The 41,696-nt window shown below is 54.5% G+C and carries 46 protein-coding genes and 1 pseudogene (1 of these 47 only partly in view); 25 read left to right on the top strand and 22 right to left on the bottom strand.

Annotated elements, in window-relative coordinates:
* Positions 1-314 (top strand): annotated as a pseudogene (locus Yoon_RS05745) (TRAP transporter permease); the annotation flags it as partial.
* Between the two features lies 1 nt (position 315).
* Complete coding sequence (locus Yoon_RS05740; RefSeq protein WP_238110944.1) at positions 316-699, top strand: GFA family protein; 384 nt, start codon at positions 316-318, stop codon at positions 697-699.
* Positions 700-754: 55 nt separating this feature from the next.
* Here Yoon_RS05740 and Yoon_RS05735 read toward each other — a convergent pair whose 3' ends face one another.
* The 5 genes from Yoon_RS05735 to rpiA form a co-directional block, all read right to left on the bottom strand.
* On the bottom strand, positions 755-2,182 hold the full coding sequence (locus tag Yoon_RS05735) for a Do family serine endopeptidase (RefSeq protein WP_370642124.1): 1,428 nt from the start codon (positions 2,180-2,182) through the stop codon (positions 755-757).
* Between the two features lie 239 nt (positions 2,183-2,421).
* Entirely contained in the window at positions 2,422-3,303 is an 882-nt protein-coding gene (gene hflC, locus Yoon_RS05730) for a protease modulator HflC (protein WP_238110942.1), read from the bottom strand.
* Positions 3,303-4,487, bottom strand: coding sequence for an FtsH protease activity modulator HflK (gene hflK / locus Yoon_RS05725; RefSeq protein WP_238110940.1), 1,185 nt, complete (start codon positions 4,485-4,487; stop codon positions 3,303-3,305). Before hflK ends, hflC begins: the two co-directional genes overlap by 1 nt.
* Before the next feature lie 77 nt (positions 4,488-4,564).
* Entirely contained in the window at positions 4,565-5,920 is a 1,356-nt protein-coding gene (gor, locus tag Yoon_RS05720; protein WP_238110938.1) for a glutathione-disulfide reductase, read from the bottom strand.
* Positions 5,921-5,948: 28 nt separating this feature from the next.
* A complete protein-coding gene (rpiA, locus tag Yoon_RS05715; RefSeq protein ID WP_238110936.1) occupies positions 5,949-6,737 on the bottom strand; it encodes a ribose-5-phosphate isomerase RpiA in 789 nt (262 codons plus the stop codon).
* 156 nt (positions 6,738-6,893) lie between these two features.
* Between rpiA and Yoon_RS05710 the strand changes: the two genes are divergently transcribed.
* The 3 genes from Yoon_RS05710 to Yoon_RS05700 are packed head-to-tail and all read left to right on the top strand — an operon-like array spanning position 6,894 to position 9,842.
* On the top strand, positions 6,894-7,580 hold the full coding sequence (locus Yoon_RS05710; RefSeq protein WP_238110935.1) for a glutathione S-transferase family protein: 687 nt from the start codon (positions 6,894-6,896) through the stop codon (positions 7,578-7,580).
* On the top strand, positions 7,580-8,953 hold the full coding sequence (locus tag Yoon_RS05705) for an L-serine ammonia-lyase (protein ID WP_238110934.1): 1,374 nt from the start codon (positions 7,580-7,582) through the stop codon (positions 8,951-8,953). Before Yoon_RS05710 ends, Yoon_RS05705 begins: the two co-directional genes overlap by 1 nt.
* Positions 8,937-9,842, top strand: a complete 906-nt coding sequence (locus tag Yoon_RS05700; protein ID WP_238110933.1) for a DMT family transporter — start codon at positions 8,937-8,939, stop codon at positions 9,840-9,842. The genes Yoon_RS05705 and Yoon_RS05700 overlap by 17 nt, the downstream gene beginning before the upstream one ends.
* On the opposite strand, the gene Yoon_RS05695 is transcribed toward Yoon_RS05700, so the two are convergent.
* Positions 9,787-10,464: a thiamine diphosphokinase gene (locus Yoon_RS05695; RefSeq protein WP_238110932.1), complete on the bottom strand. Its 678-nt coding sequence runs from the start codon at positions 10,462-10,464 to the stop codon at positions 9,787-9,789. The two genes, Yoon_RS05700 and Yoon_RS05695, sit on opposite strands and share 56 nt — an antisense overlap.
* Positions 10,465-10,585: 121 nt before the next feature.
* On the opposite strand from Yoon_RS05695, the gene Yoon_RS05690 reads away from it, so the two are divergent.
* A complete protein-coding gene (locus Yoon_RS05690) occupies positions 10,586-12,328 on the top strand; it encodes a hypothetical protein (protein WP_238110931.1) in 1,743 nt (580 codons plus the stop codon).
* A gap of 56 nt (positions 12,329-12,384) precedes the next feature.
* On the opposite strand, the gene Yoon_RS05685 is transcribed toward Yoon_RS05690, so the two are convergent.
* Together Yoon_RS05685 and Yoon_RS05680 are read right to left on the bottom strand one after the other, a co-directional pair.
* On the bottom strand, positions 12,385-12,600 hold the full coding sequence (locus Yoon_RS05685) for a DUF2842 domain-containing protein (protein WP_238110930.1): 216 nt from the start codon (positions 12,598-12,600) through the stop codon (positions 12,385-12,387).
* Positions 12,600-13,892 carry an adenylosuccinate synthase gene (locus tag Yoon_RS05680; protein ID WP_238110928.1) on the bottom strand — a complete coding sequence of 431 codons (1,293 nt, stop codon included), beginning with the start codon at positions 13,890-13,892 and terminating at the stop codon, positions 12,600-12,602. The genes Yoon_RS05685 and Yoon_RS05680 overlap by 1 nt, the downstream gene beginning before the upstream one ends.
* A 138-nt stretch (positions 13,893-14,030) precedes the next feature.
* On the opposite strand from Yoon_RS05680, the gene Yoon_RS05675 reads away from it, so the two are divergent.
* The 9 genes from Yoon_RS05675 (at position 14,031) to Yoon_RS05635 (ending at position 21,334) form a co-directional block, all read left to right on the top strand.
* Entirely contained in the window at positions 14,031-14,426 is a 396-nt protein-coding gene (locus Yoon_RS05675) for a DUF6524 family protein (protein ID WP_238110926.1), read from the top strand.
* Positions 14,427-14,503: 77 nt separating this feature from the next.
* Positions 14,504-14,857 (top strand): preprotein translocase subunit SecG, encoded by a 354-nt coding sequence (gene secG, locus Yoon_RS05670; protein WP_238110925.1) that lies wholly within the window; start codon positions 14,504-14,506, stop codon positions 14,855-14,857.
* Positions 14,858-15,015: 158 nt separating this feature from the next.
* On the top strand, positions 15,016-16,659 hold the full coding sequence (locus Yoon_RS05665) for a CTP synthase (protein ID WP_238110922.1): 1,644 nt from the start codon (positions 15,016-15,018) through the stop codon (positions 16,657-16,659).
* Between the two features lie 15 nt (positions 16,660-16,674).
* Positions 16,675-17,463 (top strand): 23S rRNA (adenine(2030)-N(6))-methyltransferase RlmJ, encoded by a 789-nt coding sequence (locus tag Yoon_RS05660; protein ID WP_238110921.1) that lies wholly within the window; start codon positions 16,675-16,677, stop codon positions 17,461-17,463.
* A 35-nt stretch (positions 17,464-17,498) separates the two neighbouring features.
* On the top strand, positions 17,499-17,936 hold the full coding sequence (locus Yoon_RS05655; protein WP_238110918.1) for a TerB family tellurite resistance protein: 438 nt from the start codon (positions 17,499-17,501) through the stop codon (positions 17,934-17,936).
* A gap of 135 nt (positions 17,937-18,071) precedes the next feature.
* On the top strand, positions 18,072-18,845 hold the full coding sequence (locus Yoon_RS05650; RefSeq protein ID WP_238110916.1) for an amino acid ABC transporter ATP-binding protein: 774 nt from the start codon (positions 18,072-18,074) through the stop codon (positions 18,843-18,845).
* 21 nt (positions 18,846-18,866) lie between these two features.
* Entirely contained in the window at positions 18,867-19,583 is a 717-nt protein-coding gene (locus tag Yoon_RS05645) for a transporter substrate-binding domain-containing protein (protein WP_238110914.1), read from the top strand.
* A gap of 63 nt (positions 19,584-19,646) precedes the next feature.
* Positions 19,647-20,531: an ABC transporter permease subunit gene (locus Yoon_RS05640; RefSeq protein WP_238110995.1), complete on the top strand. Its 885-nt coding sequence runs from the start codon at positions 19,647-19,649 to the stop codon at positions 20,529-20,531.
* Positions 20,528-21,334, top strand: a complete 807-nt coding sequence (locus tag Yoon_RS05635; RefSeq protein WP_238110911.1) for an ABC transporter permease — start codon at positions 20,528-20,530, stop codon at positions 21,332-21,334. Before Yoon_RS05640 ends, Yoon_RS05635 begins: the two co-directional genes overlap by 4 nt.
* A gap of 81 nt (positions 21,335-21,415) precedes the next feature.
* Here Yoon_RS05635 and Yoon_RS05630 read toward each other — a convergent pair whose 3' ends face one another.
* Positions 21,416-21,838: a GFA family protein gene (locus tag Yoon_RS05630; RefSeq protein WP_238110910.1), complete on the bottom strand. Its 423-nt coding sequence runs from the start codon at positions 21,836-21,838 to the stop codon at positions 21,416-21,418.
* A gap of 82 nt (positions 21,839-21,920) precedes the next feature.
* Between Yoon_RS05630 and Yoon_RS05625 the strand changes: the two genes are divergently transcribed.
* Both Yoon_RS05625 and Yoon_RS05620 read left to right on the top strand, forming a co-directional pair.
* Positions 21,921-23,225 carry an FAD-binding oxidoreductase gene (locus Yoon_RS05625; RefSeq protein WP_238110908.1) on the top strand — a complete coding sequence of 435 codons (1,305 nt, stop codon included), beginning with the start codon at positions 21,921-21,923 and terminating at the stop codon, positions 23,223-23,225.
* Positions 23,226-23,293: 68 nt separating this feature from the next.
* Positions 23,294-24,478: a DegT/DnrJ/EryC1/StrS aminotransferase family protein gene (locus tag Yoon_RS05620; RefSeq protein ID WP_238110906.1), complete on the top strand. Its 1,185-nt coding sequence runs from the start codon at positions 23,294-23,296 to the stop codon at positions 24,476-24,478.
* Here the strand turns inward: Yoon_RS05620 and Yoon_RS05615 are convergent.
* The 4 genes from Yoon_RS05615 to phaC form a co-directional block, all read right to left on the bottom strand.
* Positions 24,475-25,434 (bottom strand): LysR family transcriptional regulator, encoded by a 960-nt coding sequence (locus Yoon_RS05615; RefSeq protein WP_238110905.1) that lies wholly within the window; start codon positions 25,432-25,434, stop codon positions 24,475-24,477. The two genes, Yoon_RS05620 and Yoon_RS05615, sit on opposite strands and share 4 nt — an antisense overlap.
* Before the next feature lie 105 nt (positions 25,435-25,539).
* Entirely contained in the window at positions 25,540-26,076 is a 537-nt protein-coding gene (gene phaR / locus Yoon_RS05610; protein ID WP_238110903.1) for a polyhydroxyalkanoate synthesis repressor PhaR, read from the bottom strand.
* Positions 26,077-26,244: 168 nt separating this feature from the next.
* On the bottom strand, positions 26,245-26,691 hold the full coding sequence (locus Yoon_RS05605; RefSeq protein ID WP_238110895.1) for a phasin family protein: 447 nt from the start codon (positions 26,689-26,691) through the stop codon (positions 26,245-26,247).
* Positions 26,692-26,836: 145 nt separating this feature from the next.
* Positions 26,837-28,633 (bottom strand): class I poly(R)-hydroxyalkanoic acid synthase, encoded by a 1,797-nt coding sequence (phaC, locus tag Yoon_RS05600; protein ID WP_238110893.1) that lies wholly within the window; start codon positions 28,631-28,633, stop codon positions 26,837-26,839.
* 66 nt (positions 28,634-28,699) lie between these two features.
* Between phaC and phaZ the strand changes: the two genes are divergently transcribed.
* The gene (gene phaZ, locus Yoon_RS05595; protein WP_238110891.1) at positions 28,700-29,977 is read left to right on the top strand and encodes a polyhydroxyalkanoate depolymerase; all 1,278 of its coding nucleotides are present in this window, start codon (positions 28,700-28,702) and stop codon (positions 29,975-29,977) included.
* Here the strand turns inward: phaZ and Yoon_RS05590 are convergent.
* From Yoon_RS05590 to Yoon_RS05580, 3 genes are all read right to left on the bottom strand, one after another.
* A complete protein-coding gene (locus tag Yoon_RS05590) occupies positions 29,974-30,690 on the bottom strand; it encodes an alpha/beta hydrolase (RefSeq protein ID WP_238110890.1) in 717 nt (238 codons plus the stop codon). The genes phaZ and Yoon_RS05590 overlap by 4 nt on opposite strands.
* Before the next feature lie 93 nt (positions 30,691-30,783).
* Positions 30,784-31,638, bottom strand: coding sequence for a carboxylesterase (locus tag Yoon_RS05585; RefSeq protein WP_238110889.1), 855 nt, complete (start codon positions 31,636-31,638; stop codon positions 30,784-30,786).
* Positions 31,639-31,648: 10 nt separating this feature from the next.
* On the bottom strand, positions 31,649-32,410 hold the full coding sequence (locus Yoon_RS05580; protein WP_238110888.1) for an alpha/beta fold hydrolase: 762 nt from the start codon (positions 32,408-32,410) through the stop codon (positions 31,649-31,651).
* A 91-nt stretch (positions 32,411-32,501) separates the two neighbouring features.
* Here Yoon_RS05580 and Yoon_RS05575 point away from each other — a divergent pair, with 91 nt between their 5' ends.
* Complete coding sequence (locus tag Yoon_RS05575; protein WP_238110887.1) at positions 32,502-33,245, top strand: metalloregulator ArsR/SmtB family transcription factor; 744 nt, start codon at positions 32,502-32,504, stop codon at positions 33,243-33,245.
* A gap of 14 nt (positions 33,246-33,259) precedes the next feature.
* The gene (locus tag Yoon_RS05570) at positions 33,260-33,706 is read left to right on the top strand and encodes an SRPBCC domain-containing protein (protein WP_238110886.1); all 447 of its coding nucleotides are present in this window, start codon (positions 33,260-33,262) and stop codon (positions 33,704-33,706) included.
* Positions 33,707-33,938: 232 nt separating this feature from the next.
* Here the strand turns inward: Yoon_RS05570 and Yoon_RS05565 are convergent, their stop codons facing one another.
* Positions 33,939-34,133 carry a hypothetical protein gene (locus Yoon_RS05565; RefSeq protein WP_238110885.1) on the bottom strand — a complete coding sequence of 65 codons (195 nt, stop codon included), beginning with the start codon at positions 34,131-34,133 and terminating at the stop codon, positions 33,939-33,941.
* 216 nt (positions 34,134-34,349) lie between these two features.
* On the opposite strand from Yoon_RS05565, the gene thrS reads away from it, so the two are divergent.
* The 5 genes from thrS (at position 34,350) to Yoon_RS05540 (ending at position 39,041) form a co-directional block, all read left to right on the top strand.
* Positions 34,350-36,296, top strand: coding sequence for a threonine--tRNA ligase (gene thrS / locus Yoon_RS05560; RefSeq protein WP_238110883.1), 1,947 nt, complete (start codon positions 34,350-34,352; stop codon positions 36,294-36,296).
* A 236-nt stretch (positions 36,297-36,532) separates the two neighbouring features.
* Entirely contained in the window at positions 36,533-36,832 is a 300-nt protein-coding gene (locus Yoon_RS05555) for a DUF2282 domain-containing protein (RefSeq protein WP_238110882.1), read from the top strand.
* 63 nt (positions 36,833-36,895) lie between these two features.
* Positions 36,896-37,750 carry a DUF692 family multinuclear iron-containing protein gene (locus tag Yoon_RS05550; protein ID WP_238110881.1) on the top strand — a complete coding sequence of 285 codons (855 nt, stop codon included), beginning with the start codon at positions 36,896-36,898 and terminating at the stop codon, positions 37,748-37,750.
* On the top strand, positions 37,747-38,478 hold the full coding sequence (locus tag Yoon_RS05545; protein ID WP_238110880.1) for a DUF2063 domain-containing protein: 732 nt from the start codon (positions 37,747-37,749) through the stop codon (positions 38,476-38,478). Before Yoon_RS05550 ends, Yoon_RS05545 begins: the two co-directional genes overlap by 4 nt.
* 11 nt (positions 38,479-38,489) lie before the next feature.
* Entirely contained in the window at positions 38,490-39,041 is a 552-nt protein-coding gene (locus Yoon_RS05540; protein WP_238110879.1) for a DoxX family protein, read from the top strand.
* On the opposite strand, the gene Yoon_RS05535 is transcribed toward Yoon_RS05540, so the two are convergent.
* From Yoon_RS05535 to thyX, 5 genes are all read right to left on the bottom strand, one after another.
* The gene (locus Yoon_RS05535; RefSeq protein ID WP_238110878.1) at positions 39,025-39,393 is read right to left on the bottom strand and encodes a hypothetical protein; all 369 of its coding nucleotides are present in this window, start codon (positions 39,391-39,393) and stop codon (positions 39,025-39,027) included. The genes Yoon_RS05540 and Yoon_RS05535 overlap by 17 nt on opposite strands.
* Positions 39,394-39,435: 42 nt before the next feature.
* Positions 39,436-39,765: an arsenate reductase family protein gene (locus Yoon_RS05530; protein ID WP_238110877.1), complete on the bottom strand. Its 330-nt coding sequence runs from the start codon at positions 39,763-39,765 to the stop codon at positions 39,436-39,438.
* A 436-nt stretch (positions 39,766-40,201) separates the two neighbouring features.
* Complete coding sequence (locus tag Yoon_RS05525) at positions 40,202-40,525, bottom strand: arsenate reductase family protein (RefSeq protein WP_238110876.1); 324 nt, start codon at positions 40,523-40,525, stop codon at positions 40,202-40,204.
* A gap of 202 nt (positions 40,526-40,727) precedes the next feature.
* Positions 40,728-41,087, bottom strand: a complete 360-nt coding sequence (locus Yoon_RS05520) for a hypothetical protein (RefSeq protein ID WP_238110873.1) — start codon at positions 41,085-41,087, stop codon at positions 40,728-40,730.
* Positions 41,088-41,696 carry the 3' portion of an FAD-dependent thymidylate synthase gene (gene thyX / locus Yoon_RS05515; RefSeq protein WP_238110872.1) on the bottom strand. It continues 297 nt past the right edge of the window, so only the last 609 of its 906 coding nucleotides appear in the window; its start codon lies beyond the right edge, outside the window — the gene reads right to left on this strand; the stop codon is at positions 41,088-41,090.

The following is a 41,696-nucleotide window of genomic DNA, read 5'->3' as shown; positions in this document are numbered from 1 at the left end:
CAGGCTTTGCGAGCTGGAAGCTGGCCAAGGGCCTATATATCGTACCGCTAATGATTGCTTACACCCCGTTTCTATCGGGTGATTGGGCTGTGATGATTACGATCTTCGCTTTCGGCGTGGTTGGGATCTACGCGCTCGCCGGGGCACTACAAGGGTGCCTAGAGCAACCAGTCGGAATGCCGATCCGGGCGCTGCTGTTGGTGACGGGCGCGGCCTGTGTTTGGCCTGCGCCAGTCTGGCTGCATGCAGTCGCAGCAATCATCGTGATTGGGCTGCTGATCTGGAACCGGCGCGACTTGCCGCAGGTGGCATAATATGGGGCACCGTGGCAGCTGCATGTGTGGCGCGATCTATTTTGAGATCTCGAGCGACATCACCAGCGGTGACGCCTGCCACTGCACCAGCTGCCGCAAACGGTCCGGGCATTACTGGGCATCAGTGGATGTGCCGCGTGACGCGCTGACCATTCGGGGCGCTGACCATATCAAATGGTATCAATCATCAACAAAGGTGCGGCGCGGGTTCTGTGATACCTGCGGATCAACCCTGTTTTGGGATCCAGTATTTCGCGACTGGACATCCGTCGCCATGGGCGCATTGGACAGCCCCACACAAATGCGGCTTTCGACGCACATTTATGTCAGCGAAAAAGGTGATTACTACGATATCGGCGATGGGTTGCCGCAAAACCAGACATAAAAAAGGCGGGACGCATGATGCGCCCCGCCCTTTTGTTCGTGAGTGGTTGTTTGGTTTAGTCGTCCAGCGGCAGTGCCACAAACCGTGGATCACCACCCCGGCGTACCAGCATCAGCAAGGATTTGCGCCCGCCGTCTTTGGCCTCTTGGATGCGGCTTTCAAGGTCGCTAATCTGTGCCACGGCCTGCTGCCCTGCTTCAGTGATCACATCTCCTTCAAGCAGCCCTTTTGAGGCCGCCTCAGAGGATGGGTTGATCGCAGTGATCACAAGACCCTCAGCAATATCCAAACCAAACTGATCAGTCAGCTCTGGCGTGATAGGTGACAACATCAACCCCAAGATTTCAGCGTCTTCGGGAGCGATTTCAGGCTCTTCAGATGAAGCTGGAAAAGCAACCGCTTCGGATGTTTCACGGCGGCCAAGAACCACGGTTAGCTCGTCCAATGTGCCATTGCGCAGCACAGTCACAGGAACCTCTTTGCCAACGGGCGAGTTCCCAACAATACGGACCAATTCACGGGTGTCTTCAATCGCGACGCTGTCAAAGTTCACGATCACATCGCCCGAAAGCATACCCGCATCTTCAGCAGGGCCGGCAGGTACATCTGTGACCAAAGCACCGCGCGCCATATCAAGCCCGTCGATTGCGTCGATCATATCAGGTGTCACATCTTGGATGCGCACACCCAACCAGCCGCGGCGGGTTTCACCAAATTCGATCAACTGGTCGACGACATTTGTCACAACGGCCGATGACATCGCAAAGCCGATCCCGATAGAACCGCCATTGGGTGACAAGATCGCCGTGTTCACACCAACAACCTCGCCGTCCATGTTGAACAACGGCCCGCCAGAGTTCCCCCGGTTAATCGCAGCATCTGTCTGGATGTAGTCATCATATGTGCCTTGCAGCGACCGGTTGCGCGCGGACACAATCCCAGCAGAGACAGAGAACCCCTGCCCCAACGGGTTGCCCATCGCCATGACCCAATCACCGACACGTGCGCCAACAGCGTTGCTATCGCCAAATTCGACGAATGGCAGATCATCCAGATCAACCTTTAGCACCGCAATATCCGTGTTTGGATCCGTACCGACCAGTTCAGCCGGCACACCTTCTTCGCCACCGGGGAAGAATTCGATCAAGATTTCATCTGCATCCTCGATCACGTGGTTGTTGGTGACGATATAGCCATCAGCCGAGATCACAAAACCGGACCCCAAAGCAGACGAACGCTGCGCGCCGTTACCCGGCCCGCGATCAAGATCGTTAAAGAAATCCTCAAACGGGGAGCCTTCGGGCAACAAATCACCCGGGCCTGTCCTGCCAGCAATGACTGTCGAAGTCGTGATATTGACTACCGATGGGCTAATCTGTTCGGCCAGATCCGCAAATGTTGCAGGACGTTCTTGCGCCAGCACGGCAGAGACTTGTCCCAATAAGAACAGCATTGCCAATGTGAGCATTGCCAAACCTGCCATTGACAGACGGCGCGCTTGGCCGTGACCTTGCTGGAGTGCGATTGCCTTAGATTTCACTGTGTTAACTCCTCATCTGTTAACGGACGCGCATCAGCGCAATTCTAAATACCATACTGCGCCAATGCAGGGAAAACATTCAACACAAACTATGTCACCAGCTTGTGATCTTCTGTGTGTTTTTGACGCAAAAGGGCCAGCGTTTCCGCTGGCCCCTGAAATTTCTTATTTCTTCCGTACACTTATTCGGCGACAGCATTCCCAGTATCGGACTTGAGATAGTTGAAGAACGCATTGTCTGGTGACAGCACCATCGTTGTGTTCCCACCTTGCAGTGCCGTTTGATAGGCCGTCATAGAGCGGTAGAATTCAAAGAACTCTGGGTCCGCGCCAAAAGCTTCTGCGAAAATCCGGTTGCGCTCCGCGTCAGCTTCACCACGGGTGACAAGTGCCATCCGGCGCGCTTCGGAGCTGAGTTCAACCGCTGTACGATCAGCAGAGGCCTGAATACGCTGTTGTGCCTCACGGCCACGGGCGCGCAAATCAGCGGCTTCTTCGTCACGTTCCGCGATCATACGGGCAAAGGTTGCCTTTTGGTTTTCGTCAGGAAGATCTGTGCGTTTGAGGCGCACATCAATGATCGTCAACCCAAGGTTTTCTGCCCGCGTGTTGGTCCGGTCACGAATTCGGTTCATCAACGTCACCCGATCGACTGACAAAATGTCATTTGATGTGACCGACCCCAAAACTTCACGGATACTATCGTCAAGAATTGTATCTAGCGACCGTTCCGCGCTGGCTTGCCCGCCAGAACCGACAGCTTGCCGGAACTTGGTGACGTCTTCGATACGGTAGCGCGCAAAGGCGTCAACGATGAGCGGCCGGTTATCTTGTGGAATCAGGCGAATAGGTGCCGGGTCACGCGACAAGATAAGGTCGCTATAGGGCACGACTTCGTCCAGCAGGGGGAATTTAAACGCCAGCCCTGGGTCTTCATGCACAGCAACAACGCGACCAAAACGCAGCACCAGTTTCTTTTCACGCTCATCAACGATGAACATTGAAGACAGACCGATCAGCAGCAAGACAGCCAACACAGGGAGAATAAAAATGGACCGTTTCATTAGTTTGACCCTCCTGAGCGGCGGATTTCATTCAGCGGAAGATAGGGAACAACGCCCTGCCCGCCATCGTCGTTTTCATCAAGCAAAATCATATCAACACCGCCGATGACCTGCTCGAGCGTTTCTAAATAAATTCGCTTACGGGTTACCTCGGGCGCCAGTTGGTATTGTTCAAGCACGGCTGTAAACCGCGATGCTTCACCAAGCGCGTTGTTGACGACTTCGGCACGGTAGCCTTCGGCCTGTTCGACGATCTGCGCGGCTTCACCACGCGCTTCGGCGACAACACGGTTCGCATAAGCGTCGGCCACGTTTTGCAAACGCTCCCCTTCTTGTTCGGCGTTCTGGACTTCGCTGAACGCATCGAACGGTGACCGCATTGAAACGACGCCGTTCAGGTCCGTAACTTCGACAGCGATATCAGGTGCTTGGGTTTTGTTCAGATTGACCCGCACAATGTTTACGCCACTTTTATAGTCGGTAAGTGTTTGCTGGATCAGCACTTCAAGCTGTTCACTAATTTGACCACGGTTCGTGTTCAAGATTGGCGTCAATTCTGACTGCGCAATGATTTCGCGCATTGCCGATTCCGCGACAGCACGAATGGTGGCTTCGGGATCTTCAAGAGTAAACTTAAAATCGGCAGGGTTGTCGACGTTCCAAACAACTTGGAAATCAACATCAACGATGTTTTCATCGCCCGTCAGCATAAAGCCCGCTTCTTGACCGCTATTGGATGTCCCAATCGCGATCCGACGTTCTTCGGTTACGGGAACGATTTCATATTTCACAATTGGCCACGGCGCAAAGTTCAGGCCCGGTTCACCGATTTGAGTGAATTCGCCAAGAAACAGTTCAATCGACCGTTCTTCAGGCTTCACTGTGTATGCAGACGCGTACAACCATAGTGCCGCCGCGCCAAAGATACCCAAAGCAACCATCCCGCGTGTGATTTCGGGGCCTTCGCCACCGCCACCACTGCCTGCAGGGCGATTGCCGCCGTTGTCACCACGGCCGCCCATGAGAACGCGCAATTGTTCGCGGCCTTTGTTCACCAGCTCATCTATTTCGGGGATTCCCGCGTCGTTTCCGGGTTTGCGCCCGTCATTACGGTTGCGATCTTCGTCATCTCCGCCGCCATTGTTTCCGCCGCCGCCCCATGGGCCACCTGAATTTCCTGCCATCTTGTGTCTCAGCTTCCTTTATTCATGACCCATCGTGCTGGGCTATCTTATGCCATGTGTGCCCATAAACTGCAAAATCAAGCAGTGCGGACGGGTTCTTTCATCGTTACCAGCTCTTCAGCCATTGTCGGATGGACGGCAACAGTACGATCAAAATCTTCTTTCGTCGCCCCCATCTTTACGGCGATACCTGCCAGTTGGATCATTTCGCCGGCATGATCAGCGACGATATGGCAACCAAGCACCTTGCGAGTATCGGCGCAGACGATCAGTTTCATCAACACGCGATCTTCGCGGCCCGCAAAGCTATGGTTCATCGGTTTAAATGATGAACAGTACACCTCTATCGGGCCATTTTCGGCCGCTTGTTCCTCGGTCAAACCAATGGTGCCCAATTCCGGCTGCGTGAATACAGCGGATGGGATCAAGTCATGATCGGCCGCCGTTGGATTGCCCTTAAATACGGTTTCAACAAAGGCCATCGCTTCGCGGATCGCAACGGGCGTTAGCTGCACGCGGTCAGTCACATCACCAATGGCAAAGATCGACGGTACTTTGGTTTGGCTGAATTTATCAACGATGATCTCGCCCTTGCGGCCCAATTCCACACCGACGTTTTCAAGACCAAGATTGTCCGAATTAGGCGCGCGCCCCGTTGCGAACATGACTTGGTCATACATGGTTTCACCACCACAGGTGGCTTTGACCCAGAACCCGGCGTCGCGTTTTTCCATTTCGACAATGTTCGTTCCTAGGTGCAAATCAACGCCCTTGGCGCGCATCCCATCAGCGACAAGCCCGCGCGCTTCGCCATCAAACCCGCGCAAGATTTGTTCGCCGCGATAGAACTGCGTGACCTTCACCCCGAGCCCATTCAATATCCCTGCGAATTCGGACGCGATATAGCCGCCGCCAACGATCAAGATCGATTTTGGCATCTCATCCAGATTGAATATCTCGTTCGAGGTAATCCCATGTTCTGCACCCGGCATATCGGGCACAACTGGGCGCCCACCCGTCGCGATCAGAATATGCTTTGCAGTGATGTCGCGCCCTGTCGACAGGGTGACTGTATGCGCATCTTTAATTGTCGCCCGGGCGTCAAAAATTTCAACGTCCGATCCATTCAGCAACTTGCGATAGATGCCTTCAAGGCGGTTCAGCTCTGCATCCAATTTACCGCGAAAACGCGACCAGTCGAAATCTCCGGCGGTCAAATCCCAGCCGTAGGCGCGTGCATCCTCGAACATTTCGGAATAGCCAGATGCAAATACCATCAGCTTTTTCGGCACGCAGCCACGTATCACACAGGTCCCGCCCATGCGGAATTCTTCGGCCAAAGCGACCTTTGCGCCCTGGGCTGCGGCGACACGGCCTGCACGCACGCCGCCCGACCCACCTCCGATGACAAACAAGTCATATTCAAACGTCATTTTAGGCTCCATTCGTCATCCGAGGATATTAGTCATCCAGATCGGCAAAAATATTGTCATCGTCGCGCAGATCAAACCGCACAACTTCTGCGCCATCATTGTCCATGTCGCGCACATCAACACGCCCGTCGCCATAGCCAATGATCACGACGTCACAGATATCAATGAAAAGTCCGTTTTCAACCAGACCCGGAATTTGATTGAGCGCAAGGCTCAGTTGTTGCGGGTTTCCGATGCGTTTCAGGTGCAAGTCAAAAATGAAATTACCTTCGTCAGAAACAAACGGGGCATCACCATTCATGCGCTGAGTAATTTCACGCCCCAGCACATCCATGTTGATCAGTGTTTCTTCGATCAACTTTTTCGTGATCTGCGCGCCAAAAGGGATCACCTCAACCGGGAGCGGAAAAGCACCCAATGTATCAACCTTTTTGCTGGCATCCGCGATGACAATCATCCGGTCACTTGCAGTCGCGACTACCTTTTCTTGCAAATGGGCGCCACCGCCACCTTTGATCAAGGTCAGGTCGTTGTCATATTCATCAGTGCCGTCAATCGTGACGTCCAGCCACTTGGCCTCGTCAAGCGTTACGACTTCGATCCCGACCTTCCGCGCCAATTGTGCTGTGCGGGTAGATGTTGGGACGCCTTTGATTTTCAGCCCCTCTTCGCGGACCATTTCACCAAGACATTGCACCAACCAAGCCGCAGTTGATCCTGTCCCCAGGCCCACCTTCATGCCGGTTTCGACATATTCCGTTGCTTGCTTTGCCGCGAGAAACTTTGCCCGATCAATCGGTGACAGTTCACTAGCCATCTCTACATTCCCTCAAATTCCCTCCGACGGTATAGGCAAGATACGGCCCGGGCGCGAGACCCATTTGCTGTTATTTTTCCAAGGTTTGCTACGTTTTTTGAGCCAACGTGTCGCATTTGGACAGCGTTGGGTAAAATCATACGCTAGGGTTTGCGCATGAACTCAGAATTTCGCCTCCACTATGCCCCTGACAACGCGTCGCTTTGTGTACGTATTGCGTTGCTTGAAATGAACCTGACGTTCGATCCGGTTTTGGTGAACCGCAAGCAGCGCGCACAAAAGTCAGCGCAGTTTTTGGCAATGAACCCAAATGGTTTGATCCCCGTTCTTGAAACACCGGATGGCCCGATGTTCGAAACAGCCGCGATTTTGCAGTGGCTGGCGGACCGCGAACAGGTGATGATGCCGCCGCAAGATAGCCCTGCGCGCGTGCCAGCGCTCCAATGGTTGTTTTGGCTGTCGAACACATTGCACGGCACCTTGCGTATGCTGTTCTACCCGGATCAATACGGGGCCGACGACCCAGAAAAATTGCGCCTTGTGACCCGGGCACGACTGATTGCGCAGCTTGATCTATTGGAAAATGCCACCACAGCACCGTGGCGCGACGGTGATACCCCATCGATTCATGGCTGCTATCTGGCCCCAATGCTGCGGTGGTCCGCGCTATATGGTGGGTCAACCGACTGGTTCGACCTGTCCCGCTGGCCTCATTTGCAGGCTTTTGCAAAACGCATTGAGACCCGGCCCGCAGTGATCGCAGCCGCCAAATCCGAAGGTCTGGGATCAACCCCGATCTCAGCCCCATCCCCTTGTGTGCCCCCCGAAGGAAGTGCGTTGTAATGTTCTTATCCGTCTTTGATATGTTCAAGGTGGGTGTTGGCCCTTCGTCGTCACATACGATTGGACCGATGGTCGCCGCGGCCCGGTTCCTTGACCACCTGCGTGCGCAACCATTTAAGGTCGCTGGTTTGCACGCATCGCTGCACGGCAGTCTCGCGTTCACGGGCGTCGGCCATGCGACCGATCGCGCGGTCATCCTTGGACTCGCAGGGTTTCGGGCGGATGATTATGACGCAGACAAAGCTGAGGCAGAACTGACGCGGATCAAGACAGAAAATAATGTGCAGCCAGAGGGGCTTGGCACCTTACAGTTCCACCACAAAGAGAACCTTATTTTTGATTATGGCCCGGCGCTTTCCGGTCATGCGAATGGGATGATTTTGGCTGGGACCGACGCGCAGGGCGATATACTTACCCAAGTGACTTACTATTCAATTGGGGGTGGTTTTGTTCTTACTGATGCGGAACTTGCCGCAGGAAAAGACACGGACGACGGCCCACCTGTGCCCTTTCCATTCCACAGCGCAGACGCGATGATGCAAATGGCGCAAAAATCTGGAAAATCCATCGCCCAGATGAAGCAAGCGAATGAAATGTCGCGCATGCAGGGCGCTGACCTCGATCGGGGTCTTGCCCGGATTTGGGAGGTCATGAACAATTGCATCGATCGCGGGCTGACCAACGAAGGCACCCTGCCCGGCGGACTGAACGTGCGCCGTCGTGCGAAAGGTATTTATGACGCGTTGATGGCCGAACGCGGCATGAACCTGACCGCCCCACATACGATCAACGACTATATGTCGACTTACGCGATGGCCGTGAACGAAGAAAACGCAGCGGGCGGTCAGGTCGTCACGGCCCCGACAAACGGTGCCGCAGGCGTCGTACCTGCGACGATCCGCTATTGGTTGGATCATGTTCCGGGGGCGACCAGCACGCGCGTGCCCGAATTCTTGCTAACGGCGGCGGCAATTGGTGGGTTGATCAAATTCAACGCCTCGATCTCGGGTGCGGAATGTGGGTGTCAGGCCGAGGTCGGCAGTGCCGCCGCAATGGCTGCGGCAGGACTGGCCGCTGTGATGGGCGGCAGCCCCGAACAGATCGAAAACGCCGCTGAAATCGCGCTGGAACATCACCTTGGGATGACCTGCGACCCGGTCAAAGGGTTGGTGCAAGTCCCCTGTATCGAACGCAATGGGCTGGGCGCAATCAAGGCCGTTTCAGCCGCATCGCTCGCCTTGCGCGGCGATGGCAAGCATCTTGTATCGCTAGATGTGGCCGTCGAAACCATGCGCCAGACTGGCGTGGACATGTCTGAGAAATATAAAGAAACTGCACTTGGTGGTTTGGCTGTGAATGTCCCAAACTGCTGACCGGCCATTTTTAGGTATCATGTTGATGCTGGCGTTTTGCGTGCTTGCCCCGCTTGGGGACAGCATGGCAAAACTGCTTGGCGGCGCAGTATCGCTAAGCATGCTGGTCTTTGTACGCTTTGCTGTGCAGGCGATCATACTTGTGCCGCTCGTCTGGCGCAACGGCACAGGGTTTTCACTGCCCAAGGGGACACTGCATTGGACCTTGCTGCGCACCGTGCTGCACATCGCGGGGATCGGTCTGATGTTCAGCGCGCTACGTTATCTTCCGCTCGCAGATACGCTTGCCATCGCCTTTGTGATGCCTTTCATAATGTTGCTTTTGGGGCATTTTGTGATGGACGAAGAGGTCGGCAAGCACCGTATGGTCGCCTGCTTTATCGGATTTATCGGGACCCTTTTGGTCATTCAGCCAAATTTTGTAGAAGTAGGGTTTCCTGCGTTGTTGCCACTGGGGGTCGCAGTCGTTTTTGCACTGTTCATGATGGTGACCCGAAACATCGCGCAACAGATCGACGCGGTAAAGCTGCAAGCCGTGAGCGGTTTGCAGGCCTGCGCCCTTTTGCTTCCCGTTTTAGCCTATACGGCACCTGAAATCACTGCGTTGGACAGCGGAACAATCGCCATGCTTCTTGTTCTTGGTGTCATCGGCACTTTGGCGCATTTGTTCATGACCTGGAGCCTGCGTTTTGCACCCGCCTCAACGCTTGCACCGATGCAATATCTGGAAATCCCCTTTGGCACGGCCATTGGTTGGGCCATCTTTGCTGATCTGCCGAACGGGCTGGCAACATTTGGAATTTTTATCACTATGGCCGCAGGGCTTTATGTGATTATCCGCGAAGGGCGGCTTTCTGTGCGAGCGACAAAAGCGCCGCCGGCAGCGTAATCAGCAGCGGTCCGTCTGTTTGGACTGTCACCGGACCCGCAACCTCGTTTGACGAGCTGATAAACCCGGTTGGATGCATATCTTGATCCGCGAATGACCAGCGCAATCCGGTCGCCGTCACCCGGCACGCCGCAAGCGGCATCAAGGACATTCGCGTGCCGACAGGAGGCGCTATCAGCGTTTCGCCAAGCCCTGCCACAAAGCACAGGTCAGTGTCATCAAGCAAAATCACCGCCCGTGCTTGGTAGCGTGCCAGCACGTTCAAAACCGCCAAAACATGATCCATGCGACCACCCGTGAACCCCACGGCAATGACCATAGGCGCCTCCACACGGCTCAATGCTTTTTCGAAATCTGTCGTGGATTGCTCTGTGAGCGGGTGAAGCTGCGCGGCAAATGTGGCACGGGCGTGATCAGAAATACTGTCGAGGTCTCCGATCACCACCGCGGGCGAAATCCCCGCTGCGAGCAAGTGATCAGCCCCACTGTCAACGGCGACAAATTGATCAACCATCGGTAAAATAGACGAAATTACCTGCGCAGAGACCCTTGCGCCCCCGACCAAGCAAACCGTATGGTTAAGCGAAACAATCAACGGTTCCTGCAAAGATTCAACGCCCATTCACAAACATTCCCTAAAAGGGACATAAAATGATCCTGAATGTCACCGCAACGTAAATCTAAATAAGAACACTCGTCCGCCGAGCAAACGGACTCCGAAAATCGAAGAAAGCGCTTTACCCATGACAAAGAGTACGCAGATTTTAGACGTCGCCTACGGTACATTTTCCTGCCGGCTTGAAGGTTTTGAAGATTCTGTTGAGACGATGAAAACTGTCGTTTCCTATTTTCACGACCTCGCCGGCCATGACCGTTTCATGGATGTCGAACCGCAAGCGCCTGACATGGAAACGCTCGCGCTGCTAACTGCAGAACAAGCAGGCACCGATATCGAAATCGCAGGCGAAGGTCAAAATATCACCCTACGCGCAGCTGATGACGAAGAAGATGTGGATTTGGTTGCCGAGGACGATGATCAAGACGATGGCGAGGTTGCTGAAGAAATTGAAAACGTTGCCGTCGATGATGTCGATGATGTCGATGACACACCGGAAAACGTCTTTGAAGAAGATGACGATGAAGACGATCCCATTGGTCTAAGTGACGCCGATGTCGCCGAAGATGACGAAGCCTTTGATGACGATGACTTTGGCAACATCGCGGAATCGGATGATTACGTCGAAGACCTAGAAGAGCTTGATGACGACGCGCCGCTTGCCGCTGAAACTGTCGAAACCGTAGTGGTCGACGAAGTTGACGATGAAGAGGAAGAAAGCATTGCCGCGAAGCTTCAGCGCATTCGCGCCGTTGTCGGCCGTGGCCACGTGCAAGCCCCCTCTGCCCCGGTCGCAATGGATGATGACGTTGAGAGCGATGACGAAGATGATGGCGATGATGCACCCGTAGTGAACCCGTTGGCGCAGCGGCTTGCTGACCTTGCCAAGCGCAACGCAGAGCTCGCTGCGCAGGACGAAGAAGAGAATGCAGATGGCGAAGAGCCAGATGCAGTGGAAGAATTTGCCGCCGCAGATGACGAAGTTGAAGTCGACGAAGACGACGAGGTCTTTTTAGAAGCCGATGTTTCCGCCGAAGCCGCAGACGAAGAAATGGATGACGATGCACAAGAAGACGTCGCCCATGATCCGCTGGTTCTAACAGCGGCCCCGCAAATTGACGAAGACGCGCCCGAAGAATTTGAAGAAGACGAAGCCGAGGAGGACGAGGATTCGTTTGATCTGTCAGCTGAATTGAGCGAAGTCACCCGCGAAATCGAAGCCCGCGACGCGACACGCCCCAAAAGCGCTGACCTCCCCGATAGCCCTGAAACTGCGTTTACCCGCATCCTGAACCAAACCGACGAGCATCTCAACGCGCCAGAGGGCCGCCGCCACCGCGACGCATTTGCGCAGCTTAAGGCGGCTGTTGCGGCAACCGAAGCCGCGCGCGAACTTGGCGATGACAGCCCGGCTGATGCAAAAGACAACGCGTTCCGCGAAGATCTTGGTGCACATGATGCCGAAGAAAAACCGGCCGCCCCGGCACCATTGCAATTGGTCCCATCAGCCACACCCGACGCGCCAACGGACGCCGCGGCCGAGCGGTTACGTCAGATCGCAGCCAAGGTAGAAGAAAACATGGCTCCCACATCTGGTGGGTTTGCCGAATTCGCGGCCGAACAAGGCGCAACAGAATTGGCTGATCTGCTCGAAGCGGCTGCCGCTTATATCGCCTATGTTGAAGGCGACGATGATTTCTCGCGCCCGCAAGTTATGAAGAAAGTGCAAAGCGCGTCGCAAGAAGAGGTGAGCCGCGAAGACGGTTTGCGTCAATTTGGCCGCCTGCTGCGCCAAAACAAGATCGTGAAATTGAACAACGGGCGCTTCCAAGTCGCTGAAAGCACACGGTTTCGGCCCAGCGGCACCTAAGTAACAGGACCTAGTACACAAAAAGGCGCGGGGATTATCCCGCGCCTTTTTTATTTTCATGCATCCGGATCAGATTGCCCGATCCCTTTGAACACCCATTTGACGGGGAATATCCACGCCACGCCAAGCATCACATAGATCAGTAGCTCAATCGGCTTTGAGAACCCCGGCGCGATCCCCATCATAGTGACCGCCAGCACGATATAGGCGGGCAGCCCGACCACCAGAATAAACAGCGCGAGCCGTTTGCGGGCTTTATATCCCACCGCCATCAGTCTGCGAACGGGTCGGTGACAAGGATGGTGTCTTCGCGTTCCGGCGATGTGGATACCAGCGCCACCGGGCATTCGATCAGCTCTTCGATGCGGCGCACGTATTTGATCGCCTGCGCGGGAAGATCCGCCCAAGAGCGCGCGCCCTCTGTCGATTCGGACCAGCCATCAATTTCTTCGTAGACCGGGGTACAGCGCGCCTGTTCATCGGCGGCAGTCGGCAGGTAATCCAAAGACTTACCGTCAAGCTCGTAGCCCACGCAAATTTTCAGCGTTTCAAACCCATCAAGCACGTCGAGTTTGGTCAAGGAGATCCCCGACACGCCCGATGTCGCGCATGTCTGGCGGACAAGGCAGGCATCAAACCAGCCGCAGCGGCGCTTGCGGCCTGTTGTGGTGCCAAATTCATGGCCACGCTCACCAAGACGCTGCCCATCGGCATCGTCCAGCTCTGTTGGGAAAGGGCCTTCGCCGACGCGGGTGGTGTAGGCTTTGACGATACCAAGCACAAAATCAATTGCGCCTGGCCCGACACCCACGCCCGTGGCGGCTTGGCCAGCGATGACATTGGATGAGGTCACAAACGGATAGGTCCCAAAATCAATATCCAAAAGCGCACCCTGCGCACCCTCAAACAAGATGCGCTTTCCGGCTTTGCGTTTTTCGTTCAGCACCTTCCACACCGGCGCCGCATATTGCAGAATTTCTGCTGCAACTTCACGCAGTTGCGCAAGAATGCCGTCGCGGTCAATTGGATCAAGTCCAAGCCCACGGCGCAATGCATCATGGTGCACCAAGGCCCGATCAAGCCGCAATTCCAACGTCGCCGCATCAGCCAAATCGGCAACACGGATTACGCGGCGGCCAACCTTGTCTTCATAACAGGGACCGATACCGCGCCCCGTTGTGCCAATTTTCGCAACCGAATTTTGATTTTCGCGCGCGCGATCCAATTCCCCGTGGAACGGCAGGATCAGCGGCGTATTTTCGGCGATCATCAGTGTTTCTGGGGTAATGGACACGCCCTGTGCGCGGATCGTTTCGATTTCTTTCAGCAGATGCCAAGGGTCCAGCACAACACCGTTGCCGATCACCGACAGCTTACCACCGCGCACAACACCAGAAGGAAGCGCGTGTAGTTTATAGACCTCGCCATCAACAACCAAAGTGTGACCCGCGTTGTGCCCGCCTTGAAAGCGCGCAATGACGTCGGCCCGCTCTGAAAGCCAGTCAACGATTTTGCCTTTGCCTTCATCGCCCCACTGGGCACCAACAACAACCACATTTGCCATAAGAATACGTCCTTTTTGAACTTCGTGCCCCCTATATCGTTGCAAGCCCATATGGGGAACCGCAAATTTACGCCTATCTGCTAGACAGCACGTAATCAGAACGGCATTGTTGGCCGAAATTTATACAAAGAGGCACAAATGGGCTTTATCATACGCTGGATTTTCGCATTTGGACTGCTTGCGGCCACTTATAACCCGACCCAGTGGAATTTTGTCCATTGGAGCATGACAAACTATGACACCAGCCTATCTCTCACGGTGCTATTTGGGCTGATCTTATTCGTGGGCTACATCATTTATCTGCGCGCGACGCTCCGATCTATCGGGGTTTTCGGGATGATTTTGATTCTTGCGGTTGTCGCGACATTGCTTTGGGTGATGTATGATCAGGGGCTGATTAGCTTGGACAATCCGACATTGAATACTTGGATCGCGATCGTGGCGCTTTCGATCGTTTTGGCCGTGGGCTTAAGCTGGTCAATCGTGCGTCGGCGCCTGACTGGGCAAACAGATGTGGACGATCTAGACGAATAAGCTGGTATTCAGGGGTTGCAGCAGCGGCCCGCAGCTTTTAGATACCGCGTGTTCACGTACGCCCGAAAGGCTCCTTTATGGAAAATGTCGTCCTTGTCATCCACCTGATTCTGGCTCTGAGCCTGATTGGCACTGTTCTATTGCAGCGGTCCGAAGGTGGCGGCCTTGGTATGGGTGGCGGTGGCGGTGGCGGCGCAACTGGCGGTCGCCCTGCCCCCACAGCGATGAGCAAAGTCACATGGATTTTGGCGATTGCGTTTATCTGCACATCCATTGCACTGACATTGATTTCGGCAAGCAATTCCGCAAATTCATCTGTCGTTGACCGGGTCGACACAGAAGCGACCGAAGAAACAACTGTGCCGGACCTAGGTGAAAGCCTGCTGCCGCCGTCAAACGATGACGCGCCGTTGATTCCTTCAGCCGATTAACCACAATAGATTGCCGGGCTGAAACGTTCGGCAACATGATCTAGCGTCAGCGGTTGCGCTTCGTTTCCTTTTCGGGTAAGAGTTAAATCCCGTGATGGTGCGAATTTTGACGTTCGTTTTCCTGCAATAATGTAAGTTTTCACGGGGGTCTCCTGCATATGGCGCGCTATATTTTTATTACCGGTGGCGTAGTTTCGTCGCTTGGCAAAGGGCTCGCGTCGGCAGCGCTTGGGTCGCTTTTACAAGCCCGCGGGTTTTCTGTGCGTTTGCGCAAGCTTGACCCTTATCTGAACGTTGATCCAGGCACGATGTCACCGTTTGAGCATGGCGAAGTTTTTGTGACTGACGATGGCGCCGAAACGGATCTCGACCTTGGTCATTATGAACGTTTCACGGGCGTGCCCGCACGTAATACAGATTCGGTTAGTTCGGGCCGGATTTACTCTAACGTTCTCGAAAAAGAGCGACGCGGCGACTATCTGGGCAAAACGATTCAGGTCGTTCCGCATGTCACCAATGAGATCAAAGAATTCTTAAGCGTCGGCGAAGACGAAGTTGATTTCATGCTCTGTGAGATCGGCGGCACTGTGGGCGATATCGAAGGGTTGCCCTTCTTTGAGGCCATTCGCCAGTTCAGCCACGACAAGCCGCGCGGACAATGTATTTTCATGCACCTGACCCTGCTGCCCTATCTTGCGGCCAGCGGCGAACTAAAGACAAAGCCGACGCAACACAGCGTCAAAGAACTGCAATCCATCGGCATCGCGCCCGATGTGTTGGTCTGCCGTTCTGAACATCCGATTCCGGAAAAAGAACGCGAAAAAATTGCGCTGTTCTGTAATGTGCGCAAAGAATGCGTCGTTGCGGCCTATGATCTGAAATCCATTTACGAGGCCCCGCTGGCCTATCATGAACAAGGGCTTGATCAGGCGGTTTTGGATGCGTTTGATATTTCGCCTGCGCCCGGTCCGAAATTGGATGTGTGGCACGATGTTTATGACCGTATCCACAACCCGGACGGCAAGGTCAAAATCGCGATTGTTGGCAAGTACACGCAGCTAGAGGACGCCTATAAATCAATTGCAGAGGCACTGACCCACGGCGGCATGGCCAACCGTGTGAAGGTCAAAATCGAATGGGTGGATGCTGAACTCTTTGATGAGGGTGACGCGACACCATATCTTGAAGGGTTCCACGCGATCCTTGTGCCCGGCGGATTTGGCGAACGCGGCACCGAAGGCAAAATCAAAGCTGCACAATTCGCCCGTGAAAAGAAAATCCCTTATCTTGGGATCTGTCTGGGCATGCAAATGGCTGTGGTTGAGGCCGCGCGTAATGTCGCAGGCATGGAAAAGGCCGGATCCGAAGAGTTTGACCATGAGGCAGGCAAAAAACGGTTTGAACCCGTCGTTTACCACCTTAAGGAATGGGTCCAAGGCAATCACACCGTCGCCCGCAAAGCAGGTGACGACAAAGGTGGCACCATGCGCCTAGGCGCCTATAACGCGACCCTGACCGAAGGATCGCATGTCGCGCAAATCTACGGCGACACGGCCATCGAAGAACGCCACCGTCACCGTTATGAGGTAGACACGAAATATCGCGACGCGCTTGAAAAGGTGGGTTTGCAGTTCTCTGGCATGTCACCAGACGGAAAGCTGCCCGAAATCGTGGAATGGAAAGACCACCCGTGGTTTATCGGCGTGCAATTCCACCCCGAACTGAAATCAAAACCATTTGCCCCGCACCCGCTGTTCGCCGATTTTGTGCGCGCCGCGGTCGAGGTATCGCGCCTTGTCTAATCGGAAACCGAACTGATGCTGTCGTATCAACACGGCTATCACGCGGGCAATCTGGCGGATGTGCACAAGCACGCGCTGCTTGCGTGGTCGTTGGCCTATATGACCCGCAAGGATAAGCCGCTCAGCTATCTTGAAACCCACGCGGGGCGCGGATTGTACGATACAACCGATGAAGCGGCCGTGAAAACGGGCGAAGCGGCCAAAGGCATCACAATTGCCGAAGGTTGGTTTGCACGCGATCATCCTTATGCGCAGGTCTTGGACCGGATTCGCGCCAAACATGGGGCGACCGCCTATCCCGGCTCACCGCTTGTCGCGGCAGAAAGCCTGCGGCCGATGGATGATATCCACCTATCAGAACTGCACCCGCAGGAATTTGCTGCGCTCAAGTCCGCGATGGGTCCTTACGGTGGGATTTACCGCCAGCGCGATGGATGGGAAATGGCCTTGTCGCTTTGCCCACCTGACCCACGCAGGGGGATGTTGCTGATTGACCCCTCGTTCGAGGTGAAATCAGATTACGATACGATCCCTGATACCATCGCGAAAATTCATCGCAAATGGGGCGTTGGGGTGATCATGCTTTGGTATCCGATTTTGACGGATGGGCCGCATGTACCAATGATTAAGGCGCTCAAATCCGCTATCCCAGATGGGCTTGTTTCCGAAGTTGCGTTTCCCCCTGCCCGTCCCGGTCACCGTATGGTTGGATCAGGTCTGTTCGTGGTGAATGCACCTTACGGGTTTGCCGAAGAATCCGGGCGTCTCAAAGCGCTGTTTCACAAAAACCTGAAGTCAGTTTGACTGTGCAGCCCCCAATAACTCAGCTAAGGTAAGTTATGATTTCGAAGTTCCTGCAGCGTTTGACCGCCCCCGCACCCGCCCCGCAATCTGATTCTGATGCGCGCCTTGCGCTGGGAGCTTTGCTTGTCCGTCTCGCCCGTGCCGATGGTGACTACGCCCCCGAAGAAATCGCGCAAATTGACGCTACCTTGGCGGCGCGTTTTGGATTATCAGATGAGGCAACAAAAGCCCTGCGCCTTGAATGCGAAGCTTTTGAAGCAAAGGCGCCCGACACTGTGCGCTTTACGCGCGCAATCAAAGATGCCGTCGATCTAGATCACCGTGTCGGCGTGATCGAAGCTATGTGGGCCGTAGTGATGGCCGATGGGGAACGTGACAATGCAGAAGATAGCAACATGCGCATGATCGCCTCGCTGCTCGGCGTGTCCGACAAAGACAGCAACGCCGCACGCCTGCGCGTTACCCCAGCCTAGGATTGCCCAGCCCTTCTGCAAATCGCCTATCAGTCAGGCAGTTGCCGCACAAAACGGCATTTGATGCGACGCGCCCGTTGCAAATGGTCGTGAATTAGGCCCTAATCTCGGCAACTCAATGCAAAGCGACCCATCGTGACCGACCAAGCCCCCGTTATCGAAATCCAAAACCTGCACAAAGCTTACGGCGAACTTGAGGTCCTCAGCGGCGTCGATATCAGCGCACCCGCCGGGCATGTCGTCTCTCTGATTGGGTCCTCTGGATCAGGTAAATCAACCTTGCTGCGCTGCGCCAATCTGCTCGAAGACAGTCAAGCTGGCGAAGTCCTGTTTTGCGGTGAACCCGTGATATGGAAAGGGACGGGCGAAAATCGTCACCCCGGAGACCATGCCCAGATGATCCGTATCCGCACCAACCTGTCGATGGTGTTTCAGCAGTTTAACCTTTGGGCGCATATGACGATCTTGCAAAACGTCATGGAAGCCCCTGTAACTGTCCTTAAACGTGACAAGGCCGAGGTCGAAGCCAGTGCGCGCAAATATCTTGAAAAGGTCGGGATCGGCGACAAATGCGATGCCTACCCGGCCCAGCTATCTGGCGGCCAACAACAGCGTGCAGCGATTGCGCGCGCCTTGTGTATGGAACCCAAAGCCCTGCTTTTTGACGAACCGACCAGCGCGCTTGATCCTGAGCTAGAACAAGAGGTTGTCAAAGTCATCAAAGACTTGGCCGCCGAAGGGCGCACCATGCTGATCGTAACCCACGACATGCGTTTGGCTGCTGACGTCAGCGACCATATTGTGTTCCTGCACAACGGCAAAATCGAAGAAGAAGGCCCGCCGGACACTTTGTTTGGCCAGCCCAAAACCGAACGTCTACGCGGATTTTTGTCCGCAACAGTTTCATAAACACTAACTAGGAGAGAATTGATGAAAAACCTAATCCTCAGCACAACAGCGCTGGCCCTTGTGGGCGGCATGGCAATGGCCGACGACGTTGTTCGCATGGGCACCGAAGGCGCATATGCGCCCTACAACTTCATCAACGACGACGGCGAAGTTGACGGTTTTGAAATCGATCTTGGCAATGAGCTTTGTGCGCGCGCTGAACTGACCTGTGAATGGGTCACCAACGAATGGGATAGCATCATCCCGAACCTTGTATCCGGCAACTACGACACGATCATCGCGGGCATGTCGATCACCGATGAGCGTGACGAAGTCATCGACTTTACCCAAGACTACTACCCGCCAACAGAATCTGTTTATGTTGCCTTGTCCGAAGATGCAGATCTGACCGGCATTGTTGCGGCACAAACAAGCACCATTCAGGCGGGTTATGTCGCTGAAACAGGCGCAACTTTGCTTGAGTTCGCAACAGGCGACGAAACCATCGCGGCGGTCCGCAACGGTGAAGCCGAAGCTGTGTTTGCCGATCTCGACTTCTTGCTGCCTTACACAGACGAGCCTGACCTGATGCTTGTCGGCGAAGGTGTTCCATTGGGCGGCGGAATCGGCCTTGGCATTCGTGAAAGTGACACAGAGCTGCGCGAGAAATTCGACGCGGCGATCACGTCGATGAAAGAAGACGGCTCGCTTAACGCGTTGCTGATCGAATGGTTCGGTGAAGAAACCGCGACTTACTAAGTCACATTCGCCCCAGCCCGGCGCAATTCGGGCTGGGGCAATCTTTGTAGATAGGCCGTTCCCATTTTTAGCTATTGTTCCGATCCCGCGACCCTTGAAAGGCTGTCATGGTTGTCGTGTTACCTGACCACGGGCAAGCATATGAGCATGTATTGGTCGGTCGGTACGGTCTTGCTTTTGCTCGGCATCACGGCCCCTGTCGCCTTGACCTTTGGCTTTGGCGGCGCCGCAGCCGCACGCAGCCATATCGCGCCGCTGCGCTGGATCGGCAAAACCTATATCGCGGTGGTCCGTGGTATCCCCGACATCGCGTTTTTCTTGTTTTTTGTCATCGCCTTAGATCAGGCGTTTGAATACCTACGCCACCGCGTCAAATGCCTGGACTGGGATGAACCCATCCGCCAGGGAAGTGATTTTGTGGTCTGCTCCGCCGCCAAACTGCCGCTCAGCAACGCACCGCAATGGGTGCATGAAACCTACGGGTTCTTTTTGGCGGTCCTGACCTTTGCCATCGTCTTTGGGGCCTTTGCGGCCAATGTGATGTATGGCGCCATGCAGGCGGTCCCTAAAGGGCAATTAGAGACGGCCGAAGCCTATGGCATGTCGCGCCGCCAGACCTTTTGGCGCATCTTGGTGCCACAGATGTGGGTCTTTGCCCTGCCCGGCCTGTCGAACCTTTGGATGGTCCTGATCAAAGCCACCCCTTTGTTGTTCTTACTCGGGGTCGAAGACATCGTTTATTGGGCCCGCGAATTGGGGGCATTCAAAAGCCCACGGTTCACTGATTACCCGCACCCTGAATGGCGCATGTGGTATTTTCTGGCTCTGCTGGTGTTCTACCTGTGCTTCACAAAAGTATCTGAAGTCGTCTTGGGCAAGATCATGGCCCGGCTCACCCACGGCCAAGCAACCGCCGCTGGCGAAGCACAAAGAAAGGCACGGGCATGAGCTGCTGGGACACGATCACCGCCTATGGCCTGCGCAGCATTGGGATCGGCGAACAGCTTTTGCCGCGCAGCGATTTCACACTTTGCCAACAGTTCACGCTGATTGGCTCTGGGATGCTGTGGAATATCTACTTTGGATTTTTCGCGCTTGTGCTTGGCTTTTTTCTGGCGACCGCCGTCGCCATGGGCAAGGCGTCAAATTCCTTTTGGGTCCGCAAACCCTCTGAATGGTTCATTTTCGCGTTTCGCGGATCACCCTTGTTCATCCAGTTCTTCTTTGCCTATTTTCTATTCCTATCGCTCAAGGCGCAGGTGCCGTTTTTCACGCCCCTGACCTCAGCCGCCTATGGCGCGCTATTTGTGCTATTTTTGAACACCTCGGCCTATACGGGCGAAATCTTTTATGGGGCGTTACAGTCGATCCCAAAGGGTGACACCGAAGCGGCCGATGCATACGGCCTGTCTGGCTTTGCACGGTTTCGCAAAATTATCTGGCCAACGATGCTCCGGCTTGCCTGGCCCGCCTATACAAACGAAGCGATCTTTTTGTTTCATGCAACAACGCTGGCCTTCTTTGGCGGGTTTCCGATCCTCAAACAACGCGGCGATGCGCTTTATTATGCGAACTACTTTGCGGACAAGACGTTCAACCCCTTCGTCCCCTACCCAATTCTGGCTGGGTATTTCATTTTGCTGACAATGGTCGTGATTGGGATCTTTGGATTGGTGAATACCCGGCTTAATCGTCACCTTCCGCAAGAACGACGCAAGAAACTGCGTATAAGACCCCAAATTATCCGATAATCGGCGCGGCGTAAAATCGTTCTGGTGGTGGTTCGTATCGGACTGCCGCCCGTTAGAGTGCGAGTCCCTTTTGCTTAACCTCTAGCTTTTTTCGTACCGCAAAACGCCAGCGATGTCAGGGGCATCCGGATTATCGCTGGGATGCTGGACGCCGTTGTTCACGATCACCTCAGAGAAATCAAACGGGCTGACGCCCAACAGGCAGGCGGCATTGATTCCAAATTCATTGGGATTGGATCGTCGTTTATGGTGGGTATAGATTCCGCATTTCGCACAAAAGTAGTGACGCGCTGCGTGCGTATTAAACTGATATAAGGTCAGTGCCTCCTGCCCCGCGATGAAGCGCAGCCCGTCCAGCGGGGCCGTCAGCGCCACCGCCCCGCGCATGCTGCAAAACGAACAGGTACATCGACGCGCACTTGCAAGCCCGCCTTTCAGTGTAACTTGGAACTGTACGGTGCCGCAGTGGCAGGCCGCGTCATAGGTTTCTGTGTTGCTGGCCATGATCAGTTTCCATTTGTTGTCGTCTCGGGTTTCTGACAGCATGCCCAGCAATGCCGTATCAACACAAGCGCTGGATACTCCGATGAACCCACTCTACCGCAACGATAAACCTGGCCAGTTTCCGCCAAGCTGGTACGCCGCGAGCACCGACACGCCCGCTGCGCGCCCGCCCCTAGACACAGATATGGCGGTGGATGTTTGCGTGATTGGTGCCGGGTTTACCGGGCTGTCCGCGGCGCGTGATCTTGCCGCGCGGGGCTTGGATGTTGTGGTATTGGATGCCCACCGTGTGGGGTTTGGTGCCTCTGGGCGCAACGGCGGGCAGGTCGGCAGCGGGTATAATTGGGACCAGCGCGCCTTGGCGAAATCGCTGGGCGATGACACTGCCGCAGGGCTTTGGATGCTCGCAGAGGAGGCCAAACAAGACATTCGCGATATCTGCGCTGCCCATATCCCAGAGGCACGGTTTCGGCCCGGCGTGGCACATGGGTTTTATTCGCCCAAAGAGGCCGCCCAATATATCCACGACACTGAATATCTAGCGGAAAACTACGGCTACGACCAAATCTCTGTTCTTGGCGAAGCTGACATGCGTGAACTGGTCAAATCCCCACTTTATCACGGTGGCATCTTGGACATGGGCGCGGGGCATATTCACCCTTTGCGCTATGTCATTGGGCTTGCGCGATTGGCCGAAGAAGCCGGCGCGCGTATCTTTGAATTAACCGAAGTCACAAAGATAGCCCAAGGCGACCCTGTCAGGCTCAGCACCCGCAATGGCACCGTGACCGCGCGGCATGTGATTATCGCAGGCAACGGGTATTTACCCAATATTGATCGCAAAACCGCCGCAAAGGTTATGCCAATCAACAGTTTTATCGGCGCAACCGAACCTTTGGGGGACCGCGCCGCGACCGTTCTGGCGCGTGATATTGCAGTGGCGGATAGCAAATTCGTGGTGAACTACTACCGCATGTCCGAAGACAATCGATTCTTGTTTGGCGGTCGCGAAGCCTATGGGATTGGCTTTCCTACGGATATCAACTCTGCCCTCATCCAGCGCATGACGACATTGTTTCCGCAACTCAACGGTGTCAAAATAGATTATTCTTGGGGCGGCACATTGGGTATCACCATGACCCGGCTGCCTGCCGTGCAGCGCGTCGCGCCCAATATCGTGTCGGGCGCAGGGTTTTCGGGGCATGGTGTCGCACTTTCCGGGCTGGCGGGCAAAATCATGGCAGAGGCTATCGCCGGCCAAGCCGCTCGTTTTGACACGTTATCAGCACTAAAAGTGCCAAATTTTCCTGGCGGGCCGACATTTCGCGCACCACTATTGACGCTTGCAATGACATGGTACGCGCTGCGCGACCGGCTTGGGGTGTAACTGTCATAGATTTGTAATCCCTTACATGTTAAGTATTTCCGAAATCTACTTTCGGTAAAGCTGAATATATGACCAATATCCCAAATGTTTACGCCGCAGAGCCCATTCCAGAATCGGCGATGGCCGAGGTCTCGCGCATTTTGCAATCCGGTGATTTGTTTCGCTATACCTCTGAAAACGCACCCGTTGCGCTGCTAGAGCAAGAATTCGCGGACCTGCTAGGGGCGAAATACGCGCTTGCAGTTTCTTCGTGTTCGGCTGCGTTGTTTTTGTCGCTCAAGGCGCTTGGCCTCCCGCGCGACGCCCGGGTCATGATTCCCGCATTTACATTTGGCGCGGTGCCTTCGGCAGTCGTACACGCAGATTGCCAACCCGTCCTTTGTGAATGTGGCGACAATTACCGTATCGATTTAGACGATTTCGCAGCCAAGCTGCCTGGCGTAGATGCGGTGATCATCAGCCACATGCGCGGTCATACCTCTGATATGGATGCAATTATGCAGCTCTGCGATGCAGCGGATATCCCTGTGATCGAAGACGCGGCACATTCGCTGGGCACGACTTGGCACGGCAAGAACATCGGGACGATTGGCAAGATCGGTTGCTTTAGCTTTCAGTCTTACAAGCTGCTGAACGCAGGCGAAGGTGGCATCATGATCACCGACGATCCAGATCTTATCGCGCGCGCAGTCATCATGTCAGGCGCCTATGAACATAACTGGAAAAAACACCCGGTTCTTATGGAAAGCTTTGCCAAATGGCAAAACAAGCTGCCGCTTTATAATCAACGGCTTAGCAATATGTCGGCGGCATTGGTCCGGCCCCAATTGGCTGAGCTTGCGCGCCGCGTCACGGATGGGCGGCGCAATCATGATCACGTCGCAGTGCAGCTAAACGCATCACCATGGTTGGCTGTGCCTGATTGTCTTGCGCCCGAGGTACGCGCGCCAGATTCCATTCAGTTCAATATCGTCGATATGTCCGACACCGAAGCCGCCGCATTTGTCGACGCAGCCGCAGCGGCAGGTGTGAAAATTCAAATCTTTGGTCAAAGCGCTGACAACGCCCGCGCGTTTTGGAATTGGCAGTTTATCGGGGATATCCCCAAACTGCCCCAAACCCGCGCAATGCTGATGAAAGCCTGCGATGTCCGCCTGCCCGCCCGTTTGACGCTGGCCGAATGCGATATCATCGCGCAAATCATCACAGAAGCGGCGGCGGCCGCCATGACGCCTACCCGCGCCTACGGTTAAAGCAGGCGCATCTCGTCTTGCAGCCAGGGGAAACGCTGTACAGCGGGCTGTACGATCATTTCGTTCACGAGCGGTTTAAGGCGCGCGGCCATCGTCTGGGGCATGTCTCCCAGAATATCGCGGCGCGCTGTCAGTGAAATCACCCGCGACAGCGGTGCAAATGGCATTGGTAACAAATCAACGGCATCCGCAAACCGCTGCGCGCGTAAACAGCCGAGTGGTGTCAGAATGGTCCACCCGGTCCCGCCCGCAACCATCGCCATAATCGCGTGATAGCTGTCGAGTTCAAACCGATGCGTGATCCGCAGGTTTTGCCGCGCAAGGTGCCCCGCAATCATCCGGCCCATATGGTGCCGGGTCGTGTATTGGATCAACTGCATACGGCGCAGTTGCCGGGCCACATCATCGCCATTGATTGCCCCCTTGGGAGCAGCAACAACAAATGGTTCTTCGAGCAGCGGGTGAACTTCCATCCCCGCGCTGGCCTGCCCCATATCCCCCGCCACAATAACATCAATCGCGCGGCTATCGAGCAGATCAAACAGCCGATGCGACGCGCCAGTTTCCAGCAAAAACTGGCAGTTCTTAAGATCGTCGCTCATGGCAGTGAGCAGGCCGGGGGTGACTTCGGCGTCAAAGTCTTCGATCATCCCGAGCCGGAACCGGGTCAAGCGACTAAAATCCGCCATCGCCAATTCTGCCTTGGCTTGGTCAGCCTCGTTCAGGATCGTATTGGCGCGGCGCAAAAACATTTCGCCGGCAGGGGTTAACGTGACCGGACGCGCATTCCGATTAAGCAGCGTGGTACCAATCGCCCCTTCAAGGTTGCTAAGCTGCTGGCTTACCGTCGCGGCCGAACTGCCCAACCGCCGGGCCGCGCCCGAAATAGAGGCTTCCTCGGCAGTGGCGACAAAGACTTCAACCCCCCAAAGCGTGATTTTACCTGTTGTTGTCATCTGATCCTCTTGCACCTTGCCGCTACGCTAGGGGGAAATGCGTTTGGCATCAATGAGGTCATTGTCAGGCGTTTGTGAAAGATACCGGGCGTTCGTCTGGCGCGGTTACTTACCCATTTTCGCAAGCTTTTCTTGTAACGCCGCCAGCTGATCCTTGATCTCGCCAAGGTCATCATCCTCTTTTTCAGGCACGCTACCTGTGGGCATAATCCCACCCGTCATCGCCTTAAAAAACGCAGCTTGCTGGGCTTGCATGGCTTCAAATCCCGGCATTGCAGCCATTGGGTTTGCAGCGCCCATATTATCAAGTGCCTTTGACTGCCCTTCACGCAGCATTTCAAAACTGGCTTGCAAGAAGTCAGGCACGACGGAAGCGGCTTGGCTGGTGTAACTGCGGACAAGATCCGTCAATACGCCCACGGGAAGCACGCTTTCACCGCGGCTTTCATGCTCAGCAATTATTTGCAGCAAATACTGTCGAGTCAAATCGTCGCCAGACTTCAAATCGACAATTTGCACTTCGCGCCCTTCACGAATGAACAGCGCGATATCTTCGAGCGTCACGTAATCGCTTGTCTCGGTATTGTACAAACGACGGCTCGCATAGCGCTTAATAAGAAGCGGTTTATTTGTCTCGGCCACAGCGATCACTCCCGAAATATTGCAGTGCAGAGAAGCCTATGCCGCAACTGCGCAAAAAGAAAGCATTTTAGCACTCCCCGGCTTCTGCAATAAAAAAACGGCCCGCATTGCTGCGCACCGTTCTAAGAAATCATGCCCCTAGGGAGGCAAAGGCAGATTTCGCCGTTATTACTTCTTTGTCGCTTTTTGCGCAGCGGCCGTCACTTCCGACGTCGCTTTTTTCGCAGCTGCAGTCACGTCATCAGACATGTCTTTGCCTGCAGCAAGAACGAGTTCCATCGTCTGTGTTTGTACTTTTTTCGCGATTTCAGCGAAAGCAGACATGTTTTCAGCAGCAGATTCAGCAGTTGCTGATGCAAAGTCAGTCATTGCTTTAGCGTAATCAGCAGGCTCTGCTTTGGATTTTGACATCGCTTCCATCTTGGCAATGGTGTCTTGTGTCCATTTGGCAGACAGCTCGGCAGATTTGCCAGCAGCGTCCAGAGCAACTGCGGACATCTTTTCAGCCAGCGCAGTTTGGTTTTTGAATTGCTCTTCCATCGCTTTGGTGTCGACGGGGAACGCATCTGCGACGTCTTTGAAGATCGCAGTGAAGTCTTGTGTTTTCGCAGCCATGGTATCAGCCTTTCAATTGGGGCGAGGATCGTTCCCCGCTGTGAATTTCTGATACCAATATGCATGCTGCAGCGCAGCATTTCAAGTTTTTTCTGCACTGCAGCATAAATTATTTCCGCAGGTGCGGAAAACGCAGTGCAATCTGCTACTTAGCGACGACATATGTACCGGGTGCCGCCGCCAAAACCGGATACCTTTCACCCCCTGGTTGTCGCGCATCGACTTTCTTGCCCGACTTTTTCGCGAGCCATGATTCCCAACGCGGCCACCAAGACCCATCATGTTTATCCGCAGTTTCATACCAGTCACCCGCAGTCAGCCCATTTTCTGGGTTCGTGTAGTGCCCGTATTTCTTCTTGGTTGGCGGGTTAATGATCCCCGCGACATGCCCCGATTCAGACAGAATAAATGTCTTATCCTTGGATCCCATTTTCTGAACACCGGTGTAGCTGCTTTTCCAAGCCGCGATATGATCCGTCTCGCATGCAATCGCACAAAGTGGCACGGTCACATCCTTAAGCTGTATTTTCTCACCGCAAACCTCAAAGCCTTCGTTGGCAAGACGGTCACTCTGACAAAGCCCACGCAGGTAATCCACAGCCATCGATGCGGGAAGGTTTGTCCCATCACCATTCCAATAAAGCAGGTCAAAGGCGGGCGGGGCTTTCCCCATCATATAGCTCTTGATCGCAGGCCCATAGATCAGGTCATTTGCACGCAAGTAAGAAAACGTGCGTGACATATAAAATGAATCAAGGATGCCGCTTTCCATCGCTTCGGCCTCGATCCCATCAACAAAATCATCGTTCAAGAACACGCCAACTTCACCTCGGTCCGAAAAATCGGTCAATGTTGTAAAGAACGTCGCGCTGTTCACGGACGTATCTTTGCGCTTTTTCATCACGCCAAGTGCAAGAGACAATGTTGTCCCCGCAATGCAGTAGCCCACGGCATTCACCTTTTTGACACCACAAATATCCTTGACCGCGCCGATCGCGGCCAAATAGCCCTCTTCGATGTAGTCAGTCATCGTCGTGCCACTGAAACTGGCGTCCGGGTTCACCCAAGATACAACAAAGACCGTATGCCCCTGATCGACCGCCCATTTGATCAGGCTGTTTTGCGGCTTAAGGTCCAAGATGTAGAATTTGTTGATCCAAGGCGGAAAGATAATCAAAGGTGTCGTGTGCACCTTTTCGGTTGTCGGTGCGTATTGGATCAATTCAAACAGCCGGTTCCGAAACACCACTGACCCCGGTGTCGTCGCTAGGTTCTCGCCCAACTTGAATGCCGACTTATCGGCCAATGTGACGACAAGATCGCCATTATTGGCTTCGAGGTCCGCAATCATGTTTTCCAACCCGGCAATGAGGCTTTCACCTTCGGTCTCAGCAGCAAGCGCAAGCGCCTCTGGGTTGGTTGCCAAAAAATTTGTGGGACAGGCCATATCCACGATTTGCTGGCTAAAATAGCGCAATCGACTCTTTTCATCCGAATCAAGCGCATCGATGTCCTCGACCGCTTGCTGCACTGCAGCGGCATTCATAAGGTACTGTTGTTTGATAAAATTGAAATAGGGGTTCGTGTCCCACATTTCATTCGCAAACCGCCGATCCTTTGGGGTTTCATCTGTGGCCGGCTCAAGTTTCCCCTGCACCAAAAGGTGCTGCGCCTCAACAAAATGCTTAACAGATTTGCCCCAAAATTCGACTTGGTGTTCAACCAATTTGGCCGGGTTTTGCATCATTTCGGCAAAATATCCAGTCGCCGCCTTTGTATAAAGCTCTTGGCTTGGCCCTTGCAGAGACGGCGGCACTGCGCGCCCTTGCCCCATGGCCTTAAGGAGACGTTGTGTCAGCGTTTCAATTTTGGCAATATTGGCTTCGAGCTTTGTAAAGTTCTTATCAGTGGCAGCATGCGGGTCTAAATCGTTTGTTGTCATATTAACGTTCCTATGCTTATGCTGCACGTGCAGCATGACCTGCGCGCCTAACCTGGAGATGTTACAATGAAGTATATGATGACCTATGACCTGATGGAAAGTGCGCGCAACACAAACCAATGGCTGGGGGCCACAGCGCGCGCATTTGCCTCATACCCGATGATGTCGCTGGCTGCGAACCCAGCCATAGATATGTTGATGGCATGGGGAGAGGTGACAGAGCGCACATTCGCCCGCATGGTTGTCAAACCTGATTGGAACCTCCCGCCGGTCACCTGCGAAAAAGGCAAGGACCACCCTGTGGTTATCGAAACCGTTCTTGAACGCCCCTTTGGCGATCTGATCCATTTTACCATTCCCGGTCGCGCCCCTAGCAAGCGCCGTGTCTTGGTTGTCGCGCCGATGTCAGGCCACTACGCCACATTGCTACGTAAAACCGTCATCAGTCTGCTGCCCGATTGCGATGTCTATATTACCGACTGGCACAACGCCCGCGACATTCCTGTCAGCGAAGGCAAGTTCGACGTCGAAGACTACACACTCTACCTCGTCGATTTCATGCGCGAACTGGGGTCCGACATTCACGTCGTGGCGATTTGTCAACCTGTGCCTTTGGCGCTCGCGGCGACGGCCTATTTGGCCGAAGAAGACCCCAAGGCGCAGCCGCGGTCGCTGACTTTGATCGGTGGCCCCGTCGACCCTGAGGCAAACCATACCGAAGTCACCGATTTCGGGCGCTCTGTCACAATGGGGCAGCTTGAGCAAACCATGATCCAACGCGTTGGTTTCAAATACGCAGGCGTCGGCCGCACCGTTTATCCGGGATTGCTGCAACTGGCATCGTTTATTTCGATGAACGGCGAAACCCACGCTAACGCGTTTCGCGATCAGATCATCAAAACCGCCCAAGGCGAGGCCAGCGAACACGATAAACACAACGTGTTCTATGATGAATACCTTGCTGTGATGGATATGACGGCTGAGTTTTACCTATCGACCGTAGAGCGGATTTTCAAAAACCGCGACATCGCCCGCAATGACTTTACTGTCGCAGGCCGCAAGGTTGATATGGGCAAGATCACGACGGTCGCGGTCAAGATTGTTGAAGGCGAAGAAGACGATATTTCCGCACCCGGTCAATGTCTCGCCGCGCTAGATTTGCTAACCAACCTGCCTGATAGCAAAAAGGCGTCGCACCTTGAACCGGGCGCCGGGCACTACGGCATCTTTGCGGGCGGGAGCTGGCGCAATAACATTCGCCCGCTTGTTCTAGACTTTATTGATGCCAATTCTGCCCCGACCAAAAAAGCCACAAAACCCGCCAATAAAAACGCAGCAGCCTAATTGCGTAGCATCAGCGGCCGGCGCATCCACGCGCCCAGCGCCGCTGTCACGCTTTCCGGCGCTTCGATTGTCGGCAGATACCCAGCGTCTTCGATGACCTCGAGATCACAAAAAGGGATCAGTTCAGCCATGGTTTCGTGGCGTTTTACCGGATAATGCCCATCGTGGCGGCCGCAAATGACCAAGGCGGGTTGGGTGATCTTGCGCAGTTCAGCTTGTAGGTCCTTGCGCCGCTGTAGCGCGCGCGCTTGTTTCACATAGACTTCAGGCCCAAGCGCTTTCCCCATCACCGTTAGCAGCCGGACAAAGGCAGCCTTGTCGACATTGGGCGACATCCAGGTGGAATGGATTTCATGCTGAAGCACATCCTCCCACCGCCCGGCGCGGGCCGCGATAATTTGCGGTTCGCGCAGGGCTGCCGTTTGCGGTGTCTCGGCCAGTGGGCTGGTGCTGATCAATGCAATCCGGGTGACCCGTTCGGGAGCGCGGCGCAGGATTTCCATGGCGACCATGCCGCCCATCCCCATGCCAGCCAAGGCAAATTTGGACGGTGCCCAGCTCAGAATTTGCGAGGCGATTTCTTCCATCCGCTCGCCCTTGGTCGTGGGTACGAACATCACCGCATGTTCGGACCCAAGCGCACGTATCTGCGGCTCGAAGATGCGCGCGTCGCACAGCATTGGTGGGATCATCACCAGTGTTTCACTTGGCATTTATGCGTTGACCTGTCTGCATGCCCAATCCTTTAGGCTATTGTTTTGTCAACTTTGACGCGGTCCTTCCCGTCTGGCAACCTTATTGCGTGGCTATAGCCCCAAAAGCCAAGCTGAAATCCGCTTGGCAAGCGGCACGGTTTGGTTCGGACTAAACACATCGCCCGCCATGACATGGCCGTTTTCATCGTCGCCCTGACCGGGCGTCACGATGTGTTCTGTGGTTGCTCCGCCCCAGCGCGCCATTGTTTTGCGGGTCAATTTTGGAGATACAACGTTGTCGTCTTCGTTCATCACAAACAGCCCGGGCGTCGTGATCTGCGACAGATCTACCTGGGCCGCTGCGCGCACGGCATCTGCCATCGGATACAGCGCCTCGGTCGGGTAGCTGGTTGTCCAAAAGGCGCTGTGGCCTTCGTTGATCGGCGTGAATTTGCGGGTCTTGCCGACGATGTAGCGCCCCCAGTGGCGCACGCCTGGCAAATCCAACAATGTCTGTGCAAGCCAGCTACGCAGCCCAAAATTGGGCGAGATAAACACTGCTGCTTTGGCCTGCACACCATCTGCGAGCGCCAAAGCCGCCAGTGTACATCCCGTCGAACAGCCCATCAAAATAACCTCATCTCCGATGGTTTGTGCCCGGTCCACGGCGAGCGTGACGTCACGTGTCCAGTCAGCAAGGGTCGCAGCCCCCATAGCCGCCCCGTCTTGGCCATGCCCCGTGAGCCGCGCAAACAATATATTCGCACCCCATTCCTGCGCGACAAGGTCGGGCAAGGGGCGCAATTCTGCCGGAGAGGCCGAAAATCCGTGAATATTTAGGATCACAAGTGGCGTTTTAACGGCAGGTTGATCCGCCCAAGCGATGCGCGCTTCACAGCCCGAACGTAGATTGGGCACCCGAGCCTCTGCATCGGAAAGCTCTTTTTCAACTGTTGCGATATCCATCTGTGCACCCTCAGTCATCATCGCCAGCTTTCAACACTTCTGAAACAGCATCCCCGATGAGCTTCAGACAGGTATCGTCTGAAAACCGGTGATCCGCCCCATTCACAAGGGTCAACCGCATGTCGGGCCCCTGCGCGTGATCCAACAGCCGCAGCGCCACGGTCATATCGACATCTGCATCAGCCGTACCTTGCAAAAACCGCACAGGGAACGGCAAAGACAGCGGTGTGCGCAACACCAACCGTTTGCGCCCCTCTTCGATCAAGCGCCGCGTGATGATATAGGGCTCCCCGTATTCTGAGGGTAGCGCGACCTGCCCCGCCATCAGTTCCGCCTTTTGCGCGTCCGAAAAATCGCCCCACATGCTGTCTTCGGTAAAATCAGGCGCGGCGGCAATGGTGACCATCCCGGCAATCCGTTCAGGCATGGCGCGCGCGACTTGCAGTGCAATCCAGCCGCCCATTGATGACCCGACCAGCACAAGTGGCCCGTCTATCAGGGTCAGCGCCGCACAGGCATCTTCGAACCAATCGCCGATTGCCCCGTCGGTGAATTCCCCACTGCTTTCGCCATGGCCTGAATAGTCGAACCGCAGGAATGCACGCCCTTGGTCACGTGCCCAATTTTCTAAACAAACGGCCTTTGTGCCCCCCATGTCGGACTTGAAACCGCCAAGAAAGACCACCGTGGGGCCGGTGCCTTCGGTCAGATGATAAGCAATTTGACGCCCCTGAGGCGTGACAAAAGTCGGGGTGTTTGTTCGATCATTCATGCCGTGACAGCATCACAAGCCAAGCCGCTCTGCAAGCACTATTAGGTTACCCTATTGTCACGTGATTATAAAGTAACCTATAAGCGATTCTATGGACCAGATATTCAAAGCCTTAAACGATCCAACGCGCCGCGCACTGCTTGACAGCTTGCGCCGCCAAGACGGCCAAAGCCTGAGCGATCTAGAACAAGGCCTAAGCCTGAGCCGGTTTGGTGTGATGAAGCACCTGAAGTTACTTGAAGAGTCGGGGCTGATCATCACGCGCAAGCAAGGTCGGTTCAAATACCACTATTTAAACGCCCTGCCCTTGCAGGAACTGATGGACCGTTGGGTTGCCCCGTTCTTGCAACCGCAAGCGCGTAGCCTTTCTGAACTGAAACAAAAACTTGAAAGAGATACGAAAATGGGAAAACCCGATTTTGTCATGCAGACTTTCATTCGCTGCACACAAGATGCGCTTTGGTCCGCGCTGACCGAAGCTGATCAAATGGCCGCATATCATTTTGCCTGCAACGCTGTGCAAGGCAACGCGCAGGTTGGCCAGCCCACCGCGTTTATTCTTCCCAATGGCGATGCGATGCTGCGCCAAATCACCACAGCGCTTGACCCAAAATCGCGGATTGCAATGACGTTTGAACCGCTGTTCATGGGCCCCGATGCCCCATCAAGCCACATGGTTTATTTAATCGAAGACCAAGGCGGCCAATGCAAGCTGACGATTGAACATTACGATATCGCCCCCGGCCAAGAAGGGTTTGGCGAAGGCTGGGCGCGTCTTGCGGCCTCTCTCAAATCATACCTTGAAACCGGCACCGCGCTCAAAGCCGCAATGTAACAAAGGACACGACCATGACCGATAAACCAAAATTCATGATGCAAACCTATATACGCTGCACACAAGACGCATTGTGGGATGCGCTGACAAACCCAGATGTGTTCCAGCACTATGACTTTCTGCAACAAACCGCCAAACGCGATGACGATAAGGTCACCTATATGATGCCTGACGGTTCCGTCACGCTTTACGCCCGCGACCTAGAGGTGACACCAAAGACAAAACTGGTCACCACATTTGAGCCCACATGGGAACCAGACGCGCCACCGTCAAAGATTACCTATGAAATCGCGGTAGAGGGCGATTTTTGTTGCCTGACCATATTACACGAAGACCTCAACAATGATCCGTCAGACGGCACCGGCGACGGCTGGGTGCGCAGCCTCGCTGGGCTCAAAACATGGTTGGAAACGGGTGAGCCCGCGCATTTTGGCGGCGCATACTTGATGGAAGGCATGTAGGATTGAAGGAATGGATCGGTTTGCCGCTTTGATTTACGGAATGGCAAACCCCATCGTATGGTGATGCGTTCAATACGCCATCAGGTTATTGTCGGCATCGCCCAAATGCCACTGCGCCCGACTTTGATTACGGCAAGGACGGGGTGCTGACCAATCGTGCCTGATACTGTGTTTTCGCAAGGCGGTGAAAAACTAAGGAATATCCAGCAAGTCTTGGTGTTCATTTCTCATGTCATGTCCCCCAAGAGTCACTGCTTAAAATCGTGTAGAGGAAACCGATGGTCAGTAAAATTGCGAGACCTGAAAAGAGCGTGAGGATACCCAAGACGACGGACCACACTGTGCCTTCGGCCACCAAACGCCACCCACCGACGACCAAGCTGATGGCCACCGCAACTACTATAAGAATTCCTACAATCACTCTCATTGGGTTTCCTTTCATATTCAACATTTCGCGTAACAGATCAAACTTCCCATAACAAATGAGGTAAACCACGACGACACACAAATATCGTTCGTCAGGCACTACCCGAAATTTGATATCTAGGCTTGACCCTTGCCAATCAGAACGGCATCACCCCCCCACACACATAACCCGCAACCGGGCGTTCCGTGGGCGCCAAACTGACGAGGAGCCCAATAGATGGCCCAAATCTCTCTTACTTTTCCTGACGGCAATAGCCGTGTCTATGAGGCCGGTATCACTGCCGCCGAAGTCGCCGCTGACATTTCATCAAGCCTGCGCAAAAAAGCGATCTCTGCCACGGTCAATGACCAACATTGGGATTTGCAATGGCCGATTGATGCAGACAGCCGCATCGCGATCAACACCATGAAAGACCTCGAGCCCGCGCTCGAGCTCGTCCGTCACGATCTGGCGCATATCATGGCGCGCGCGGTGCAAGAACTTTGGCCAGATGTCCAAGTGACCATTGGCCCGGTGATCAAAGACGGTTGGTATTATGACTTTGACCGCAAAGAACCGTTTACCCCTGACGATCTGGCCACCATCGAAAAGAAGATGAAGGAAATCATCAACAAACGTGATGAAGTCCGCACCGAAATTTGGGAGCGTCCCAAAGCCATCGCCTATTATGAAGAGCGCGGTGAGCCTTATAAAGTCGAACTGATCGAAAGCATTCCCGGCGATGAGCCACTGCGCATGTATTGGCATGGCGATTGGCAAGACCTGTGCCGTGGCCCGCATTTGCAGCACACTGGTCAGGTTCCCGCTGATGGGTTCAAGCTGTTGTCAATCGCAGGTGCCTATTGGCGCGGTGACAGCGACCGCCCGATGCTACAACGCATCTACGGCACCGCCTTCACGAACAAAGAGGGGCTAAAAGCCCATCTGCATATGTTGGAAGAAGCCGCCAAACGTGACCACCGCAAGCTGGGCCGCGAAATGGACCTGTTCCACATGCAAGAAGAAGCCCCCGGTCAGGTGTTCTGGCACGCCAATGGCTGGACCATCTACACACAATTGCAAGACTACATGCGCCGCAAACAACGTGCGGATGGTTATGTCGAGGTGAACACGCCGCAGGTCGTGAACCGCAAGCTCTGGGAAGAATCCGGTCACTGGGACAAATACCAAGAGAACATGTTCATCGTCGAAGTTGACGAAGATCACGCCCGCGAAAAGACAGTGAACGCACTGAAGCCGATGAACTGCCCTTGCCACGTGCAGATCTTTAACACGGGCATGAAATCTTACCGTGATCTCCCGCTGCGCATTGCTGAATTTGGCGCGTGTAACCGCTATGAGCCTTCGGGCGCGTTGCACGGGATCATGCGCGTGCGCGGGTTCACCCAAGATGACGGTCACATCTTTTGCACAATGGATCAAATTGAAGCCGAGACAAAAAAGTTCATCTCGTTCCTTGCCGAAGTCTACGCAGATTTAGGGTTTGAGAACTGGTCTGTGAAGCTATCGACCCGCCCCGAAAAGCGGATCGGCAGTGACGAGACTTGGGATATTCTTGAAAAGTCACTTGGCGAAGCCTGTACCGCTGCTGGTTATGACTATGAGTTGCTGCCCGGCGAAGGCGCATTCTACGGTCCAAAGCTTGAGTTCACGCTGACAGATGCGATTGGCCGGAACTGGCAATGTGGAACCCTGCAAGTTGACACAAACATGCCAGAGCGATTGGGCAGTTCCTATGTCGCAGCGGATGGTGAAAAGCATTGTCCGGTCATGTTACACCGCGCGACGCTCGGGTCATTTGAACGGTTCATCGGTATCTTGATCGAAGAGCACGCGGGCAAACTGCCATTCTGGCTCGCGCCGCGGCAGGTTGTCGTGGCCTCGATCATTTCAGATGCAAATGACTACGCCGCAGAGGTCGCCGCCGCCCTGCGTGCCGTCGGGGTCCGCGCCGAGGTCGACACCCGCAATGAAAAGATCAACTATAAGGTCCGCGAGCATTCTGTTGGCAAGGTGCCAGTCATCCTCGCGCTAGGAGCGCGCGAAGTCGAAGAGAAAACAGTCACCGTGCGCCGCCTTGGTGAAAACAGAACTTCTGTAACATCTCTCGATGAGATCGTCAGCGAATTGAAAAATGCGGCCACTGCACCCGATCTTTTGTAACATTCGGGCGTGATAATCTGTAACAAACCCGTCGATCCCTGTGATCGACGGGTTTTCTTTTGCCTAAAGCAGCACCTCAGATGTGAAATCTGCGCAGAAATTCACGTACACAACCCCTCACGGCAGCGTGATGCACGCCTCTGTGAATGGAATAGTAACACTCCTAGCGGCTAATCTTTGGACATCGCCGCTCACTGGCGGTGTACGAAATTTGATCCAAAACAAAGGAACGTCTCATGTCCAACACAACAAAAACAATCGTCCTCGCTTCTGCTGTAGCAACCGCTGTTGCTGGTATGGCAACAACTGCCCACGCTGCTGATGAAAAATGCTATGGTGTTTCACTGGCAGGCGAAAACGACTGTGCAGCTGGCCCAGGTACATCATGTGCGGGTACATCTTCTGTCGATTACCAAGGCAACGCATGGACACTTGTTCCAGAAGGCACATGCGCATCAATGGAACTGCCAGACATGGCTGACGGTTCTGCACGCATGGGTTCACTTGAAGCGCTTGAGCGCGACATCCCTGCATAAGCGCCCCAAGACACTGTAGGGTGGGTTAAAACCCACCCTACGCCACCATTTCAGGAGCCTGCGATGTTTGACCAATCCCATGATGCCCCGCTACCCGCCCTGCCGGGCGTTGGCTACAAACCGCAACACTATGCCGACATTATCAAAGATCCTGATCCCGTAGGTTGGCTCGAAATCCATGCTGAAAACTACATGGGCGATGGCGGTCGTCCGATCGCGCAATTGCGTCACCTTGCCGAACGGTTTCCTATTTCGGTTCACGGGGTTGGCCTTTCTATCGGATCAGAGGGCGATCTAGATCCCGACCATCTGGCTCGGTTGAAACACATTGATGACTGGCTCAACCCTGCCAGTTTTTCTGAACACCTCGCATGGTCCACACATGACAGCCACTTCTTGAACGACCTATTGCCGCTACCTTATACAGAGGCCACGCTCGCCAAGGTCGCCAGCCATATTTCCCAAGTCCAAGATACGCTTGGCCGTCAAATGCTGCTTGAAAATCCATCAAGCTATCTGGCTTTCGCTGAATCCACCTATTCTGAGCCTGATTTCTTACGCGAAATCGTCAAACGTACAGGCTGCGGTTTGTTGCTGGATGTGAACAACGTCTTTGTCAGTGCAACCAATCTTAAGACATCTCCGCAAGCCTATATTGATGCTTTCCCCGTCGACGCCGTTGGTGAAATCCACCTTGGTGGGCACGATGAAGATGAAGACGAAACAGGCGCCCCCCTGCTGATCGACAGCCACGGTAAAGCTATCGTTGATCCGGTCTGGGCACTGCTGGACTATACGCTCGCGCGGACCGGCCCAAAACCACTGTTGATCGAATGGGACAATGATGTCCCTGAATGGGGCACGCTTGCGGATGAAGCAAAGCGTGCAGCGCGCGCGCTGTCTGGTATCCCGGCATGAATGTATCCCAAGAAGCATTTCAGGCCGGGATATTGGACCCCGAACGCCCGGCCCCTACTGGCCTGTGTAACCCAGACGGCGCGCAAGCGACCAAACGCTTTGACGTCTACCGCAACAACGTTGCCGTCAGCTTGTCTGACGCGCTTGAGGCCGCGTTCCCGGTGATCCGCAAGCTTGTCGGCGATCAGTTCTTTCGTGCGATGGCAGGGGTCTATCTGCGCAAACACCCACCAAAATCCCCTCTGATGATGTTTTATGGCGAAGCGATGCCGCAATTTTTGCGCCGCTTTGGGCCTGCCCTAAGCCTTCCATATTTGCCCGATATAGCAAAATTAGAACTGGCCATGCGGCGCGCCTATCACGCAGCCGATGCGCAGACGCTAGACCCACAAGCGCTTGGCGCACTTGCGCCTGACGCCCTGCTGGCTTCGCGGTTACGGCTTGCACCCGCAGTACAGGTTGTAAAGTCAGACTTCCCGATACATGCGATCTATCTTGCCAATACGGTGCCCGAATCCCCCAAGCCCGTCATGCAACCAGAATGCGTTTTGATTACACGCGCGGGATTTGACCCACAGGTCCACCTGATCGACGCCGCCGCAGCCAAATGTATCTCAGCGCTTATTGATGGGGCGCCCTTGGCGGAGACGCTCACCGACGAAACACTCGAATTGGGCGCAACCCTTGCGCTTTTGCTCGGCCAATCTGCCGTGACCGATATCTATTGAAAGGTACTTCCATGTTATTGCCCGCAGTCTTCGACCGGATCGCTATGAAGTTAAGCCGCTTTGGCGATCAGTTGCTCCCTTTCCTCGCACGTCTCGTGTTTGCTGGGGTGCTGCTTGGCTATTTTTGGAAGTCGGGCACAACGAAATTAGGTGACGGGATATTTGGGATTTTCAGCCCATCGTCAGGCGGTTACGTCCAAATTTTTCCCCGCGCGATGGAGGCTGCGGGCTATGATATCTCTCAGCTTTCATTCTTTCACTGGGCGGTCGTATTTGGTGGGACGGTCGCTGAATTTATCCTGCCGCTGCTGATTGTGATCGGCTTGCTGACCCGTCTGGCAGCCTTTGGCATGATCGGTTTTGTCATCGTGCAATCGCTGACCGATCTTTACGGCCACGGCGGCATCGCACATGAAGGCACGCTTGGCGCGTGGTTCGACCGGGTTCCGGATGCGTTGATCTTGGACCAACGCGCGTTTTGGGTGCTATGTCTGACGATCTTGGTGGTCAAAGGGGCCGGCGCGTTTTCCGCCGACCGCTTCTTGTTCAAAAATGCGCCTTAGGCTCGTCTGGTTTGCCTGCGGCAACAGCTAAAATACCGCCAAGCCCGGCAAAACCAATCGGGAACATCGTCGCCACGTTAAAGCCAAAAGCCGCATAAAAACAAAACGCTGATAGGATCATCAAACCGCCACCCCAAAGTGCACGCGCCTTGGCCATTGCCCCACCCGCGATGGCCAAAAGCGGGGCCATGAAGCTCGCAAAGCGAATGAAACCGGGGTTGTCGAGCGCGCCAAAGACATCGCTGACCTCGGAATGGCGTTCGGTCAACTCAGCATAGACATAGCCAAACAGCCCGACAAAAATGCCCATCAAGCCCGCGATCAGGCCAAGGGTAAGTGCGGCATTGCGCATGAAATTCTCCTATTGCTTGGGTCTTACATAGGGATCATTAGCCTATGCGCCAAGGTGCATTGCCTGCGCGTCTGCTTTCCAACCGATGCTCCACTGACCATCCGCTTCGATCACAGGCCGTTTCATCAGTGTCGGGTGGGCTGCAAGCAATGCGGCGGGATCGCCCGCCTTTTCATCATCCGAAAGCCCCCGCCAGGTGGTCGAGGCCCGATTGATCGCCTTATCCCCAAACTGCGCAATGATCTGCGCGCGGTCGGCGTCTGACACACCGTCAGCGCGGACATCAATCACCTGCGGCTCAATCCCTGTGGCTTGCAATGCCTTAAGCGCCTTGCGGCAGGAGTCACATGATTTCAGACCAAAGAACCGCATTTCTCTTCTCCTTAAGACAGCAAACAGCGTTTGTGTAAGGAGGCATAAATCAGTTCCGTCGCGGCGACAATATTACGCTGCGATCTTACCGTCTGTCAGAAAAGAGGGCGCATCGTCGCCTTCCAGCTGGTCACAAGTCTGCGTAAGACGATCGAGTAAGTCCGCGCGGATTGGCGAAAACGCATTGTTTGCGTTGGCGTCTGATTTACGTGCTCTGCTTTGTTTTCTACGCATGACAATACCTGGCTGTGAAAGGGTAGCTGGGACATATTTACTGACCTACTTATAGCATGGCGGCCGGTACTTTTGATGGGAAACCCGCGCAAATCCGCCGCATGACGTAAGGTCACATCCCTTAAAAATAACGCGCTTTAATCACCCCACAACCACAGATTTCGCTCAACCTGTCCTTTAGGTTAGGACACCGCGAATCATGTCAGAGCCATACGGCACGGGCGTCTTCGTCCCAGCCCAGCGTGTATTTTGTACCATCGGTGATGATCGGGCGGGCCATCAGGGCGGGTTGCGCGGCAAGCTGATCTTCAGCCTCGCTTTCGCGCAGCCATGCGTTCAGATTACGGTAGGTTTGGGATTTGCGGTCGACCAGATTATCGCCAAATTCAGCAATCAACGGCGCCCAATCGGTTTCCGACAATGGATCAGCCCGCACATCACGAAACGTCACATCATGCCCCGCATCGCCCAGCGCGCGCAGCGCCTTTTTACAGTCAGAACATGTGGGGAGGCCGTAGAGGATCATGGGGTGCTTTCAGTTTTCTGGTCGCAACCTACTTGGCTTCAACGCGGTGCACAACATTAGGGGAGCGTTCGGACCTCGGGGTGGGTGCGAAGCGCCCTCCCCATGGGGGAGGTCCGGGCGCTGCCCGGCGATGCCGGACTGAGACCATCAGATCATTTTCCGGATCATACTATGATATGTTAGGCAAATACTGACGCCAAATTCAGTTTTGTTTGTTTCTTTCTTTATCTGAACCAAAAAGGTAGCCAGCAATAGCTCCAAGAAGGGCCGAAAGGACTTGTCCGTCAATCGAACCTGCTGCTCCCAAAATTAGTATTATTGGCAACAGGACAACAATCCCAATAGCCTTCAGATTATAGTTTCCAAGTCCATTCTTTTCGATACTAGACTTCAAGACTCGAAATCCGCCTAACAAAATAACTAACGCAACTAGTGTCACGATTACTTGATACATGTAGTTATTGATCAAATGATAGGCGATTTCTTTACCTGATGAACTTCCATTTGGAATCCACACAGACGTCTCAGTAACTTGGTTCCCGCCGCTTCCGTCTACCGCCATCTACCCAATAATCCCTTCAAACTCCCGCCACTCACCCTTCGACATCCCGGATGTCTCTTGCGTGACCTTTTCACCTTTAAGCATACGACGGACACAGTCAATCGCCTTACCCGATAGGTTCGCACCGCCCAAGCGGTAGTCTTCGAATGCGCCGTAGGCGGCTGGGACCCAGTCGGCGACGACTTTGCAGATGGCGTCGGCGTAGACCCGGATTTCATATTGCGCGTGGGCGTCGGCGCGTAGGCGCAGGAAGTGGAACAGGTTGTGCAGATCGACCTTCCAATACCATTGCGTATAAATATTGGCGGGCAGGTTCATGCGGGCAAGCTCGCGGGCCAGCCCTTGCTGTCCTTCTTGGTCGATCATTTCCGCGTAGTGATCATAGCAACGCGCCGCGTCCCCTTTGAGATATTCCAGCACGCGCGCGGCTTCTTCGCCGGTCAGCGCTTCGCCCCGGCCTTGGTTATTGATCACCGATTGCGCGGCAAGCTTATCGGCCTCGGGGATATAGAATTCGCGGTCAAGGATCGAATAGCGCGCAGAGTATTCGTTCACATTCGCCGTCCGGTGCCGGATCCATTGGCGTGCGACAAAGACGGGCAGTTTGAC

The organism is Yoonia sp. I 8.24 (genome assembly GCF_022096995.1).
In the GTDB taxonomy this organism is placed as follows: domain Bacteria; phylum Pseudomonadota; class Alphaproteobacteria; order Rhodobacterales; family Rhodobacteraceae; genus Yoonia.
This window is presented reverse-complemented; position numbering and strand designations above follow the sequence as displayed.

Excerpts from the sequence above, each read along its gene's own strand:
- Yoon_RS05740 (WP_238110944.1), top strand. The coding sequence starts at position 316 with ATGGGGCACCGTGGCAGCTGCATGTGTGGCGCGATCTATTTTGAGATC.
- Yoon_RS05735 (WP_370642124.1), bottom strand. The coding sequence starts at position 2,182 with ATGGCAGGTTTGGCAATGCTCACATTGGCAATGCTGTTCTTATTGGGA.
- hflC (WP_238110942.1), bottom strand. The coding sequence starts at position 3,303 with ATGAAACGGTCCATTTTTATTCTCCCTGTGTTGGCTGTCTTGCTGCTG.
- hflK (WP_238110940.1), bottom strand. The coding sequence starts at position 4,487 with ATGGCAGGAAATTCAGGTGGCCCATGGGGCGGCGGCGGAAACAATGGC.
- gor (WP_238110938.1), bottom strand. The coding sequence starts at position 5,920 with ATGACGTTTGAATATGACTTGTTTGTCATCGGAGGTGGGTCGGGCGGC.
- rpiA (WP_238110936.1), bottom strand. The coding sequence starts at position 6,737 with ATGGCTAGTGAACTGTCACCGATTGATCGGGCAAAGTTTCTCGCGGCA.
- Yoon_RS05710 (WP_238110935.1), top strand. The coding sequence starts at position 6,894 with ATGAACTCAGAATTTCGCCTCCACTATGCCCCTGACAACGCGTCGCTT.
- Yoon_RS05705 (WP_238110934.1), top strand. The coding sequence starts at position 7,580 with ATGTTCTTATCCGTCTTTGATATGTTCAAGGTGGGTGTTGGCCCTTCG.
- Yoon_RS05700 (WP_238110933.1), top strand. The coding sequence starts at position 8,937 with ATGTCCCAAACTGCTGACCGGCCATTTTTAGGTATCATGTTGATGCTG.
- Yoon_RS05695 (WP_238110932.1), bottom strand. The coding sequence starts at position 10,464 with ATGGGCGTTGAATCTTTGCAGGAACCGTTGATTGTTTCGCTTAACCAT.
- Yoon_RS05690 (WP_238110931.1), top strand. The coding sequence starts at position 10,586 with ATGACAAAGAGTACGCAGATTTTAGACGTCGCCTACGGTACATTTTCC.
- Yoon_RS05685 (WP_238110930.1), bottom strand. The coding sequence starts at position 12,600 with ATGGCGGTGGGATATAAAGCCCGCAAACGGCTCGCGCTGTTTATTCTG.
- Yoon_RS05680 (WP_238110928.1), bottom strand. The coding sequence starts at position 13,892 with ATGGCAAATGTGGTTGTTGTTGGTGCCCAGTGGGGCGATGAAGGCAAA.
- Yoon_RS05675 (WP_238110926.1), top strand. The coding sequence starts at position 14,031 with ATGGGCTTTATCATACGCTGGATTTTCGCATTTGGACTGCTTGCGGCC.
- secG (WP_238110925.1), top strand. The coding sequence starts at position 14,504 with ATGGAAAATGTCGTCCTTGTCATCCACCTGATTCTGGCTCTGAGCCTG.
- Yoon_RS05665 (WP_238110922.1), top strand. The coding sequence starts at position 15,016 with ATGGCGCGCTATATTTTTATTACCGGTGGCGTAGTTTCGTCGCTTGGC.
- Yoon_RS05660 (WP_238110921.1), top strand. The coding sequence starts at position 16,675 with ATGCTGTCGTATCAACACGGCTATCACGCGGGCAATCTGGCGGATGTG.
- Yoon_RS05655 (WP_238110918.1), top strand. The coding sequence starts at position 17,499 with ATGATTTCGAAGTTCCTGCAGCGTTTGACCGCCCCCGCACCCGCCCCG.
- Yoon_RS05645 (WP_238110914.1), top strand. The coding sequence starts at position 18,867 with ATGAAAAACCTAATCCTCAGCACAACAGCGCTGGCCCTTGTGGGCGGC.
- Yoon_RS05635 (WP_238110911.1), top strand. The coding sequence starts at position 20,528 with ATGAGCTGCTGGGACACGATCACCGCCTATGGCCTGCGCAGCATTGGG.
- Yoon_RS05630 (WP_238110910.1), bottom strand. The coding sequence starts at position 21,838 with ATGGCCAGCAACACAGAAACCTATGACGCGGCCTGCCACTGCGGCACC.
- Yoon_RS05625 (WP_238110908.1), top strand. The coding sequence starts at position 21,921 with ATGAACCCACTCTACCGCAACGATAAACCTGGCCAGTTTCCGCCAAGC.
- Yoon_RS05620 (WP_238110906.1), top strand. The coding sequence starts at position 23,294 with ATGACCAATATCCCAAATGTTTACGCCGCAGAGCCCATTCCAGAATCG.
- Yoon_RS05615 (WP_238110905.1), bottom strand. The coding sequence starts at position 25,434 with ATGACAACAACAGGTAAAATCACGCTTTGGGGGGTTGAAGTCTTTGTC.
- Yoon_RS05605 (WP_238110895.1), bottom strand. The coding sequence starts at position 26,691 with ATGGCTGCGAAAACACAAGACTTCACTGCGATCTTCAAAGACGTCGCA.
- phaC (WP_238110893.1), bottom strand. The coding sequence starts at position 28,633 with ATGACAACAAACGATTTAGACCCGCATGCTGCCACTGATAAGAACTTT.
- phaZ (WP_238110891.1), top strand. The coding sequence starts at position 28,700 with ATGAAGTATATGATGACCTATGACCTGATGGAAAGTGCGCGCAACACA.
- Yoon_RS05590 (WP_238110890.1), bottom strand. The coding sequence starts at position 30,690 with ATGCCAAGTGAAACACTGGTGATGATCCCACCAATGCTGTGCGACGCG.
- Yoon_RS05585 (WP_238110889.1), bottom strand. The coding sequence starts at position 31,638 with ATGGATATCGCAACAGTTGAAAAAGAGCTTTCCGATGCAGAGGCTCGG.
- Yoon_RS05580 (WP_238110888.1), bottom strand. The coding sequence starts at position 32,410 with ATGAATGATCGAACAAACACCCCGACTTTTGTCACGCCTCAGGGGCGT.
- Yoon_RS05575 (WP_238110887.1), top strand. The coding sequence starts at position 32,502 with ATGGACCAGATATTCAAAGCCTTAAACGATCCAACGCGCCGCGCACTG.
- Yoon_RS05570 (WP_238110886.1), top strand. The coding sequence starts at position 33,260 with ATGACCGATAAACCAAAATTCATGATGCAAACCTATATACGCTGCACA.
- Yoon_RS05565 (WP_238110885.1), bottom strand. The coding sequence starts at position 34,133 with ATGAGAGTGATTGTAGGAATTCTTATAGTAGTTGCGGTGGCCATCAGC.
- thrS (WP_238110883.1), top strand. The coding sequence starts at position 34,350 with ATGGCCCAAATCTCTCTTACTTTTCCTGACGGCAATAGCCGTGTCTAT.
- Yoon_RS05555 (WP_238110882.1), top strand. The coding sequence starts at position 36,533 with ATGTCCAACACAACAAAAACAATCGTCCTCGCTTCTGCTGTAGCAACC.
- Yoon_RS05550 (WP_238110881.1), top strand. The coding sequence starts at position 36,896 with ATGTTTGACCAATCCCATGATGCCCCGCTACCCGCCCTGCCGGGCGTT.
- Yoon_RS05545 (WP_238110880.1), top strand. The coding sequence starts at position 37,747 with ATGAATGTATCCCAAGAAGCATTTCAGGCCGGGATATTGGACCCCGAA.
- Yoon_RS05540 (WP_238110879.1), top strand. The coding sequence starts at position 38,490 with ATGTTATTGCCCGCAGTCTTCGACCGGATCGCTATGAAGTTAAGCCGC.
- Yoon_RS05535 (WP_238110878.1), bottom strand. The coding sequence starts at position 39,393 with ATGCGCAATGCCGCACTTACCCTTGGCCTGATCGCGGGCTTGATGGGC.
- Yoon_RS05530 (WP_238110877.1), bottom strand. The coding sequence starts at position 39,765 with ATGCGGTTCTTTGGTCTGAAATCATGTGACTCCTGCCGCAAGGCGCTT.
- Yoon_RS05525 (WP_238110876.1), bottom strand. The coding sequence starts at position 40,525 with ATGATCCTCTACGGCCTCCCCACATGTTCTGACTGTAAAAAGGCGCTG.
- Yoon_RS05520 (WP_238110873.1), bottom strand. The coding sequence starts at position 41,087 with ATGGCGGTAGACGGAAGCGGCGGGAACCAAGTTACTGAGACGTCTGTG.